Genomic DNA, 57,671 nt, shown 5'->3' on the forward strand with positions numbered 1-57,671 from the left:
AAGGAGTTTTCGGTTCCGACTGCGCCGGAAGTGGGGCGAATTATAGACACATCCGGAGGGGCGTCAAGCACTTATTCAAGCTTTTGTCACAACAGAAGGTTTTTTATGGACGCGACGCGGGATTCGTCTCGCAATCACGGGGATTCTTAGCAATAACAGCAATCCCCCCACAGCCGCATATATCGACCACTCTTTAAGATCGGCCCGCACAATCCACAGCATGTGCAGTAATCCAAGCCCGAGAATCAGATAAGCCAAACGGTGCAGCTTCTTCCATCGCGCCCCCAGCCGACGCTGGCTATAACGATTAGAGGTGATCGCCAGCGTCAGCAGGCACAGGAATGCCAGGCTGCCAACGATAATGTAGGGTCGCTTGACCAGCTCGACGCTCAGCTGAGCCCAATCGAACCCCAAGATAAAGAAGCCATACCCCAGCATGTGCAACAACGCATAGGTGAAACACCACAAACCGAGTTGGCGACGGACATGCACCCACCCCGCCCAACCGGTCACACGCTGAAGTGGCGTCAGCGCCAATGTGATCAGTAACAATATCAACGTGCCCAGCCCAAAGAGATCAACCAGTGCCTTTCCGGGATCTGGCCCCAGGTCGAGTACCCAAGCCCGATCCAACCAGTAAATCGGAGGAATGCAGATTGCAACGAACACGGCGAGGCGCCAAAGCAGATAACGCATCAATAGTTCTTCCGCAAATCCATGCCCGTATAAAGAGAGGCGACCTCCTCCCCATAGCCGTTGAACATTTCAGTGGGTCGGATATTTGGACTGAACAAGCCACTGGGCAGCCGCCGTTCACGGGCCTGAGTCCAACGAGGGTGATCGACGTTCGGATTCACGTTGGCATAGAAGCCGTATTCATTGGCCGCGATACTTTGCCAGGTTGTCTTGGGCTGCTCACTGACCAGACTGATGCGAACGATGGACTTCACACTTTTGAATCCGTACTTCCACGGCACCACCAACCGTAGCGGCGCCCCATTTTGGTTGGGCAGTTCACGGCCATACATCCCTACCGCAAGAATCGCCAAAGGATTCATCGCCTCATCCAGTCGCAGCCCTTCTACATAGGGCCAGTCGATCAGCGCGAAACCGGACCGTTGCCCTGGCATGGCCTTGGGGTCCTGCAGCGTTTCGAACCGGATGTACTTTGCTTTTGCCGTGGGTTCGACCTGTTTGAGCAAATCAGCAATAGGAAAGCCAATCCACGGAATCACCATCGACCACGCCTCTACACAGCGCAAACGGTAGATGCGTTCTTCCAATTGATAAGGTTTGATGAAATCTTCGAGCGCATAACGACCCGGCTTTCCGACCTCACCGTCGATTACAACAGTCCAGGGTTCGGTCTTCAACGAGCCTGCATTTTGAGCCGGGTCCCCTTTGTCGGTGCCGAACTCGTAGAAATTGTTGTAATGCGTGGCGTCCTTGAACGGCGTAATGGCTTCGTTCTGAACCGTTATCGCCTGCCATTTCGTCGAAGGCAGTTTGTCACTGAACCAATGGGGCGCATTTCCGGCCTCAACCCCGGCGTATTGTGAGGCGTCGGCAGCCTGTGCCCATGAAGGCAACGCACTGATCGCGAGCCCGGCCATTGAGGCGCCGAGCATCGCACGACGTGAGAGATAGACCGATTCGGGCGTGACATCCGACTCTTTGCAGGCGGACGCGGAAGGTGTCTTGATAAGCATGGTAACTCCGCAGCCAAGGTGAATGGCTCAACCTTATAGGCTGCGGAGTGCGGTGTGAAATGAATCTGTGGTGCTATTTATGACGACGCAGGCGCAGCAGGTACTGAACAGGACCCGACGCGGCGTAGGCGAGGAAAATCAGCAGCAGAATGCGTGGCGGATCACTGAACACGACCGCAAACACCAACACGACCGCCAGGATCGCCACGAAAGGCACGCGGCCTTTGAGGTCCAGCTCCTTGAAACTGTTGTACTTGATGTTGCTAACCATAAGCATCCCGGCAGCCGCTACCAACAACGCGACGAGGAACGACAGTTTGGAACCCTGAATGCCGTAGTCGCTGAACGCCCACACCGTACCGGCTACCACGCCCGCAGCCGCCGGGCTCGCCAGGCCGATGAAATAGCGCTTGTCAGCCTTCCCCACCTGCGTATTGAAACGTGCGAGGCGCAATGCAGCGCCGGCGACATAGATAAAAGCGACCATCCAGCCGACCTTGCCCATATCACCCAACGCCCAACCGAACGCCAGCAATGCGGGGGCAACGCCAAAGGCGACCATGTCTGAGAGGGAATCGTACTCAGCGCCAAATGCGCTCTGGGTGTTGGTCATCCGCGCGACGCGTCCATCAAGGCCGTCGAGCACCATAGCGACGAAGATGGCGATGGCTGAAAACGCGAAATACTTGCTCGCCCCGGCCGCATCACCTGCGCTCATCGCGCTTTGCGCACTCATTGCACTGATGATGGCGTAGAAGCCGGCAAACAGGTTGGCGGTGGTGAAGAGGTTGGGGAGCAGATAAATCCCACGATGGCGGACTTTGCGCCCTTCGGCATCGTGCCCTTCTTCTATGTGTTCATCGATCGGTAGCAGGCTTTCGGCGTCAGAGGCCTGGTTCGGCTCTTCGGGACGTTCGCTCATGGACAATACCTTGCAGCTATGAATTTTCGACAGATGTTCGCGGCGCCGCTGCGCCGGCAAACGATGCAGCTTTATACCAGATGAGCCCCCATAACGAAAAAGCGCGACCCGAAGGCCGCGCTTTTCGTAAACCGTAATCAGACTACAGAATTTTAGTTCTTGGTCTGATCAACGATTTTGTTCTTGGCGATCCAAGGCATCATCGAGCGCAGTTGCTCGCCGATGATTTCGATGCCGTGGGCCTTGTTGTTGCGGCGCTTGGCGGTCATCGATGGGTAGTTGCTCGCGCCTTCGGCGATGAACATCTTGGCGTATTCGCCGTCCTGGATGCGCTTCAGAGCATTGCGCATGGCCTGGCGGGATTCGGCGTTGATGACTTCAGGCCCGGTCACGTACTCGCCATATTCGGCGTTGTTCGAGATCGAGTAGTTCATGTTGGCGATACCGCCTTCATACATGAGGTCGACGATCAGTTTCAGTTCGTGCAGGCACTCGAAGTAAGCCATTTCTGGCGCGTAGCCAGCTTCGACCAACGTTTCGAAACCGGCTTTGACCAGCTCAACGGTACCGCCACACAGTACGGCTTGTTCGCCGAACAGGTCAGTTTCGGTTTCGTCTTTGAATGTGGTTTCGATGATACCGGTACGGCCACCGCCAACGCCCGAGGCGTAGGAGAGCGCAACGTTTTTGGCGTTGCCCGAAGCGTCCTGGTAGATAGCGATCAGGTCAGGGATACCGCCGCCCTTGACGAATTCGGTACGAACGGTGTGACCTGGCGCTTTTGGCGCGATCATGATCACGTCCAGGTCCGCGCGTGGCACGACCTGGTTGTAGTGAATCGCGAAGCCGTGGGAGAAGGCTAGGGTGGCGCCTTTCTTGATGTTCGGCTCGATTTCGTTCTTGTACAGCGAGGACTGGAACTCGTCCGGGGTCAAGATCATGACCAGGTCGGCAGCAGCGACGGCGGAAGCAACGTCAGTCACTTTCAGGCCGTGGGCCTCAGCCTTGGCGACAGTAGCCGAACCTTTACGCAGGCCAACGGTGACATCAACGCCGGAATCTTTCAGGTTGCACGCTTGAGCGTGACCTTGAGAACCGTAACCGATAATGGCCACTTTTTTGCCCTGGATGATCGAAAGGTCGCAGTCTTTGTCGTAATAAACTTTCATGAAATTCCCCTGTTATCTTGGCTGTTCAGGCCATTCGCTAAATGTATGTAGGTTAGATGCTCAGCACTTTGTCGCCGCGGGCAATGCCCGTGACGCCGCTGCGTACGGTTTCCAGGATGGCGGTGGTGCCAATGGCCTGAATAAAGCTATCCAGTTTGTCGCTCGTCCCTGTCAGCTGCACGGTGTAGACACTGCTGGAAACATCAACGATCTGGCCACGGAAGATATCCGTGGTGCGCTTGATCTCGGCGCGCTGGGCGCCAGTGGCCTTGACCTTGATCAGCATCAATTCGCGCTCGATGTGAGCACTTTCCGACAGATCGACCAGTTTGACCACTTCAACCAGCTTGTTGAGGTTTTTGGTGATCTGCTCGATCACCTCATCATGACCGACGGTGGTCAGCGTCAGACGCGACAGAGTCGGGTCTTCGGTTGGGGCCACGGTCAGGCTTTCGATGTTGTAGTTGCGCTGCGAAAACAGGCCGACGACGCGAGACAAGGCACCCGGTTCGTTTTCCAGCAATAGCGAAATGATGTGCCGCATATTAGGTACGCTCCGTCTTGCTCAGCCACATGTCGCGCATCGAGCCGTCTCTGATTTGCATCGGATAGACGTGCTCGGCAACGTCGACTTGGATGTCGAGGAACACCAGACGATCTTTCATGGCGAACGCTTCTTCCATCTTCGGCTTCAAGTCTTTCAGATCGGTGATCTTCATGCCGACATGACCGTAAGCTTCGACCAGCTTCACGAAGTCAGGCAGCGACTCCATGTAGGAGTGCGAGTGACGGCCGCTGTAGCTCATGTCCTGCCACTGACGGACCATGCCAAGCACGCCGTTGTTAAGCAGGATGATCTTGACCGGCAGGTTGTACTGCAGGCAGGTCGACAGTTCCTGGATGTTCATCTGAATGCTGCCTTCGCCCGTGACGCAGGCAACGTGCGCATCCGGGAAGCTCAGCGCAACACCCATGGCGGCCGGAAGACCGAAGCCCATGGTGCCCAGGCCACCGGAGTTGATCCAGCGGTTAGGCTTGTTGAAGCGGTAATACTGCGCCGCAAACATCTGGTGCTGCCCCACGTCGGAGGACACGTAAGCGTCCCCTTTGGTGACTTCGCACAGAGTTTCGATCACGGTCTGCGGCTTGATCAGACTGCCATCACCGCGGTTGTACGGGAACAGGTCGCCGCCGGCACGCCACTCGTCGATCTGCTTCCACCAGGTCGCCACCGATTCCTTGTTAGGGGTCTCGCCGATTTCCTTGAGGGTCGCGACCATTTCGGTCAGCACGCTCTCCACAGGACCAACGATTGGCACGTCGGCCTTAATGGTCTTGGAGATCGACGCCGGATCGATGTCGATGTGGATGATCTTGGCGCCCGGGCAGAAACGCGAAGCGCCGTTGATGACACGGTCATCGAAGCGTGCACCGACGGCCAGGATCACATCAGAGTGGTGCATCGCCAGGTTGGCGGTGTAGCTGCCGTGCATGCCGAGCATGCCGACGAACTGACGGTCCGTGCCCGGGTACGAACCGAGGCCCATCAGCGTGTTGGTCACAGGCGCGTTCAGCAGTTGTGCCAGCTCGGTCAGCGGCGCAGAACCGTTGCCCATAACCACACCGCCACCGGCGTAGATGATCGGACGCTTGCCCGCGAGGAGCATTTCCACGGCCTTGCGGATCTGGCCCGAATGCCCACGAACCGCCGGACTGTAGGAACGCAGCTTGGCTTTTTTCGGGAAAACGTATTCGAACTTCTCGGCCGGGTTGGTCATGTCTTTCGGGATATCGACCACGACAGGACCAGGACGACCGGACTGCGCGAGGTAGAAAGCCTTTTTAAGGACTTCCGGGATTTCGGACGGGTGCTTGATCATGAAGCTGTGCTTCACGATCGGCCGGGAGATGCCGATCATGTCGGTTTCCTGGAACGCGTCGGTGCCGACCATGGTGCTCGGGACCTGGCCCGACAGGACGACCATCGGGATGGAGTCCATGTAGGCGGTCGCGATACCGGTGATGGCGTTGGTCGCACCCGGACCCGAAGTCACCAATACAACGCCAGCTTTGCCGGTCGCACGTGCATAACCGTCAGCCATGTGAGTGGCAGCCTGTTCGTGACGAACGAGGATGTGGCTCACGGCCGGTTCTTTGAACAGCGCGTCGTAAATATGCAGGAGGGCACCGCCGGGGTACCCATAGATATGCTCAACGCCTTCGTCACGCAAAAAGCGGACGACCATTTCAGCGCCAGATAAAAGCTCCACGTTGTTCACCTCTAAAACGCCAGAATACCGTCCACACAGGAGAAGACGGGTCTTAATAGGTTTACTGCCAGCAGAGCATGAGCGACGGTGGTCGCCGACTACGTCAGCACTGACTGAGCAAGTATTGGGAGCTCCCCTAAGTGTTTCGGGGTCATCCCACCCAGCGCGAGGTAACGCGTTGCGGGTGTAACAGGTCGACGCGGGTGTGCGCCTCATGATCTACCGAGACGGTCTGCTTCTGGCAGTCCCTCTACAGCGAACTTTGGATTGTTCTGATTCGTCCCTCTCAAGTCAAGTCATCGATGCGCTTTCTTCACTCACAGCCTATGAAAAAGCACCGAATGAGGTCGTTGCGGTCGGCTTGTGGTAGGTTTCACCCGTACAGCAAACGAAGTTCTAAGGAAGCAGTATGCGCTGGATGATTCTTGCCGCCACACTGACGCTGGCAGCCGGTTCGACCGCCAGTCAGGCCGCCCAGATCTATAAATGGGTCGACGCACAGGGCGTGACGCACTTTGATGCGCAGCCTCCGGTCGGGCAATCCGCCCAGGAACTCGAAACGCAAAAAGCCGTGACGCCGCCACCCGCTCCCCCCGTTCGCACCGAGTCCTCGCAAGAACAGCAAACGGTCGACGCGAAGGTCAAGAAACAAATCGCGGCTCAAGAAGCCAAGCGCAAGGAATACTGCGAGACACAGCGCACCAACCTAGCTCAGTTGCAGAACAACCCGCGGGTGCGTGAGGAAGTGAACGGTGAGTTCAGGCGCTTCACTGAAGAAGAGCGCCAGGCACGTATCGCCGAGGTCAAGAAATCCATCGACGACACGTGTAATTGAGCGTCAGACCGACTCGGTGATCAGTCGGTCGAATTGCGCCAGGAGCGCTTGCAGGTTTCGCGCTTCCTGAGCACGGCTGGCGTAAACCATCTGCGCCATCTCCAGAATGCCCGAAGCGTTTGGCAGTGCGAGGTCCTGCTCCAGAATGACCTTCATTCGCGGCAGGAAAATCCATTGCAGCCACTGATCGAAATCCAGCGTATCGACACAGAACGGCTCGCGGCTCGATAACGCCTCGTCGCTGGGCGGCACTTCTTTCCACCATCCCAGCACACGCAATTCGCGCTCGATCAGCAACAACTGATCGGCGATCTTCGGGAAGCGTTTATCCATTGGCCTTCTGCCGGGCCAGCGCGGCACCCGCTGCGTCGCCTTGCTTCTCACGCGCTTGAGCGATCAATCCCCAAAGACTGGCCTGCAAACTCGCACGACCATTCGCATAGGTCAGGCCACGGCGAGCCAGCTGCTCCGCCTGAGGCGCGTCCCCTTGGGCCAGACGAACCTGTGCCAATTTGTAAAGCACTTGCGGTTCGCGAGGGGCAACGCGCTGAGCACGCTCCAGGCTCGACGACGCGCCGTTCAGATCACCGCTGCTCTGCTGTTGCTGAGCGGTGGTCAGCAGCGCGAGAACCGGGCCGTCCAGTTGCTCATCCGCTGACAAGCCACCGCTGGACGCCGACGGAATGCCGGTGGGCGCTGACGAGGGCATGTTGTAGGTGTTGCTGGTCGCAGCCGGCGGGGTGTAGGTGTTGTTAACCGGCGCGGTGTTGATGGGCGCCTGATTGACGGAAGACGTGTCGATCGGTGCCGAATTGATCGGCGCCGACGTTGGCGGGACGAACGTCGAAATCGGCGCGGCGCTGGCGTTGGCACCACCCGGCACCATCACCGTCACGCCGGAATCCTCTTGGATCGACTGCGTTTGCGTCGGGGCCTGCACTGGAGCGCGATATGCCGCATTGCGATTGGCTGAGACTCGCTCGCTGTTGGACACACGGGAACCCGAGTCCACCACCGGGATATTGCCGCGCGTTTGAGTCGCGCAACCATTGAGCAAAGCCAGAGCCGTTAAAGCCGGAATCCACCACTTGTTCACTTCACATCCTCTTCGCTTAGTTCAACCAGCCTTTGACCCAGTCCATCACCGATTCGGCAGGCGCTGTTGGCCCGCCGCACGTTGGGCCTGGTTGCGGCTCACTGCCACGAATATACGGCATCTGCACGGCACCCGGGCAGCTGGCATCAGTGCCTTGGCCCGTAGACGCGTTGACCCACGCCTGTACCACGTTGTCCGGCATGGCCATGTCCAGCGGAAGCGGGTCGGCCTTCTTCATGAAACTGGTCCAGATCTGCAACGCACCGGTGGCGCCGGTGAACGGTGTTTTGCCGTTATCGTCGCGACCCATCCAGACAATCGCCAGCAGGTCTTGGCTAAAACCGGCGAACCAGCTGTCACGGGAATCGTTGGTCGTCCCTGACTTGCCCGCCAGGTTCAGCGTACTCGGCAACACGTTGTACACCGACTTGCCCGTGCCTTCGCGCATCACGCGCTGCATGGCATTTTGCAGCAGATAAATGGAGCCGGGATCGAAACGCTGCTGGATCTGAAACGGATAACGCTTGAGCGGCTCGCCTTCGGCTGTCAGGACACTGCGGATGCCGCGCAACGGCGTATTGAATCCGCCACTGGCGATGGTCTGGTACATCGTTGCCACTTCAATCGGACTCAGCGCACCGGCCCCCAGCAACATCGACGGGAACGCCGGCCAGTCGCGGGTGACACCCAATTTGGTCAGGGTTTTGAACACATTCGGCACGCCCAGGTCCAGACCCAGCTTGGCGCTGGACAGGTTGTAGGAATGCGCCAACCCTTGATACAGGAAAATGTTGCCGTGAGCCTTATGGTCGAAGTTCTGCGGCTTCCAGATCTGGCCGTCTGCACCCTTGACCTGAAACGGCTCGTCAGGCACCCAACTGGTCAGTGTGTATTGCTGCGGACGTTCGAGCGCGGTCAGGTAAATCGCCGGTTTGACCAGCGAGCCAATCGGGCGAACGGCGTCCAGTGCGCGGTTGAAACCCGCGAACCCGGCCTGACGACTGCCGATCAGCGCTTGCACTTCGCCGGTTTCCGGGTTGGTCACGACCATCGCCGTTTCCATGTCGTCCGCGCCCTTGCGGCCCGAAATCTTAGCGAAGCTCTCGCGAACGGCGGCCTCGGACTTCATCTGCAGAATCGGGTCGAAACTGGTGAAAATGCGCAGGCCTTCTTCGGTCAAGTCTTCGTCACGGTAGTCCTGACGCAGCTGGCGCTTGACCAGATCGAGGAAGTCCGGGAACGAGCTGTCGGCCAGCGAGCCGTTTTTGGTTACACCCAGTGGCATTTTCTTCGCTGCAGCGACAGCTTCAGCCGACGCAACGCCCTGCTGCTCAAGCAGATCAAGTACCAGATTACGACGCTCAAGTGCGCGATCCGGGTTACGACGCGGGTTGTAATAGGACGGACCTTTGACCAGGCCCACCAGCAACGCGACCTGATGCAGTTTCAGCTCCGACAGCGGCTGGCTGAAGAAATACTGGCTGGCAAGGCCGAAACCGTGCACCGCGCGTTGGCCATCCTGACCGACGAAGACTTCGTTGAGGTACGCCTCGAGAATTTCCTGCTTGCTGTAATGGATCTCCAACAGGATCGCCATCATCGCTTCGGTCAGCTTGCGGGTGATGCTGCGTTCGTTGGTCAGGTAGAAGTTCTTGACCAATTGTTGCGTCAGCGTCGAGCCGCCCTGACGCATCTGCCCCGCCGAGGCGTTAACCCAGAAGGCGCGGGCGATGGACTTGGGCGACACACCGAAGTGGTGATAGAAATCCCGGTCCTCCACCGTGACCAAGGTATCGAGCAAATAGGGCGGCGCCTGATCGAGCTTGATCAGGATGCGGTCTTCGAGGTTCTTCGGATAAAGACCGCCAATCAGCAGCGGCTCAAGCCGTGCCACGGCCAGCTTGGAGCCGTTGGCAGCGGTCAGGTCGGCGACATAATCCCCGGAGAATCGGACGTGAATCTGCTGGGCAGGATCTGCGCCTTCATAAAATTGAAAACCGCGAGTATTCAGATCGACGTTGTTGCCGTTGACCGACGCCGCACCCGGGCCGTTGGCTACACTTTCGCGCCGGTAGCCCAAGGCATCAAGCTCGATCAGGAAATCGTCGCGGGACAGTTTCTGGCCGACGAACAGCTCCAGCGGACGGGCGTAAACCTTGGCCGGGATCGTCCAGCGCTTGCCGGAGAATTTTTCCTGAACGATGGAATCGAGATAAACAGCGAAGCAGGCAAGCACCACCAGCCCGACAAGACTGAGTTTCAGAGCCCAGCCCAACAGGCTGCGCAAGCGGCTGTTGGCGGGTTTGGGGGATTTTTTCGAAGCGCGGGATCGAGTCATGGCGGCGGATTATACGCACTTTCAAAGCCACGGGCAGACCACCCTCACGGCGGTTTGCAGCAATGCGCCGAGCGGCCATAATGGCCACCTTTAGTCACATCATTCTCGACTTATCATCTTTCAAGGATCGTCCGTGAGCCAGACACTGATTGCCGCGCTTCAAAATCCTGCCCTGTTCCCCCACCCGGTGGAGCAATTTCAGGTCATCGAGACGCATATTTCCTGGGTGCTGCTCACTGGCCCCTACGTGTACAAGATCAAGAAACCGATGAATTTCGGTTTCCTCGACTTCACCACCCTGTCGGCGCGCGAGCACTTCTGCCAACAGGAGTTGAAGCTCAATCAACGCCTGACCAATGATTTGTATCTGGACGTGTTGCCCATCACCGGGACCGCCGACGCGCCGCAATTGGGCGGTGAAGGTGAAGCTATCGAATTCGCCTTGAAGATCCGCCAATTCCCGCAGGACGGCTTGCTCAGCACCCTGCAGGCCAAGGGCGAACTGACGACGGCACACATTGACGACATCGCTCGCCAGATCGCCGAGTTCCACATGAGCACCCCCCGTGTGCTGTCGGAAAACCCGCTGGGGTCGCCTGAATATGCGATGGCCCCCGTCACTCAGAACTTCGAACAGATCCTGCCGTTTCTCACCGAGAAGGCTGATCTCATTCAATTGAATGCACTGGAAGCCTGGGCGAATGCCAGCTACGAGCGTCTGAAGCCGTTGATGGGCCGCCGCAAGGCCGACGGTTTCATCCGCGAATGCCATGGCGACATTCACCTCGGCAACATCACGTTGATCGACGGCAAGGTCGTGATCTTCGACTGCATCGAATTCAACGAACCGTTCCGCATGACCGACGTATATGCCGACATCGGTTTCCTCGCCATGGACCTGGAAGATCGCGGTCTGAAGAGCCTGTCACGTCGCCTCATCAGCCAGTACCTCGAACACACCGGCGATTACGAAGGTCTGGAGCTGCTTAATTTCTACAAGGCATACCGCGCACTCGTTCGGGCGAAAGTGGCTCTGTTCAGCCTGTCTGCGGACGCCGATCATGTGCAGCGCGCCACTACCCTGCGCCAGTACCGCAACTACGCCAATCTGGCGGAAAGCTACAGCGCGATCCCGTCGAACTTCCTGGCCATCACCCACGGCGTTTCGGCTGTCGGCAAAAGCCACGTGGCGATGCGCCTGGTCGAAGCGCTCGGCGCCGTTCGCCTGCGTTCGGACGTGGAGCGCAAACGGCTCTTCGGCGACAGCCAGGATCTGTACTCGGCAGATGTCAGCGGCAAGACCTACCAGCGTTTGAACGAATTGGCTGCGGTCGTCCTGCATGCAGGCTTCCCGGTAGTGATCGATGCCACGTTCCTCAAGCTCGATCAACGCCAGGCCACCGCAAAGGTAGCCGAAGCCACCGGCGCGCCGTTCCTGATCCTCGACTGCGCCGCACCGAAAGCCGTCATTCAGGGCTGGCTGGCGCAACGTCAGGCACAGAACAGCGACCCTTCCGACGCAACCATGGAAGTCATCGAGGCTCAGTTGGCGAATCGTGAGCCGCTGACCGCCGACGAGACGCTGCGCAGTCGCCACGTCGAAACCAACCTGAGTGGGGATCTGGATAAATTGGTGGATGACATCCGCCAATACCTGCCGGGCTTGTAAGCGGCCGAGCACCAGTCATCGAATCGTGAAGTCTGTCACTTCACGGCTCGATGATAGTGGCATTATAATGGCGTCAGAATTCCAACAAGGTGACGCCAACATGAACCAGCCCAAGCAGCTCGACTCGCCGCTTTTCGCCCTTCTGCGAAAAGATGACGTCAATGCCTTTAATCTCCAACGCCCGAAAGGCGGTCCCATTGACCTCGCGGGCGGTGATTTCCGTGGGCTGGATTTGCGTGAACTCAACGCCGAGGAAATCGACTTCAGCGACGCCTACTTCCGTTCCGCAGATTTGCGCGGTGTCGATTTCCGCACCGCGTCGCTGGAAGGCGCCAGCATCGCTCACGCACAAATCTCAGGTGCTTATTTCCCGGCCGAATTGAGCGCTGACGAGATACTGATGTCTGTCAACTTTGGTACTCGCCTGCGGTATCGCACTCGCTGACACATTCGGCACGCTTCAAACGAGTCACCTGTCCCCTGCCCTGCATGCACAGACATGCCGGGCCCGCGCTGGCGCACTGTCTCCTCACGCTACCGTTCGGCGGCTCATCCGCGAATTCCGCGCGCCCGATTCGAGCAACGCGCTGAGTGGATCTACACTCATTCCATGTCTTGCATCTGCAGTTTTTACAAGGCCAGGAGGTACCCAAAGGGAGCTGTACACACGGAGCGACACCCGCAGGAGGCATCATGGAAGACGAGCTGCTACAGATGAAAAATCTGGGCAAAACCACCGCCCAGTGGCTACACGCCGCGGGCATTCACAACGCTGCTGACCTTCGCCGACTCGGCCCCATCCTCGCCTACAGAGCTGTCAAAGCGCGCGACTTTCGAACGTCCAAAGCCCTGCTGTACTACATTGCAGGCGCACTGAACGACCTGGACTGGCGCGACCTCACCCAAGCAGACAAAGCCCGGCTGGATGGAGAACTGAACAGACTCTGCCCCAATCCGAAGAACGCAGATTGCCAAACCTGGAAATAGTTTGAGATTGCCTGTTGACTTACAAATGAGAATCACTATGATTATCACATCCGGTCGCGAGACTGGCTGGTAACCTGAAAGGCTCCTTGGTTCGGACTCTCAGATTATCTCCTCATCAGGCTAATCACGGTTTTTGACCCGGCTTTTTGCCGGGTCTTTTTTTGCCTTCCGTTTGGGACGTTCGTGGCCGACGGTTCGTGTTGCCCAGCCTTTCAAGGCCGGACCCCCAGGTACGCCAACAGATCATCCAGCAGGCTTGCGCCACTCAGCCGAACCCGCGTGGGCTCGGCCCAGAACGGGCCGAACTTGCGTTGAACGACATCAAGATATGTTCGAGCCTCATCAAGCGTACGAACATTCCCGGACGCCTTGAATCCCACCTGCGCGCCCATCTCGGCAATGGCTTCGATGAGTATCCGGGCCGCTTGCGACGTGGTGCCCGCTGCCTGCTTGCCCGTGCTCGTCTTCAGGAATGACGCCCCCTCTCGAATGGCCGTGCGGCACACCTGATGGATGATCTGCGGATCACGCAAAACGCCGGTCTCCAACGTAATCGTCAGCAATCCACGTTGCCCACACTTGGCCCTGCACGCAGCGATCATGTCGGCGCCGACCGTTTTGTCACCACTCAAATGGGCGTGGAAGGGGTACACCAGATCGATCTCGTCCGCCCCGGTGAGCATGGCTGAATGCGTTTCCGACTCGGCAGCACTGACCGAAGCGCCGCCATTCGGGAAGTTGACCGCTGCCACGACCTTGACTTCCCGCGCCAGCAGGCTATCGAGCGTCCGTCGGGCCAGCCCGGCAAATCGAGGCAGCACGCAGACAGCGGCAACATTCCCTACAGGCGTCAGCGCCCGTTCACACAACGCGACGATGCGCTCCGTCGTGTCATCGAGATTCAACGACGTCAGTTCCAGCAGGCCTATCGCTTTTTGAGCAACGGCTTCGTCACTCTCATACACCCGATCCATCACGCACTCCTCGACAACCTGCGAACTCAAGGTAGCGACGATAATCCAGTCGAAGGCAGCGTGAACGGCCATGCGCGCACCAGAGAGCGGGCCTACGCGACTATCAGAAATATCTTAAGGAAATTGCCTTCGAAAAAGTGGGGGCGGAAGGTTGCACGTCATCGAGCGATGATCAGTGGGTGCCCACGTTCGGGGTGCCGTTGCACCAAGACCTCAAGGCCAAACACTGCCCTCAATGCGTCCGGCACCAGCACCCCGTCCGGAGTGCCCAGAGCAAAAGGGCGACCTGATTCGAGCATTAACAATCTGTCGCAATAACGTGCAGCCAGATTGAGGTCATGCAGGATCACCATCACTGCGCCACCGCGATCCGCGAATCCGCGCACGGCCTGCAACGTGGTGTGCTGATGCAAAGGGTCGAGCATTGAGGTCGGCTCATCCAGCAACAACGTTTGCCCTCCCTCTCCGGGCCATAACTGCGCCAGCACCCGAGATAAATGCACCCGCTGACGCTCACCGCCGGACAGGGCAAGGTAACTGCGATCCATCAGGTGCAACGCGTCGGCGGCTTCGAGAGACTCCCGAACGATCTCGGCATCGCGCTGCCGGCCGGTGTCATGAGGCAATCGGCCCATGGCCACCACTTCCCGAACACTGAACGCAAAGCTCAGCGTCGAACTTTGCGGCAATACCGCCAGACGCCGAGCGCGCTGCTGACCCGTCCAGTACGACAATGGCTGATCATCGAGCCACAGTTGCCCCTTCATCGTTTTCAGCTCGCCGCACAGTGCGCTGAGCAACGTGCTTTTCCCTGCACCGTTGGGCCCCAGTACGCCTAGCATTTCGCCGGGCTTGATCGTCAAATCAACATCGGCCAACACGCATTTTCCATCGCGATGCACGCTGATATTTTCGGCTCTCATCATCAGGCGCGCCCTCTCACCAGCAGAAACAGAAAGAAGGGTGCCCCGATGAAAACGGTCACGATACCAATCGGCAATTCAGCCGGTGCCAGCACCAGACGGGCAAACACGTCGGCGAGCAGCAATAGACTCGCCCCTGCAAGCGCCGACGCGGGCAGTACGACTCGATGATCAGGCCCCGCGATCAGCCGCACCAGATGCGGCACGATCAACCCGACGAAACCAATGAGGCCAGCTGCAGCGACGGCAGCGCCCACCCCCAGCGCGATGCAGAGGATGAGCTCGCGCTTCAGCCGTTCGACCTCGATCCCCAAATGACGGGCTTCCGATTCCCCGAGCAGCAGCGCATTCAAGGCTTTTGCCCGGCGCGGCAGCCAGGCGATGACAAGCCCACAGACCAGCAGCAACGGCCATAGCCTCGCGTAACTTGCACCGTTGAGCGTGCCCAGGTTCCAGAACGTCAGCGTGCGCAATGCCGCGTCATCTGCCAGATAGGTGAACAGACCGATGATCGAGCCGGCCAGCGAGGTCATTGCCACGCCTGCCAGCAGCATGACGCCCACGCTGGTCTGGCCGTCCTGACGACCGAGGCGATAGACGATACCTGTCACGATAAGTCCACCTGCAAAAGCACAGATCGACAGCAGATAAGGGGCGAGTGCTTCCGGTAAACCGCCCAGTGACGCACCCGCGACGATCGCGACCGCTGCTCCCAATGCGGCACCGCTGGACACGCCGACCAAACCGGGGTCGGCCAGCGGGTTGCGAAACAGGCCTTGCATGGCCACGCCGGACAGTGCCAGCACCGCCCCCACTGCCAGGCCCAGCAAGGTCCGGGGCACGCGAATCTGACCGAGGATCAGTTCGGCCTGTTGCAGATTCTCGCCCTCCACGGGAAAGCCCAACAGGCGTAACCCGGCACGCAGGGTGTCCATGAGTGGCAGGCTGATCGGCCCCAGCGCGAGAGACAGCCATATCGCTACCACACAGACGACGCTCAGGACGATGAACAACGCGCGAGGTTGCAGAATGACCCTCATTGAGCGGGCGAGACCTTGGCCTTGAGGTCGGTATCCGTGGTGTAAAACGCTTTGCCGAGGGTCTGCATCGCCTCGGGAAGGCGTGGCCCCAGACCGCCCACCAGCAAGGTCGGGTCCACTTCAATCAGGCGATTCTGCTGAACGGCACGGGTAGCGCCCAACAATGGGTTTTCCCGAAGCAACGCCTCCCGAGACGACGCGCCGTTTTGCGCGCGGTCTGTGAACACCAATACGTCAGGGCTAAGCCCCGCCATCGCTTCTGCAGAAAAAACCTTGTAGCCCGCATGGGTCGCCAGATTCCGACCGCCTGCCTGTTTGATCAGCCAGTCCCCGACCGTACCCGTTCCCGCCACCATCGGCGCAGCGCCCGCATGGCTGACCAACAGCAACACACCTGGCACGGGTTGATGCTGCTGCGCCCGAGCCACCCAGTCATGCTGGACGCCCAGACGTTTTGCATACTGCTCGCTCAGTTCATCTGCCTGCGCCTGTTTGTCGAGCAAGACGCCCAGCTTTCGCAGGTTGCTTTGAAGCGCACTCACGTCAGCACCGGCGGAAAACACCTCGACCTTCACTCCCGCTGCACGCAATTGTTCCAGCACGGGAGGCGGCCCCATTTCTTCCGTTCCCACCAGAACATTCGGACGCAGACTGAGGATGCCTTCAGACGACAACTGTCGTTGGTAGCCAATACTCGGCAGCGATTTGATGGACGCCGGATGCTGACTGGTACTGTCGATGCCCACCAGCTTCGCCTCACCCCCCAGCGCCACGACCCACTCGGTCAGTGCGCCGCCCGCGCTGACCCAGCGCTGCGTGTCTGCCGATACCACATGAGTGAATGAGAGCCCGATCAGGATGCCAGCCAGCTTGGCGAGAAAACGCATGGGGGAGGAGTCCTTTATATAGAAGAAGCGCGTCAGCTGAATCCCCTGGAAAGGCGATCAGTTGGATCGACGCGTCAATGGCGGAGCTGTCAAACTGAGCCGCTTACAACAGTCGGGCAATTTGATAATTATTTGCATTTACCCGTCAAGCAGCAAGGAGACTCCGCTGAAATACCTGTGTGAAAAAACCGATCTTCGCGAAGGCATGAGCCGGGGTTTCGACGTGGATGGCGTTCGGCTGCTGGCGGTGCGGCGCGCGGGGCAGGTTTACACCTACCAGAACCGCTGCCCCCACCGGAACGTGCCGCTGGAATGGCACCCCGATCAGTTCCTCGACGCCAGCGCCAGCCTGATCCAATGCGCAACGCACGGCGCGCTGTTTCTCATCGAAAGCGGCGAATGCATCGCGGGTCCTTGCGAGGGCAAATTCCTGAGCACCGTTGAATGTCGCGAAGATGCTCAGGGAGTCTGGATCAATCTGCCCATTCAGGACTGACCGGACGCTTTTGGGTCAGGTGAATCTCAAGCCGCCGATCAACCCGCACCTCTTCAGGTGTCAGCTGCACGCCATACGCCAGTACTTCGACACCTGCGGCGACGGCATCTGTGAGCGCTTCGGCGTAGGCAGCGTCGATTTCTTCCGCAGGTCGAACGGCCTCGATGCCCGTCAAATTGACGCAATACAGCAGCACCGCGCGCACGCCCTCCCGCGCCAACGCTGCCAATTCACGCAAATGTTTCGCGCCGCGCTGCGTAACGGCATCGGGAAAGGCGGCGACAGCACTGTCGTCGAAACCCAGGGTGACGCTCTTCACTTCCAGAAACAGCGGGCCTGCCGGGTAGTCGAGGCGAAAATCGACGCGGCTGTTTTCCTGCCCATACGGCACTTCCCGCTTGAGCGCCGTGAAGCCGTTCAGCTCGGTGATCACGCCCGCCAGCAGTGCCTCTTCGACCAGCTTGTTGGCGCGGCCCGTATTGACACAAGCGAAGCGGCCTTGCGGCGTTTCGCTGATTTCCCACGTGCCGGGCAGCTTGCGTTTCGGGTCGGTGGAGCGACTGAACCAGACGCGCCCACCTGGCATCATGCAATTGAACATCGAGCCGGTGTTGGGGCAATGGATGGTCAGGCGCTCACCGCTGGCCGTTTCGATGTCGGCCAGAAACCGCTTGTAGCGCTGTAGCAGGCGTCCTTCTTCAAGTTCGGGAGAAAAGCGCATCAGCCTTGCCAGCTCCGCAGCCCACGACCGATACGCTCGACCGCTTCTTGCAAGCGCGGCAGGCTTTGGGTGTAAGCGAAACGCACGTGATGCCCCGCCTGATGACGACCGAAGTCCAGGCCTGGCGTGAAGGCAACGTGCTCGGTTTCGAGAAAATGTCGGCAGAATGCGAACGCATCACCACCAAAAGCGCTGATGTCCGCATACAAGTAGAAGGCGCCCTCCGGCTCGACGGCGATATTGAAGCCCAGTTCACGCAGCGCAGGCAGCAAAAAATCCCGGCGTTTGCCGAACTCGGCGCGACGCTGTTCGAGGATTTCCAGGGTTTGCGGCTCGAAACAGGCAAGCGCCGCAGTTTGCGCCATGCTCGGCGCACTGATGTAAAGGTTCTGCGCCAGCTTCTCCAGATCACCGACCGCCGCCTCGGGCGCAACCAGCCAGCCGAGGCGCCAACCGGTCATGCCGAAATACTTTGAAAAACTATTCAGCACGAACGCATCGTTATCCACTTCGAGCACGCTGGCCGCGTCGGTGCCGTAGGTCAGGCCATGATAAATCTCGTCCACCACCAAATGACCGTCGCGGGCCTTGAGCGAAGCCGACAGCGCCGCCAGTTCGTCCCGATGCAACAGCGTGCCGGTCGGGTTAGCGGGCGACGCGACCAAGGCGCCGACGCTGTCCTGATTCCAGTGTTGAGCAATCAGATCGGGGGTCAACTGGTAACGTACGTCGGGCCCAACCGGCACCAGTTGCGCGGCACCTTCCACCAGTCTCAGGAAGTGCCGATTGCACGGATAACCTGGGTCGGCGAGCAGCCAGTGTTTGCCCGGATCGACCAACAGGCTCGTCGCCAACAGCAACGCGCCAGAGCCGCCCGGCGTGATCAGAATCCGCCCCGGATCAATGCTCAGACCGTAGCGCTGTTGGTAGAAACCCGAGATCGCCTCGCGCAGCTCCGGTAAGCCGCGAGCGGCGGTGTAGCGGGTCTTGCCGGCTGCCAACGCTGCTTGACCGGCCTTGATGATGGGCTCAGCGGTAGTGAAATCGGGCTCGCCGATTTCCAGGTGGATGACGTCGTGCCCCGCCGCCTGCAATTCATTGGCACGGGCCAACAGCGCCATGACATGAAAAGGTTCGATGGCGCGACTGCGCGCACTGTAGGGCTGAGGCATGAGTCTTCCTTTAATAGCAGTGTCGGAAACGATCGGCCGATTCTACCCAACCGCTTTCGCCGCTACAGATTTATCGTTCGGCGCACGATTGATGCCGGTGATCCGCAAAAACGGATGATGTCGCAGGAGGGGCTAGACTGATGGCACTGCAAAATAATATAAAACCGGGCGCTTTGGCCGTGGTCATAGTTCACGGGCGCGTTGCCGGGCCATGCTCGACAACCGGGAGTAGCGCGCTCCGATACGATCTGGTAAGTTCGCCCGCTTGCAGCCGCAGGGCCGGCAGGTGTCGGCGATGGATCTTTACCCTGCGCAATGGCTTAGAAGAGTGAGAGGCGGTCCGTTCATGCCCACCGAAGAAAAGCAAAAAAGCACACAAACGATTAGCGGGTTCGAACCTTACGTCCCGACGAAGGACGAGGAGTACATGGGCAAGCCCATGCGTGCTCACTTCACCAAGATCCTGAACAAATGGAAACAGGACTTGATGCAGGAAGTCGACCGTACTGTTGATCACATGAAGGACGAAGCGGCTAACTTTCCTGACCCTGCTGACCGTGCAAGTCAGGAAGAGGAATTCGCGCTGGAACTTCGTGCTCGTGACCGTGAGCGCAAGTTGATCAAGAAGATCGACAAAACGCTGCAACTGATCGAAGACGAAGAATACGGTTGGTGCGAATCCTGCGGCATCGAGATTGGCTTGCGCCGTCTGGAAGCCCGCCCGACTGCCGACCTGTGCATCGACTGCAAGACGCTGGCAGAAATCAAAGAAAAACAGATCGGTAAATGATCCTGCTTTTCGAGTAAGACAAAAGACGCTTCGGCGTCTTTTGTTGTTTATGGACAGGGCCATCACCGCATTAGACGCACGGCTTTCCGGCAGCAGCGTTGATCCAGACAACACACATGCACCTGTGGGAGCGAATTCATTCGCGAAAACGCCGACAGGAGCGATGCATCTTCATCGCCTGATCTATTTCGCGAATGAATTCGCTCCCACACGGCCAGAGCATCGTTCACCGGCAGCGGTGTCCTACACGAACCGAAGCATCATCCGGTTTTTCGTACATATCATTTCCAGTACCATCATCGCCCATGAAATCCCCTTCTTATATAGGGCGCTTTGCGCCAACCCCCAGCGGTTATCTGCACTTCGGCTCGCTAGTCGCCGCGCTGGCGTCGTACCTCGATGCCCGCTCCGCCGGTGGCCAGTGGCTGATGCGCATGGAAGACCTCGACCCACCACGGGAAGAACCGGGCGCACAGACCGCCATCCTCAATACACTGGAAACCTACGGCTTTGAGTGGGATGGCGAATGTGTGAGGCAAAGCGATCGTCACGACGCCTATCAGGACATCATCAACCGTTGGTTCAGCTATGGGCTTGCGTACGCCTGCACCTGTTCACGCAAGGAGCTGGAAGATTTCCACGGCATCTACCCCGGTTTTTGCCGCAATGCGGGCCACTCGCCTGAAAACGCCGCGATCCGTATTCGCGTCCCGGAGCTGGAATACCGTTTCGACGACCGGGTTCAGGGCACCTTTCGCCAGCACTTGGGCCGCGACGTCGGCGATTTCGTGATTCGACGCCGTGATGGCCTATATGCCTATCAACTGGCGGTCGTCCTCGACGATGGCTGGCAAGGCGTCACCGACATTGTGCGGGGCGCTGACTTGCTCGACTCCACGCCTCGTCAGCTCTATCTGCAGGAATTGCTGGGCCTGCCACAGCCGCGTTACCTACACGTGCCACTGATTACCCAACCGAACGGGCACAAACTGGGCAAGTCCTACCGCTCCCCGCCCCTGCCCGTCGATCAGGCTACGCCTTTGCTGCTTCGGGCATTGCGGGCGTTGGGCCAGCCGGCACCGGAAGACCTTTCGTTCGGTACGCCGAGAGAGGTTCTGGACTGGGGAATCGCCCACTGGAATGCCGATTTGATTCCACGGGTCGCCAGTATCGAAGAAGCTCGAATAGACTGAGCCAGAGCACTTGAGGCCAATAGCGGCATGAAGGTGGCCGAAACGTCGCTTGCAGCCTGATAGCCATCCGTTACCATGCCGCTCCTTCACCCGGCGTCAGTGAACCCAGGAGGCCAAATGTACATTTATCGATTGGTCCTGCTACTGGTGGTAGGCATCTACCTTTTTTCCCCAGCCATCATGGACTGGTGGATCGACGCGACAGGCGCCTGGTATCGGCCTTATATGCTGTGGCTGATCCTGATCGTGGTGACTTTCATTCTGCAGAGCCAACGAGATGCCGATGAGCTTTAGCCTGACCCAGATGATTCTGGTCAGCGCCGCCTACTTGCTGGCGCTGTTCAGCGTTGCATGGGTCAGTGAGCGCGGGCTCATTCCGCGCTGGATCATTCGCCACCCACTGACGTACACCCTGTCGCTGGGCGTGTATGCCAGCGCCTGGGCGTTTTACGGGACTGTCGGCCTCGCGTATGAATACGGTTACGGCTTCCTTTCCAGTTATCTGGGGGTGTCCGGCGCATTTTTGCTGGCGCCGGTGCTGCTGTACCCGATCCTGAAAATCACCCGCACCTATCAGCTTTCGTCCCTCGCCGACCTGTTTGCCTTCCGCTTTCGCAGCACATGGGCCGGAGCGCTGACGACCATTTTCATGCTGATCGGGGTGTTACCCCTGTTGGCCCTGCAAATTCAGGCGGTGGCGGACTCCATCGGCATCCTCACCCGCGAGCCGGTCCGCAACTACGTCGCGCTGGCGTTCTGCATCCTGATCACACTGTTCACCATTTTCTTCGGCTCCCGGCATATCGCCACGCGGGAGAAACACGAAGGGCTGGTGTTCGCCATCGCGTTCGAGTCGGTCATCAAACTGGTGGCCATCGGCGGTATCGGCATTTATTCGCTGTACGGCGTATTCGACGGTCCGGCGAGCCTTGAGCAATGGCTGCTACAGAATCAAAGCGCGCTCGCGGCGTTGCATACCCCGTTGCAGGAAGGCCCCTGGCGCACCCTGCTGTTGGTGTTTTTCGCCTCGGCCATTGTCATGCCGCACATGTATCACATGACCTTCACCGAAAACCTCAACCCTCGTTCGCTGGTCAGCGCCAGCTGGGGCTTGCCGCTGTTTTTGCTGCTGATGAGCCTCGCCGTTCCGCTGGTACTGTGGGCCGGACTGAAACTGGGCGCCACCACCAGCCCCGAATACTTCACCCTCGGGATCGGCATCGCGGCGCACAACCCGGCGTTGGCATTGCTGGCCTATGTAGGCGGCCTTTCGGCGGCCAGCGGGCTCATCATCGTCACGACACTCGCCCTCTCGGGCATGGCGCTGAACCATCTGGTGCTGCCGCTCTACCAGCCGCCCGCCGAGGGCAATATCTATCGCTGGTTGAAGTGGACCCGTCGCGCCCTGATCGTCGCGATCATCATGGCGGGATACGGTTTCTACCTGCTGCTGGGCGCCAAGCAGGATTTGGCCAACCTCGGCATCGTCGCGTTCGTCGCCACCTTGCAGTTCCTGCCAGGCGTGCTGTCGGTGCTGTACTGGCCAGCGGCCAACCGTCGAGGCTTCATGGCGGGCCTGATCGCCGGGATCGTGGTCTGGATGGTCAGCATGCTGTTCCCGCTGATCGGCAATTTCCAGGGCTTCTACATCCCCCTGCTGAACATGATCTACGTGCTCGACGACACCAGTTGGCACATGGCAGCCATTGCTTCGCTTGCCGCCAACGTGCTGGTGTTCACCCTGATTTCGCTGTTCAGCAACCCCAGCCCTGAAGAGGCCAGCGCCGCCGAAGCCTGTGCGGTGGACAACGTGCGTCGACCGCAGCGTCGGGAGTTGCACGCCGTTTCTCCGCAGGAGTTCGCGACGCAACTGGCCAAGCCGCTGGGCGCCAAAGCCGCGCAGAAGGAAGTCGAACAGGCCCTGCGCGATCTGTACCTGCCGTTTGACGAGCGCCGCCCCTACGCACTGCGCCGTTTGCGTGACCGGATCGAGGCCAACCTGTCCGGCCTCATGGGCCCCAGCGTTGCTCAGGACATGGTGGAAACCTTCCTGCCGTACAAATCGGGCAGCGAGAACTACGTCACCGAAGACATTCACTTCATTGAAAGCCGCCTTGAGGACTACCATTCGCGCCTCACCGGGCTGGCCGCCGAGCTGGACGCCCTGCGTCGCTACCACCGCCAGACGTTGCAGGAATTGCCGATGGGCGTCTGCTCGCTGGCCAAGGATCAGGAAATCCTGATGTGGAACAAGGCGATGGAAGAACTCACCGGCATCGGGGCCCAGCGCGTGGTGGGGTCTCGCCTGGAGACCATCGCCGATCCATGGCGTCAGTTACTGCTCGGTTTCATCAACGTGCCGGATGAGCATTTGCACAAACAGCGCCTGGCGCTGGACGGACAAACGCGCTGGCTGAACCTGCACAAAGCAGCCATCGACGAGCCCTTGGCACCGGGCAACAGTGGTTTGGTGATTCTGGTGGAAGACCTCACCGACACCCAGATGCTGGAAGACAAGCTGGTGCACTCCGAGCGCCTGGCGAGCATTGGACGCCTGGCAGCCGGGGTGGCCCACGAAATCGGCAACCCGATCACCGGTATCGCTTGTCTCGCGCAAAATCTGCGCGAGGAGCGCGAAGAAGACGGCGAACTCACTGAAATCAGCAGCCAGATCATCGAACAGACCAAGCGCGTGTCGCGCATCGTTCAGTCGCTGATGAGCTTCGCCCATGCGGGTGGTCACCAGCATGCCGACGAAGCCGTCTGTCTGGCCGAGGTCGCTCAGGATGCCATTGGTCTGCTCGCGCTGAATCGCCGCAACTTCGAAGTGCAATTCTATAACCTGTGCAACCCGAACCACTGGGTCGATGGCGATCCGCAACGGTTGGCGCAGGTATTGATCAACCTGCTCTCCAACGCCCGTGACGCCTCGCCGGCAGGCAGCGCGGTGCGGGTGAAAAGCGAGGCGTCCGAACATACGGTCGATTTGATCGTCGAAGACGAAGGCACTGGAATTCCGAAAGCAATCATGGACCGCTTGTTCGAACCGTTCTTCACCACCAAGGACCCGGGGGAAGGGACAGGACTGGGGCTCGCACTGGTCTATTCCATCGTTGAAGAGCATTATGGACAAATCACCATCGACAGCCCGGCTGACCCCGAGCAACAGCGCGGAACCCGCATTCGGGTGACCCTACCGCGACATGTCGAAGCGACGTCCGCTGTGAACTGAGACCGTCGAGAGTATCGAATCAATGCCGCACATTCTGATCGTCGAAGACGAAACTATTATCCGCTCTGCCTTGCGTCGCCTGCTGGAACGTAATCAGTACCAGGTCAGTGAAGCCGGCTCCGTGCAGGAAGCTCAGGAACGTTTCAGCATCCCCTCGTTCGACCTGATCGTCAGCGATTTGCGCTTGCCCGGTGCTCCCGGTACCGAGCTGATCCGGCTCGGCCAAGGCAAACCGGTGCTGATCATGACCAGCTACGCCAGCCTCCGCTCGGCCGTGGACTCGATGAAAATGGGCGCTGTGGATTACATCGCCAAGCCCTTCGACCACGACGAAATGCTGCAAGCCGTGTCGCGCATTCTGCGAGACCGACAGACCGTGCAAAGCATCCAGGCTGAACGCGTGGCCTCGGCTGGCAAGGCGTCGGGGTCCGACAAATCAGCCCCTGACAACAGCAATGGCGAGATTGGGATCATCGGCTCTTGCCCGCCGATGCAAGACCTTTACAACAAGATCCGTAAGGTCGCCCCGACTGACTCCAACGTGCTGGTGCAAGGTGAATCAGGTACGGGTAAAGAGTTGGTCGCCCGAGCGCTGCACAACTTGTCCCGCCGCGCCAAGGCACCGATGATTTCGGTGAACTGTGCCGCGATCCCGGAAACGTTGATCGAGTCCGAGCTGTTCGGCCACGAAAAAGGCGCGTTCACCGGCGCCAGCGCCGGGCGTGCGGGGCTGGTTGAAGCCGCCGACGGCGGAACCCTGTTTCTCGATGAAATTGGCGAATTGCCTCTCGAAGCTCAAGCCCGTCTGCTGCGTGTGCTCCAGGAAGGCGAAATTCGTCGGGTTGGCTCGGTACAGTCGCAGAAGGTCGATGTGCGCCTGATTGCCGCGACCCACCGAGACCTGAAAAGCCTGGCCAAAGTCGGGCAGTTCCGTGAAGACCTTTACTACCGTCTGCACGTCATTGCCTTGAAGCTGCCGGCCCTGCGCGAACGGGGCTCGGACGTGAACGAAATCGCCAATGCGTTCCTGGCTCGCCAAAGCGCCAAAGCTGGCCGTACCGACTTGCGCTTCGGACCAGACGCCGAACAGGCGATCCGCCACTACTCGTGGCCGGGTAATGTCCGCGAACTGGAAAACGCCGTTGAGCGTGCCGTCATCCTCTGTGAGAGCCCGGAAATTTCCGCCGACCTCTTGGGCATCGACATCGAGCTGAGCGATCTGGACGTCGAGGAGTTCATCGGCCTGGCGCCGCAGCAGCCTTCATCCAGCTCAACGGCTCATGAACCTACGGAAGATTTGTCCTTGGAGGACTACTTCCAGCACTTCGTGCTTGAGCATCAGGACCACATGACCGAGACCGAACTGGCGCGCAAGCTTGGCGTCAGCCGTAAATGCCTGTGGGAGCGTCGTCAACGGCTGGGCATCCCGCGTCGCAAAACCGGTGTAGCCAGCGAAACCTGATCTCAGGAGCAGGCGCGAGGCTCTGGCACGCGCCTTCCGGGACTTGTGAAAAAACTGTTACCTCATCAGCAACACGTAACAAAAGCCGGGGCGTACGGTAACGTAGTCCCGGTTTTTTTTGGCTACACAAAAATAGCGTCGATTTGCCACACCCCCGGATTTAAAGGGCTGTAGCCGTTTCGACAAAAGTTGGCACGCGTTCTGCTATATCCTTAGTACAAGAACAACAAAAATCAGTCACCCGCAAAACACCATAATAAAAATAAGACGTATCGACTCACGCATAATAAAAACAACACGGCGGAGGCGCAGCTAACTGATTCTTTTGGAGAGGCGTTGCATTTGGGACTTGTCCCGCAACCAGGCTGAGAACAACAAAAAACTACCCCCCCAAGGTAGCGCCTGAACTGGTTGGATCGATTGATCACTGCAGCACAGCGACCAAAGCAATCCGTTTGCTCTTGACTCCCGATTGGGAGGTTTCACAGGCGAAAGCCGTGAATTGGGCGCTCAACAAAAACAAAAAGCCCGACAGACAATAAAAATAAGAGCACGCACTTTGGGGGAGCTTCGGCTCCCCCAGTAGCTTCCGAAACAAAACAATTTTCCGGTAGCGTTCGCCAAAAACCGCTCCAAACTCTTCGTAACAACCGCTCCAGCCCCGCCATACCTGCCTCCAGAGCCCGTTCGCGCGGCGTCCTACACCATCCCTCGACTAAATGCTAGAATCCCCGCCCATCATGCGGTCATTCTTTGTCATTGGCCGAATATTCCTTCAAACAGTGCATCCCATGCTGAAGAAGCTGTTCCAGTCATTCCGTACTCCCCTGCGCAAGCCGCAGCAACATACGCGCACCACGCCTGAAGTGCTCAGCAGCAGCCAACACTCGTTGCAACGCGCTCAATTCAGCCGTTACGCGGTGAACATCGTCGAGCGTTTGCAGAACGCGGGCTACCAGGCCTATCTGGTCGGCGGCTGCGTGCGGGACCTGATGCTGGGCATCACCCCCAAGGACTTCGACGTCGCCACCAGCGCCACGCCTGAGCAAGTCCGGGCAGAATTTCGCAATGCGCGCATCATCGGCCGCCGATTCAAGCTGGTCCACATCCACTTCGGTCGCGAAATCATCGAAGTGGCCACGTTCCGCGCCAATCACCCTCAAGATGACGAGGAAGAAGACAGCAATCAGTCGTCGCGCAACGAGAGCGGCCGGATTCTGCGGGACAATGTTTACGGCACGCTGGAAGAAGACGCTCAGCGTCGCGACTTCACGATCAATGCGCTGTATTACGATCCCGTCAGCGAACGCGTGCTGGATTACGCCAACGGCGTACACGACATCCGTAATCGACTGATCCGCCTGATCGGCGACCCTCAGCAGCGTTATAAAGAAGACCCGGTGCGGATGCTGCGTGCGGTGCGCTTCGCCGCCAAGCTGGATTTCGGCATTGAAAAGCACAGCGCCACGCCGATTCGCCCGCTGGCACCCATGCTCCGCGATATTCCGGCAGCGCGGCTGTTCGAAGAAGTCCTCAAGCTGTTCCTGTCGGGTTACGCCGAACCAACGTTCGAGATGCTGGTGGACTTGGAGTTGTTCGACCCGCTGTTCCCGGCCAGCGCCAAGGCGTTGGAATACACCCCGACCTACACGCACACGCTCATCAGCGAGGCCCTGGCCAACACCGATTTGCGCGTGCAGCAGAACAAGCCGGTGACGCCAGCGTTCCTGTTCGCTGCGCTGTTGTGGCCTGCCTTGCCCGCTCGCGTCCTGCGCCTGCAAGAGCGCGGCATGCCGCCGATCCCGGCCATGCAGGAAGCCGCGCACGAATTGATCGCCGAGCAGTGTCAGCGCATCGCGATTCCCAAGCGCTTCACCATGCCGATCCGCGAGATTTGGGACATGCAGGAGCGTCTGCCACGTCGCTCGGGCAAACGTGCCGACCTGTTGCTGGACAACCCGCGTTTCCGAGCCGGTTACGACTTCCTGCTGCTGCGTGAAACCGCGGGCGAGGAAACCGACGGCCTGGGCGAATGGTGGACCGATTATCAGGACGCCAACGAATCCGGTCGCCGCGACATGATTCGTGACCTGGGCAGTAAATCCGACACCACCGGCCAGGGCCCGCGCAAGCGTCGCCGTAGCGGTGGCGGCAAGCGCAAACGCGCTGGCGCCGACGCATCGGAGTAATGGTGATGGAACGGGTGTATGTCGGCATGGGCAGCAACCTCGCTGACCCTGCCGAACAACTGCGCGAGGCGATCCAGTCATTGGGACAGTTGCCTCACACCAGCCTGTCAGGCGTTTCTTCTTTTTACGTGAGCGATTCGTTGCTGCCCGGTCAGCCGCGCTACACCAACGCCGTCGCCGCCCTAGATACCACAATGGAGCCACTGGCCCTGCTGGATGCCTTGCAAGGCATCGAGAACGGTCAAGGGCGCGAGCGGCTTGAGCGCTGGGGGCCGAGGACGCTGGACCTGGACATTCTGTTGTTCGGTGACCGGCTGATCGACGAGCCCCGTCTGAGGGTCCCGCACTATCACATGCAGGCGCGGGCGTTCGTGTTGTATCCCTTGGCCGAGCTGGCGCCCGGGATTACCTTCGCTGATGGCCGCGCGCTGGATGACCTGCTGGCCGACTGCCCGTTTGAAGGGCTGGAAAGACTCTCGGGTTGAATGCCGACGCGCGCGATTCGGGCACATTCTCGATTCATAGCTCGGTACAAATCCTGTAGGCGCGAATTCATTCGCGAGACCTCGGTACAGCCGATGAAGGTGTGTGGATTGACCCGTCCAATCGCGAATGAATTCGCGCCTACAGGGGTAATGCGTCGCGCCGAGCGAAGCGACGTTGCCTACAGATCGTTTGCAGGCACTGCGCGCCGTTACATGTCTCGGTAACATCCCCACCTCATCCGGTAACACCCGGAATTGACTTCCCGCCCCCTCCTCACGAAGATAAGCGTCCCAAAGCCGGACGACCGGCTTGCCAGGTGCCAGACAGGCTTTTTCAAACATCGCGAAACGACGATGTGCCTGCGTTTGCAGAATGAATCACGCGTTGCTCGCCGTCGTATTCACAGCGCCTGTAATGAGGACTTTTTCATGCCAGATATCACCGTGACGTCCCTGTTGGGCCTGAAGCAGAAAGGTGAAAAAATCACCATGCTCACGGCCTACGACGCAACGTTCGCCCACGCAGCTTCACAGGCAGGCGTTGAAATCCTGTTGGTGGGCGACTCGCTGGGCATGGTTTTGCAGGGTCACGACAGCACCCTGCCCGTGACGAACGCCGACATGGCGTACCACGTGGCCAGCGTCAAACGTGGCAATCAGGGTGCACTGATCCTCGCCGACCTGCCGTTCATGTCCTACCCCACCCCGGAACAGCTATTCGCCAGCAGCGCGACGTTGATGCAGGCGGGCGCGCACATGCTCAAGATCGAGGGCGCGGGCTGGCTGGCCGAGTCGATTCGCTTGCTGGCTGAAAGGGGCGTTCCGGTGTGCGCACACATGGGCCTGACGCCGCAGACCGTCAACGTGCTGGGCGGCTATAAAGTGCAGGGCCGTCAGGAAGCGCAGGCGCGGCAGATTCGTGCTGACGCCATTGCCCTGGAGCAAGCCGGGGCCGCGATGCTGCTGCTGGAATGCGTGCCGAGCGAGCTGGCGCAGGAAATTACCCAAGCGGTGAAGATTCCGGTGATCGGCATCGGCGCGGGCAGCGCCGTCGATGGCCAGGTGCTGGTCCTGCACGACATGCTGGGTCTATCCATCACCGGGCGCGTGCCCAAGTTCGTGAAGAACTTCATGATCGGCCAGCCTGACATTCAATCGGCCATCGCCGCCTACGTCAGCGCCGTGAAAGACGTCAGCTTCCCGGCCCCTGAACACGGATTCTCGGCATGAACACTGTAAAAACCGTGCGTGAACTGCGCGCCGCCGTGGCCCGCGCCCGCAGCGAAGGCAAACGTATCGCGCTGGTCCCGACCATGGGCAACCTGCACAGCGGTCATACCGCGCTGGTGACCAAGGCTGCGCAACGTGCCGATTTCGTGGTGGCGAGCATTTTCGTCAACCCCTTGCAGTTCGGTCCTACAGAGGACTTGGCCACCTACCCACGCACGCTGGCGGCCGATCAGGAGAAGCTGCTGCAAGCCGGTTGCCATCTGCTGTTCACGCCCACGGTCGAAGAAATGTACCCCCACGGCATGGCCGACCAGACCATCGTGCGTGTGCCCGTCGTGTCTGAAGGCTTGTGTGGCGGCAGTCGCCCCGGCCATTTCGACGGCGTGTCCACGGTCGTGAGCAAGCTGTTCAACATGGTTCAGCCCGACATCGCGATCTTCGGCCAGAAAGACTTTCAACAGCTGGCGGTCGTGAGCGCGCTGGTGCGCGACTTGAACATGCCGATCCAGATCATTGGCGAGCCCACCGTCCGCGCGGCCGATGGCCTGGCGCTGTCTTCGCGCAACGGTTACCTGACCGAAGCGGAACGTGCGACTGCCCCTGCGCTGTACCGTGTCATCAAACAGATCGGTGACGCGCTGCACAATGGCGAGCAGAACCACGAACAATTGCTGGATGACGGCAGGAAGGCCCTCGAAAGCGCGGGTTTCCGTCCGGACTATCTGGAAATCCGCCAGGCCGTGACCCTGCGCCCCGCGACCCCGGGCGATCAGGATCTGGTGGTGCTCGGCGCCGCGTTCCTGGGCAAGACACGCCTGATCGACAATCTGCACCTGACCACGGCCCCGTAAACGGAACGCCATGGTCTCGGGATTCGCAACTATGCTCAGTCCCAGAACGTTTCATGAAACTTCAGCCCGCGCAGGCTCTATCTGGCTCCGGGCAATGAACTTAGCCACACCCGCAATGCCATACCGGTACAGGTCGCCCCACACGGGCGACACTACCTTGTGAGAAAAAGTACCGAGCAAAGGTAAAGCGAGGCGCAGACATCGGCGCGTCCGAGGATTAGGCTTCGGAGAGCGCACGCATTCGACCCGCCCCTGGCTTTTCAACGTCCAAAGGCAGTTCAAGTACAAGGAAACCCGCAGCGATGGCGTACTACCGCAACCCTCATGACGTCACCACCCTGCCCGCCTGGCAGGCGCTCTCCGACCACCGCAAAGCGATGCAGAATTTCAGCATGCGCGACGCGTTCAACGAAGACCCGCAGCGTTTCAACGAATTCACCCTCAGCAGTGCCGGGCTATTTCTCGACTACTCGAAGAACCTGATCACCGCCGAAACCCGTCAGCTGTTGGTCAATCTGGCCAACGAAGTGGGCCTGAAAGACGCAATCAAAGCGCAATACGACGGCGAGTTGGTCAACTCTTCCGAAGGTCGCCCGGCCCTGCACACCGCGCTGCGCCGTCCAGTGGGCGACAAGCTGTTGGTGAACGGCGTCAACGTGATGCCCGAAGTGCACAAGGTGCTGAACCAGATCACCGACCTCGTGGGCCGCATTCACGACGGTCTGTGGCGCGGTTACACCGAGAAGCCGATCACTGACGTGGTTAACATCGGCATCGGTGGCTCGTTTCTCGGCCCTGAGCTGGTGTCCGAAGCGCTGTTGTCCTACGCGCAGAAAGGCGTTCGCTGCCACTACCTGGCGAACATCGACGGCACAGAGCTGCACGAACTGACCAGCAAGCTGCGTGCGGAAACCACGCTGTTTATCGTCTCGTCCAAGACCTTCAGCACCCTCGAAACCCTGAAAAACGCTACCGCGGCGCGCGCCTGGTATCTGGCTCAGGGCGGCTCCGAGGCGGAGCTGTACCGTCACTTCATCGCGGTGTCGAGCAACAACGCGGCTGCCGTGGCGTTCGGCATCCGTGAAGAAAATATCTTCCCGATGTGGGACTGGGTCGGCGGTCGTTACTCGCTGTGGTCGGCCATCGGTCTTCCAATCGCTTTGGCCGTGGGCATGTCCAACTTCAAGGAATTGCTGTCCGGTGCCTATACCATGGACCAGCATTTCCTGAACGCACCGTTCGAGCAAAACATGCCGGCGCTGCTGGGCCTGCTCGGCGTGTGGTACGGCAATTTCTGGGGCGCGCAAAGTCACGCGATCCTGCCGTACGACCACTACCTGCGTAACATCACCAAGCATTTGCAACAGCTGGACATGGAATCCAACGGCAAGAGCGTTCGTCAGGACGGCGTGCCGGTGAAGACCGACACCGGCCCGGTGATCTGGGGTGGCGTGGGCTGTAACGGTCAGCACGCGTATCACCAGCTGCTGCACCAAGGCACCCAATTGATTCCGGCCGACTTCATCGTGCCGATCGTCAGCTTCAACCCGGTGTCCGACCACCACCAATGGCTATACGCCAACTGCCTGTCGCAGAGCCAGGCTCTCATGCTCGGCAAGACTCGCGCTGAGGCCGAAGCCGAACTGCGCGCCAAAGGCCTGTCGGAAGACGAAGTGCAGCGTGTCGCGCCGCACAAGGTCGTGCCAGGCAACCGTCCGAGCAACACCATCGTCGTCGAGCGCATCAGCCCGCGTCGTCTGGGTGCGCTGGTCGCGATGTACGAGCACAAAGTCTTCGTCCAAAGCGTGGTCTGGGGCACCAACGCCTTCGACCAGTGGGGCGTCGAGCTGGGCAAAGAACTGGGCAAAGGCGTTTACAGCCGCCTCGTCGGCACGGAAGAAACCGTTGCTGAAGATGCGTCCACTCAAGGCTTGATCAATTACTTCCGCGGTCGTCACCGCGGCTGATACCGCCTTGGCGCAACACCCGAAACCCGCCCCCTCGCAAGAGGCGGCGGGTTTTGTGTATTTGGATCACCGAGTCAAGCCGAAAGGCAGAATCAAAAGAGAGCACGACTGAATCCGACCCGCCTGAACCCTGCCGACACGATCGACTCTGATGTCCTATTGTGGCTACACAACATCACAAGAAAAACAGGAGACGCCATGTTCAATATCAGCGATTTCCCACACGCCGACGCGACGCGCAAAGCCGCTCAACTCAGTGCCGATGACTATCAGCGCCTGTACCGGCAATCCATCGAGCAGCCCGACACCTTCTGGGCCGAGCAGGCGAAAAAATTTCTCCACTGGTTCTCGCCGTGGGATCAGGTCCAGCAGTGCGACATCAAGACCGGCAGCGCGCAGTGGTTCAAAGGCGGCACGCTGAACGTGAGTTACAACTGCATCGACCGTCATCTGGAAAAGCGCGGCGACCAAGTGGCGATCATTTGGGAAGGCGATAATCCCTCCGAGTCCGCCGAAATCACCTACAAGAAGCTGCACCACAACGTTGCCCGTCTGGCGAATGTGCTGAAGCAGCGCGGCGTGAAGAAAGGCGACCGGGTGTGCATCTACATGCCGATGATTCCGGAAGCGGCCTACACAATGCTGGCCTGCACCCGCATCGGCGCGATTCATTCGGTGGTGTTCGGCGGCTTTTCCCCTGACGCCCTGCGTGACCGGATTCTCGACGCTGATTGCCACACCGTCATCACCGCCGATGAAGGTGTGCGCGGCGGCAAATACGTGCCGTTGAAACAGAACGTCGACAAAGCCCTGCAAAGCTGCCCGAACGTCAGCACGGTGCTGGTGGTCAAGCGCACCGAAGGCCAGGTCGAGTGGGTCGAAGGCCGCGACATCTGGTATCACGAAGCGCTTCACGGCATCAGCGACGATTGCCCGCCCGAACCGATGGACGCCGAAGACCCGCTGTTCATCCTCTACACCTCGGGCAGCACCGGCAAACCAAAGGGGGTGCTGCACACAACCGGCGGTTACCTGCTGCAAGCGGCGATGACCCATCAGCATGTCTTCGATTATCGCGAGGGCGAGATTTTCTGGTGCTCCGCCGACGTCGGCTGGGTCACCGGACACACGTACATCGTCTACGGCCCGCTGGCCAACGGTGCCACCACGCTGATTTTCGAAGGCGTGCCGAATTACCCCGACACCTCGCGCTTCTGGCAGGTGATCGACAAGCACCACGTCAATATCTTCTACACCGCGCCAACGGCATTGCGAGCACTGATGCGTGAGGGGCCGAAGCCGCTGGAAACGACAAGCCGGGAAAGCCTGCGCATTCTCGGCACGGTCGGTGAGCCCATCAACCCGGAAGCGTGGGAATGGTATTTCCATAAAGTAGGAAAAGCCCGCTGCCCTATCGTCGATACGTGGTGGCAGACCGAAACCGGCGGCACGATGCTCACCCCGCTGCTCAGCACAACGCCCCTGAAACCGGGCTGCGCCACTCAGCCGATGTTTGGCGTACAGCCCGTGCTGCTCGACGAAAAAGGCAATGAGCTGGAGGGCGCGACCAGCGGCTTATTGGCGATCAAGGCCAGTTGGCCGGGGCAGATTCGCAGTGTGTATGGCGATCAGCAACGCATGATCGACACCTACTTCAAACCCTACCCCGGTTATTACTTCACGGGTGACGGCGCGCGTCGGGATCAGGACGGGCATTACTGGATCACCGGGCGGGTGGACGACGTGATCAACGTGTCCGGGCATCGCATCGGCACGGCGGAGGTCGAGAGCGCGTTGGTATTGCATGACAGCGTGGCCGAGGCAGCGGTGGTGGGTTACCCCCATGACGTGAAAGGCATGGGCATTTATGCATTCGTGACCACCATGGCCGGGATCGAGCCGGACGAGGCGTTGCAGAAGGAACTGTTGACGCTGGTCAGCAAGGAAATCGGCAGTTTCGCTAAACCGGAGCTGATTCAGTGGGCCCCGGCCTTGCCGAAAACCCGTTCCGGGAAGATCATGCGGCGCATCCTGCGCAAGATCGCCTGCAACGAAATCGGCAGTTTGGGGGATATCTCGACCCTCGCGGATTCGAGTGTCGTGGAGGGGTTGATCGAGAAGCGCCTTAACCGATAGAGGTAGGAGCGTGGCTTGTCCCGCGATCGGCGGGGAACCCGTCGTAAAACCGCCATACGTGTAGTGTCAGGTGCACTGCTGATCGCAGGCTTTTACTGCCGTTCCGGCAGATCGCGGGACAAGCCACGCTCCTACAGTATTGGCATTCCATCTTTCGACTGGACACCCATGGAATTCATCCGCACCCGCATCGAAACCCAGGTCATGAGCATGACCGGCCTGGCCCTTGGCCAACTGGACATGGAGAACCCCAAGGGCGATCCAGGTCTGTTCGGGCCGCAGGCGGTGTGCTGGCAGGTGCACGGCGATTTCCCGAGCATGATGATCGGCGGCATTTGCGCATTGATGCTGCAAATGCTCCACCCTCGCGTGCTGGCTGGGGTGTGGGACCATTCCAACTTTCGTCAAGACCTGCTCGGGCGGCTGCGGCGAACCGGGCAGTTCATCTCCGGCACCACATTCGGTTCGACCCACGACGCCAATTGGCTGATCGACAAGGTGCTGAGCATCCATTCGCAGATCAGCGGGATCGCCCCGGACGGCACCCCGTACAAGGCCGATGACCCGGCGCTGCTAACGTGGGTGCACGTGGCCGAAGTGAGCAGTTTCATGGCTGCACATTTGCGATACCTCAATCCGGACCTGCCCCTCGACGCTCAGGACTGCTATTACGCCGAAACCGCGCTCGTGGCGGAGCGTCTGGGTGCGCGCGACATTCCGCGATCGGCCGCTGAAATCGACGCTTACCTGCATCGGATGCGCCCGCAGCTGGTGTGTGATGACCGGGCGCGTGAGGTGTTCAGCGTCCTGCAGAATGCCCCGGCACCCAGCCGCATGGCCAAGCCAATGGGGCGTCTGATGATGCAGGCCGGGGTTGAATTGATGCCGGAATGGGCGAGCGGGATGTTCGATATCCGGATGGGGAGTTTCAAACGCCAAATGATCCGCGCGGGGGTTAACCGGACCGCACCGATCTTGAGATGGGCCGTGCGCAATGCGTCGGTGCATCGGGCGCGACGCAGGATGGGAGTTCTCTGAGACCGGCATCACCCTATCCTTCTGTAGGAGTGAGCGTGCTCACGAAAGGGCAGGTACATTCAAAACATTTCAATGTCCTGACGTCAGCATTCGCGAGCAAGCTCACTCCTACAGTTGATCGCATCCCCTGTAGGAGTGAGCTTGCTCGCGAGGGCCGGCACTACCAATACAGGGCTCGCGGGAAGGAACAATCTTGAACAGTCAGCGCAATCAAGAAAACGCTTAAATTACCACCGTCATTCATGCCACCATGTGCCCCTTTGATTTCCCGGCCACGGGCCTCCCTTTTCAGCTTTGTCTCCAGGCCCGGGCGTTACACCCACAACCGTGAGGATTCGTACCATGCAAGACGTCGTAATCGTTGCCGCCACCCGCACCGCGGTCGGCAGTTTTCAGGGTTCGTTGGCGAATGTGTCGGCTGTTGATCTGGGCGCAGCGGTGATCCGTCAGTTGCTGGCCCAGACCGGTCTGGACCCGGCGCAGGTCGATGAGGTGATCATGGGGCAAGTGCTCACTGCCGGTGCTGGCCAGAACCCGGCGCGTCAGGCGTCAATCAAGGCCGGTTTGCCGTTCGCGGTCCCCGCGATGACCCTGAACAAGGTCTGCGGTTCGGGCCTCAAGGCCCTGCACTTGGGCACTCAGGCAATCCGTTGCGGCGACGCTGACGTGATCATTGCGGGCGGTCAGGAAAGCATGAGCTTGGCCAACTATGTGATGCCGGGTGCGCGTACCGGCCTGCGCATGGGCCACGCGACTATGGTCGACACCATGATCAGCGACGGCCTGTGGGATGCGTTCAACGATTACCACATGGGCATCACTGCCGAGAACCTGTCGGAAAAGTACGGCATCAGCCGTGAGGCGCAAGACGCCTTCGCCGCCGCCTCGCAGCAGAAAGCCGCTGCGGCCATCGAAGCCGGGCGTTTCGTCGATGAAATCACCCCGATCCTGATCCCTCAGCGCAAAGGCGACCCGATCTCCTTCGCCACCGACGAACAACCCCGTGCAGGCACCACCGCCGAATCCCTGGGCAAACTCAAGCCGGCCTTCAAGAAAGACGGCACCGTGACCGCCGGTAACGCCTCGTCGCTGAATGATGGTGCCGCTGCGGTCATCCTGATGAGCGCGAAAAAAGCCGAAGAGTTGGGCCTGCCGGTGCTGGCGCGCATTGCCGCTTACGCGAACGCGGGTGTTGACCCGGCGATCATGGGCATCGGCCCGGTCAGCGCCACCCGTCGTTGCCTGGACAAAGCGGGCTGGTCGCTGGATGAGCTGGACCTGATCGAAGCCAACGAAGCGTTTGCCGCGCAATCGCTGTCGGTGGGCAAAGAGTTGGGTTGGGACATGGAGAAGGTCAACGTTAACGGCGGCGCCATCGCCATCGGCCACCCGATCGGTGCGTCGGGCTGCCGCGTTCTGGTGACCCTGCTGCATGAAATGATCAAACGCGATGCCAAGAAGGGTCTGGCGACCCTGTGCATCGGTGGGGGTCAGGGCGTGGCGTTGGTACTGGCGCGGTAATTTCACCCACACCGCAACTCCCCCTGTGGGAGCGAATTCATTCGCGAAAAATGGTTCAACCGACGCACATGTGTTGGTTGAACCAATGCCTCGCGAATGAATTCGCTCCCATAGTCGTTTTCAGCCCGCCGTAGGCATCGGCTTTACCTCACTGCCACCCAAACTTGCGCACGTAGAACCCCTTCACCGCCTGAGTCAGCCCCACGTACGCCAGCAAAATCACCGGCAGGATGACGAAGTACAGCGGTGGCAGCGCCTGCAGTTTGAAGTAGTGCGCCAGCGGCCCCATCGGCAGGAACACGCCCACGGCCATGATCACCCCGGTCATCACCATCAACGGCATGGCCGCGCGGCTCTGCAGGAACGGGATTTTCGGGGTGCGGATCATGTGCACGATCAGCGTCTGAGTCAGCAGCCCCACCACGAACCAGCCTGACTGGAACAGGGTTTGATGTTCAGGTGTGTTGGCGCCGAACACATACCACATCACCGCAAAGGTGGTGATGTCGAAGATCGAACTGATCGGCCCGAAGAACACCATGAAACGCCCCACGTCCGCAGGCTGCCAGCGTTGCGGTTTTTTCAGCAGTTCCTCGTCGACGTTATCGAACGGAATGGCGATCTGCGAAATGTCGTACAGCAGGTTCTGCACCAGCAGGTGCATCGGCAGCATCGGCAGGAACGGAATGAACGCACTGGCCACCAGCACCGAGAACACGTTGCCGAAGTTCGAGCTGGCCGTCATTTTGATGTACTTGAGCATGTTGGCGAAGGTACGACGCCCTTCCAGCACGCCCTCCTCCAGCACCATCAGGCTTTTTTCCAGCAGGATGATGTCGGCCGCTTCCTTGGCGATGTCCACCGCGCTGTCCACCGAAATGCCGATGTCAGCGGTGCGCAGTGCTGGCGCGTCGTTGATGCCGTCGCCCATAAAACCCACCACGTGGCCGTTGGCTTTGAGCAGCCGCACGATGCGTTCCTTGTGAGAAGGCGTCAGTTTGGCGAACACGTTGGTGGTTTCCACGGCCACTGCCAGTTCAGCATCGCTCATGCGCTCAACGTCGCCGCCCAGCAACAGGCCCTGACGTTCCAGCCCCACTTCACGGCAGATCTTCGCGGTCACGCGCTCGTTGTCGCCGGTCAGCACCTTTACCGCCACGCCGTGTTCAGCCAACGCCTTCAGTGCAGGCGCGGTGCTTTCTTTGGGTGGATCAAGGAAGGCCACGTAACCGATCAGGGTCAGGTCGCTTTCATCGGCCAGCCCATAAGTGTCACGCCCCGCGTCCATTGCACGCGCAGCCACAGCCACGACGCGCAGGCCTTCTTCGTTGAATTCCGCCGTGACCTGCAGGATGCGCTCCAGCAGTTCCGGGGTCAGCGCTTCATCCGCATCGCCATGACGCACGCGGTTGCACACGCCCAGCACTTCTTCCAGCGCGCCTTTGCAGATCAGCAGATGCGACTGGCCCTGCTCCTGCACCACCACCGACATGCGCCGACGGTTGAAGTCGAACGGCACTTCGTCGACCTTGCTGAACGCCGTGCCGACTTGCAGCTCGCGGTGGATTTCCACGTGTTCCAGCACCGCGACGTCCAGCAGGTTTTTCAGGCCGGTCTGGTAGTAGCTGTTCAGATACGCCATTTCCAGCACGTCGTCGGACTCATCCCCCCACACGTCCACATGGCGGGCGAGGAAGATTTTGTCTTGGGTCAGCGTCCCGGTTTTGTCGGTGCACAGCACGTCCATGGCGCCGAAGTTCTGAATCGCGTCCAGACGTTTGACGATGACTTTCTTGCGCGACAGGAACACCGCGCCTTTGGCCAGCGTCGAGGTGACGATCATCGGCAGCATTTCCGGGGTCAGGCCCACGGCGATGGACAGCGCGAACAGCAGCGCTTCCATCCAGTCGCCCTTGGTGAAGCCGTTGATGAACAGCACCAACGGGGCCATGACGAACATGAAACGGATCAGCAGCCAGCTGACCTTGTTGACCCCGGCCTGGAACGAAGTGGGTGCGCGGTCGGTGGCGCTGACCCGCTGAGCCAGTGCGCCGAAATAGGTGTGATTGCCGGTCGCTAGGATCACCCCGGTCGCCGCACCGGAGACCACGTTGGTGCCCATGAACAGGATGTTTTCCAGGTCCAGCGGATTGCCGGTATCGACTTCCTGACGGCGGGCGAATTTCTCCACCGGCATTGATTCTCCGGTCATCGCCGCCTGGCTGACGAACAGGTCTTTGGCAGTCAGCACGCGGCAGTCGGCGGGGATCATGTCGCCAGCCGAGAGCACGATCAGATCACCTGGCACCAGTTGTTTAATCGGCAGCTCGATGCGCTGCGACTTGGTTTCCTGACGACGCAGCACGGTCGCGGTGTTGCTGACCATCGCCTTGAGCGCATCGGCGGCCTGATTGGAGCGGGTTTCCTGCCAGAAGCGCAGCAGGGTCGAGAGCACCACCATGGAGAAGATCACGGTGGCGGCTTTCATGTCCTCGGTCAGCCATGAGATGAAGGCCAGCAGGGTCAGCAGCAGGTTGAACGGATTTTTGTAGCAGTGCCACAGATGTACCCACCAAGGCAGCGGCTGTTCGTGCTCGACTTCGTTGAGGCCATGTTGCTGGCGCAAGGCCAGGGCCTCGTCCTCACTCAGGCCGTCGTGGTGGGTGTGCAGGCGTGCGAGCAATTCAGGCACGTCGCTGCTGGCACCCCGGGTGAGGGTTTGCGCCAGAGTGGGCGGGACTTCGCGGCTGACGGTGGCGTCGGTGAGGCTGTCGAGCATCGCCAGCCGACGGAAGTGCCGGGCGAAGTGGCGAGTGCGCAGGAAGCCTGCGAAGAACTCTTTGAGAAGGGCGAACTTCATGATGGTGTCCCCTGAATTGAAGGGCTTACGGCTCATGGAGATTCAGGAGGCACAGCCGAGCGCACTGCGCGTCGATCAGTGTGAACGGCGCACAACGATAAGCCCGCGCGACCGAAAAACGGCGCACGGTGCCTGGGCGTCAGGGAAGGACAGGAAAAAGAATCGCCTGCCGTTTCTCGCGTTTATCAGCGAGATAACGGCAGTGAAAAGACTGCGCGTTATCTTGCCGAGGATTGGCCGGTCGTCAGAACCGGCTGACGTCTGTCACTCGAACAAGTACCCACTGTGGGTCTCCGCATCTGTTGAAAACGGGCGAAGAATACGCCCGGCTTTTATGAGAGTAAACCGCCATTACGGGACCTGCAGAGACTATTGCGCGGGGATTCAGGGAAGGTTCAGGAAGGGCGTTTCCTACAGGTGACGCGACCGTCTTGCGACTCGTCCCGGGGGAATGAACGACGCCTCAGCACGGACGCCGCCGATCCCTGTGGGAGCGAATTCATTCGCGAGACGTCAGTAAGGTCGACACATCGCTGTCGCCTGACCTATCTTTCGCGAATGAATTCGCTCCCACAGGGTTCCGTGTCGCCTCACTGGCAAGCGCCAGCTGCAACACTGCCGTTGGCCGAACTGTTAAACTCGCGCGCCTTATTCCTGCCCCAAGGCGCCGAGCATGTCTTCCTTGAATCAGGCGCTCAGCGTCGCCCTCGACAACCGTCAAGCCCTGCTCGCCGAGCTGCATTCTGAAGGCACCGACTGCTATCGCTTGTTCCATGGCAGCCAGGAAGGCGCGAGCGGACTGACCATCGACCGCTACGGCCCGCAGTTGCTGGTGCAGAGCTTTCACAACAGCCTGGACCGCGACACCTTGCTGGCGGCCCACGCCACGATCAATGCCCGTTTGGATCTGGACTTGATGCTGGTCTACAACGACCGCTCCCACGGCAACTCGCGGATTGATCGCACAGACGCTGTCTATAAAGCCGACGACGCCGCGCTGAACGATCTGATCGGCCACGAATGGGGGCTGAACTATCGAGTGCGCGGCCGTCATGCCGGTCAGGACCCTCTGCTGTTTCTCGACCTGCGCAACACCCGCGGCTGGGTCAAGGCTCATGCCAAGGGTAAAAGCGTGCTGAACCTGTTCGCTTACACCTGCGGCGTCGGCTTGAGCGCAGCAGCGGGCGGCGCGCGGGAGGTCTGCAATCTGGACTTCGCCGAAGGCAACCTCGCCGTCGGTCGTGAGAACGGCCAGTTGAACCCGCAATTGCCGGAGATGCAGTTCATCCAGTCCGACTATTTCCCGGCCATTCGCCAACTGGCGGGCCTGCCGATTGCCTCCCGTCGTGGCCAGAAACTCCCCAGCTACGTGCGTCTGGAACAGCGTCAATTCGATCTCGTACTGCTCGATCCGCCTGCGTGGGCGAAGAGCGCCTTCGGTACCGTCGACTTGCTGCGCGACTACCAAAGCCTGCTCAAGCCCGCGCTGCTGGCGACCGCCGAAAACGGCGTGCTGATCTGCTGCAATAATCTGGCAAAGGTCAGCATGGAAGATTGGCGCGAACAAGTGCTGCGCTGCGCCAACAAGCTTGGTCGGCCTGTTCGCGACTGGCAGGTGATGACGCCCGGCGTCGATTTTCCGTCGATGGATCAGCAGCCCCCACTCAAGACCTTGATCTTGCAGCTTTGATCTCCCACCCGCTGTAGGGAAATTTCCCACAAGGAATGCAGAGCCGCGACTTCGGAACCAGATTGGCGTGCCATACTCAAAGGCACCTCAGACCGAGAGAGTTGGCGACCTACATGCCCAAAGGATTGAAACGCGCCATCGGCGCCTTGCTGGCCGTCTTCGCCATTTACAGCGTGCTGGGGTTCCTTATCCTGCCCGGCATTGCGTTGCGGGTGATCAACCAGCAATTGGCGAATTACGCCACGGTGCCCGCCAGGCTGGACCGCCTCGAACTCAATCCCTACACCCTGGAAGTAACCCTGTGGGGCCTGAACATCGGCGCACCGGGCAAGGAACAGATCGGCTTCGAACGGCTTTACGCCAACCTGCAGATCGACAGCCTGTGGACCAAGGCCCTGCACCTTCAGGCCGTGAAGCTCGACAAACCCAAGACCGAATTGCTGTTTTCCAAGGACGGCAAACTCAATCTGGCTGGCCTGTTCAAGCTGCCACCCAGCGAACCCGCCAAACCTGACGAACCGCCGAGCAAGCCGTTCCCGCTGCGCATCGGCGAGATCAAGCTGTCTGACGGCTTCGTGCATTTCCAGGACCAGCGCCCCAGCGAGCCCATCGAATTCCTCTACGACGCCCTGAATTTCGAACTGAAAAACCTCAGCACTCTGCCCGAAGACAACGCCGACATGACGCTGGTCGCGGCGGGTCCCGAAGGCGGTCAGATTGACTGGGTGGGCAAAATCAGCCTGGTGCCGATCAGCTCCGAAGGCACGCTGAAAGTCACCGACGGCAAAATGAAAGTCTGGTGGCCCTACGTGCGCGACGCCTTGCCGCTGGTGCTCAAGGATGGCGTGCTCAACCTCAGCACCCATTACACGCTCAATCTGGCCAAGGGAACCGAGCTGCGGCTGGACAACACGTCACTCAAAGTCGCGCCTTTGGCCATCGATGCACCGGACGGTCGCCCGTTGGTGCGCCTGAAAAACCTGGAAGTCAGCGACACATCGCTTGATCTGGCGAAGCAGTTGGTCACCGTCGGGAAGATTCGTAGTCAGGGCCTGGAAACCTGGGCCGCTCGCGAATCCGATGGCCAACTCGACTGGCAGAAGCTGTTTGCCAGCCAGCCCTCGAAGACCGAACAGAAGAAAGCCGACGCCGAAAAGCAGCAACCCGCGACGGCCTCTGGCACCGAAACCACCGCCAGCGCAAAACCTGCTGTGCCGAGCAAGCCGTGGCAAGTGCTGTTGCGCGACACTCAACTGCGCGATTACCGCGTGCACCTGGCCGACAAAGTGCCCAAGGAACCAGTCGCGCTGGAAGTCGGCCCGCTCAATCTGGACCTGACAAACTTCGACAGCCTCAACAAATCGCCCTTCAACATCAAACTCGACACCGGGCTGGGGAAACAGGGCAAGCTGACGGCGGAAGGCGAAGTCAATCTTGACCCCGTGCGCGCCAAGCTCAACGTGACGACCCGCGACATCGACCTGCGCCTCGCGCAGTCCTACGTCACGCCGTTCATTCGCCTGGAAGTGCGCAGCGGCATGCTCAACACCGACCTGGCCGTTGACCTTAAAAGCACCGAGCCGTTGGCGCTGGGCATCACCGGCAAAGCGCAGGTCGATCAGTTGCACACGCTGGACACGCTCAAATCCCGGGATTTCGTGAAATGGCAGCAACTGAACGTTGAGGGCCTGAACTTCCAGCTCGGCGACAGCCTGAGCATCGCCAAGATCAATATTGAACAGCCCTATGCGCGTTTCGTGATCGCTGACGACCGCACCACCAACATCGACGACTTGCTGATTCCGCAGCCTGCCGACGGGGCACCTGCTACGACCAAAGCTGAGGCGAAACCCGCACCGAAACCGAAAACCGCGTCCGCCGAAAAGCCCATGGGCATTCATATCGGCGAGGTGAACATCAACAATGGCTCAGCCAACTTCGCCGACTTCAGCCTTACGCCGAACTTTGCGACCGCCGTGCAGCAGCTCAACGGTAAGATCGGCACCCTTGATAACCGGCAGGACAAACCGGCCCCGGTGGACATTCAGGGCAAGGTCGACCGCTACGCGCCGGTCACCATCAAAGGCGCGCTTAACCCGTTCAACCCGCTGGCCAGTCTGGACATCGCCACCAGCTTCAAGCGCGTTGAGCTGACGACATTGACGCCTTACTCCGGCAAGTTCGCGGGCTACCGCATTCGTAAGGGCCGGTTGAACCTGGACCTGCATTACCTGATCACCAAAGGCCAGCTCAAGGCCGAGAACAAGGTGGTGGTCGAGCAATTGCAGCTGGGTGAAAAGGTCGACAGTCCCGATGCCGTGAACCTGCCTCTCAAACTGGCGATTGCGCTGCTCAAGGATGTGGACGGCAAGATTTCCATCGAACTGCCCGTGACCGGTGACCTGAACAATCCGCAGTTCAGCGTGATGCCGATTGTCTGGCAGACCCTGCGCAACCTGGTGGTCAAGGCTGCCGCCGCGCCGTTCAAATTCATCGGCGGTTTGATCAGCGGTGGCGGTTCGGAAGATTTGGGCACCGTGGCGTTCGCCCCCGGTTCGGACGACTTGAGTGGCGAGGCGCAGGCGTCGCTGGACAAGCTGGCCGCTGCCCTGAAAGAGCGCCCTGCCCTGCGCCTGGAAATCGAAGGCACCAGCGCCGAGGCCAGCGATGGGCCGCTCATTGCGCAACAGCGTCTGGAGCGTGAATACCAGAGCACGTACTACAAAATTCTCCAGCGACGCGGCGATAAGGTGCCAGCACAGGCGGGCGATCTGAAGGTGCCTGATGACGAGAAAGCACCGATGCTCGAAGGCATTTATCGCACCCGCCTCAAACAGCAACCACCGGCGGAATGGGTGGACCTGGGCAAGGAAGAACGTCAAAACAAGCTGCGCGAGGCCGTGCTCAAATCCTGGAGTTCCAGCGCTTTACTGCTGCGCCAATTGGGTCAGGCCCGGGCAGGCAGCATCAAGGACTATCTGGTGGACAAGGGACAATTGGCGGATGATCGGGTCTATTTCGTGGACGCCTCCCTCGGTCAGCCGGAAAAAGACGGACGCGTCATCAGCCCCTTGCACCTGGACAGCGAGTAAAGACTTTTGAAGAGTGTGTTCACCAAGACCGTGGCCATTATCGGTCTGGCAACGTTGAGCGGTTTGAGCCAGGCCGATACATTGCGTTGCGGCAGTCAGTTGATCAGCGTCGGTGACCGGATGTTCGAAGTGCAGCAGAAATGCGGCCAGCCGGTCAGCCAAGACATCGTCGGCTACAAAGAAACCGTCAACCATTTCCGCCAGGTCGATCAGGTGCAGGTCCAGGAATGGGTCTACGGCCCGAACAGCGGGATGTTTCAGTATCTTCGTTTCGAAGGTGGGCGGTTGGTGCGGATTGATAGTAAGCGGGGGAATTGAGTCCTGCGTCCATCGTTCACGCTCCACCGAATCTGTAGGAGAGAATTCATTCGCGATACGGACGCACAACCGACACATCCCCATCGTCCGAAACACCTTTCGCGAATGAATTCGCTCCCACAGTTGATCGCGTCGTTACACGCGATCGCTGCCCTCAAATCCTGAACTGCTTCACCAACCCACCCAACCGATCCCCCAACTCCGTCAGGCTGCGTGCGGTGTAGGCGCCGCTTTGTGCGTCATCCGCCACGGTGTCCACGGCCTGGGCGATCTGGGTCATGCTGCGGCTGATTTCTTCGGCCACGGCGGTCTGTTCTTCCGAGGCGCTGGCGATCTGCGCGTTCATGTCGTTGATGGTCTCGATCAACTGCCCGATGGCGTCCAGTGACGTGCCCGCTTCATTCGCCAGTTCACCGGTGGTTTTGCCGGTGTCGCTGGAGCGACTCATCGCCACGACCGCCTCCTCGGCACCGCGTTGCAGCGAGTTGATCATGTCGTGGATTTCCTGAGTGCTCTGCTGCGTGCGGCTGGCCAGGGCGCGAACCTCGTCGGCGACGACCGCGAAACCCCGACCGGCATCCCCGGCACGGGCCGCTTCGATCGCTGCGTTCAAGGCCAACAGGTTGGTCTGCTCGGCCACCGAGCGAATCACGTCAACGACCGTGGCGATGGATTGCACGTCCTTGCGCAAGTGATCGAGGGACGAGCTGCTGTCGCCAATCTCGCCAATCAGTGCATGAATGCTGTCGATGCTCCTGTTCACCACGTTTTTTGCGTCCAGCCCGACATCACTCGTCTTGCGAGCGGCTTGGGAAGCGCCTTGAGCGCTGATGGACACCTGATGCGCCGCCGACGACATTTCATGAATCGCTGTCGCGACCTGATCGGTTTCCTGACGCTGACGCCCCATGGCCTGTTCCGAGCGCTGGGCCTGAGCCGACATATCACTGACCAGCCCGTTGAGCTGACTGGTCATTTCGGCGATCTGCCGCACCAGGCCATGAATTTTCTCGACGAACAAGTTGAAAGATTTCGCCAGGGCGCCCAGTTCGTCATTGCTGGTTTCCGGGAGACGACGTGTGAGGTCGCCGTCGCCGGCCGCGATGTCGTCCAGGTTCTGTTTGATCACCAGCACCGGCTTGACCAGTCCATTGCCGAAGAACACCCCAATCAGCGCGACGATGATCAACAGGACTGCAACGACGGCGACGATCAACGCCGCTGAAGAACCGATGCGACCCTGTGTCGATGCCTCAATAGCCGCGACTTGCGTGTCGATGTCGTCAAGGTTGGCTTGGGTGCCGAATGCAAGGTCCCACTTCGCGAGGTAGTTGGTGTATCCCAGCTTCGGAATCGGCTTGTCGCTGCCCGGCGTTGGCCAGTCGTAGCGGAAGAAATGAGTGCCGTCTTTGGCCCGATCCACCAGACCGCGGATCACGAAAACACCGTTGGCGTCTTTGGCGTCGGAGAAATTCTTGCCGATATCCAGGTCCTTGTCGGCCCAGAACACGCGCACGTATTGCGAGTTGTAGCCGAAGAAGTAACTGGCCTTGTCGTATTGCAGGCTCTTCAGCACTTTGAGGGCGCGGTCGCGAGCGTCCATGTCTCCCGGTGCAGAAGCGTCGTAGATCGGCTTGATTGCCGCTTCGCCGATCTGCTGATAGTTCTTCAGCGACAATTTGCGCTCTTCAAGCAGCAGCGCGCGGGTCTGTTCGACTTCCTGCGTGGCCAGCTTTTGCAGGACCACCCACGTGATGCAGCTGATGACCGCAGCCAATAAAAGGCTCGGAATGATGGCAAGCAGAATGACCTTACGGCGTAGGTTCAACGTCACGTCGGCGTCCTTGTAGGCGGAAGTATCATTTTCATTGATAGAAAGACGGCAAGCCATTGCTGAGCAGCGGTCATCTAAATGGAGGATTCAGATAACCGTATCGCTGACTTCGTGCATATCTTTAGGAGAGATGTAAGATAAATTACGGGCGCAATATGTTACAAGGCCATCATGATTGATGGGGAATGATGGCGGGATCGGCTGTATCGATTTGATTGATGTATTTTGAAGGGATAAACGTGAGATTGACGTCTAAGAGGGTGCGTCCCAGTGGGAGCGAATTCACTCGCGAGAAACCTCTCAGGCGATACACCCTCATCGCCTGAAACACCGCTCCGCAAATGAATTCGCTCCCACCGAGGCATGTAGCGTTAATCAACGCTCGTGCAACGCCTCGGCGCGAGCCTTGAGCACGGGCTTGAGCAGGTAGCTGAGAATGCTCTTCTTGCCGGTGATGATGTCCACGGAGGCAACCATGCCGGGGATGATCAGCAGCGGGTGCTCATCGGTGCCCAGGTGGCTGCGGTCGGTGCGCAGCTTGATCACGTAGAAGGTGTTCTTCTTCTCTTCGTCCTGAATGGTGTCGGCGCCGATCTGTTCCAGCTTGCCCTTGAGCCCACCGTAAATGGTGTAGTCATAGGCCGTGAATTTGATCATGGCTTCCTGCCCCGGATGCAAGAACGCGATGTCTTGCGGACGAATCCGTGCTTCCACCAACAGTGTGTCATCCAGCGGCACGACTTCGGCGATATCGCTGCCCGGCTGAATCACGCCACCGACCGTGTTGACCAGCATCTGCTTGACGACGCCGCGTACTGGAGAGGTGACCATCGTGCGGTTGACACGATCTTCAAGCCCCTTGGCCGTGGACTGCGCTTTCGAGAGGTTGGTCCGCGCCTCGTTCAGTTGCGTCAGTGCATCGCTGCGGAATTTGCCACGGGTCTCGTCGATCTTGCGTTGCACTTCGGCAATGGCGGCCTGAGCGCGAGGAATCGCCAGGCTGGTGCCGTCCAGTTGACCGCGTGTTTCAACTTCGGAGCGTTTCAAGCGCAGAATGTCCACCGGCGAAACGGCGCCCTGCGCCACCAGCGGCTCGGACATGCCGATCTCCTGACGCAGCAGGTTCAGGCTGTTGCGGTACTGCTCCTGCTTGGAACCGAACTCACGCAGTTCTTGCTGACGCTGAATCAACTGCTGTTGCAACCCGCCAATTTCATCTGCCAATTGCTGACGACGGCTCTTATAAAGAGACTCTTCGTTGGCGGCCTGATTGGTAGCCGACTTGCGCGCTTCCGGGCTGATGTTCAGCGGGCGGTCATCGACCTCAGCGCTCAGACGCTCAACGCGCAGTTCCATCGCCACTCGGTCAGCCTCGGTTTCACCGACGTTAGATGCGAAGCGGGTGTCGTCCAGACGAATCAGCGGCGCACCGGCGTCCACGATCTGCCCATCGCGGGCGTAGATCTGCGCGACGATGCCGCCTTCCAGGTTCTGGATTTTCTGAATTTTGGTCGAAGGGATCGCCTTGCCCTCGCCCTTGGTCACTTCGTCGATGACAGCGAAGTTGGCCCACAGCACGAGAAAGGTGAAGAACAGGATGACGGCCCAGATGGTCAGTCGAACGATGCGCGGCGCGTCATCGACCAGCGCCTTTTCCACCTCGGGCATCGGCTGCCCTTCCAGGGAAGGCGATCCTTTGAAATAGCCGAACAACCCACCGCCGGAATTTGGACCCGATTTAAGCAACACTGATCTGCCCCTTCTTCAACGCTTCCATCACGGCGGCTTTCGGGCCGTCGGCAAGAATCTGGCCACGGTCGATCACCAGCAGGCGGTCGACCAGAGAGAGCAGCGAGGCCCGGTGTGTCACAAGAATCACGGTCTTTTTCTCGATAACGGCTTGCAGGCGCTGCTTCAAGCGCTCTTCGCCGGTGTTGTCCATGGCGCTGGTCGGTTCGTCGAGCAGCAGAATCGGCGGATCGAGCAACAAAGCCCGGGCCAGTGCCACGTTCTGACGCTGGCCGCCCGAGAGGTTCTGCCCACGCTCGCCCACCTGCAGCTCGTAGCCTTGAGGGTGAAGACGGGCAAACTCGTGAACGCCCGCCAGCTCGGCGGCTTGAAGGACCATTTCGTCATCGACGTACCGCGCGCCGGACACCAGGTTGTCACGGAGCGTGCCCGCCAACAGTTGAATATCTTGCGCGACGTAACCGATGTTGTGGCGCAGCTCGCTCACGTCGATCTGGCGAATGTCCACGCCATCCACCAGCAGCGAGCCTTCATCCGGTTGATACAACCCCACCAGCAACTTGGCCAGCGAGCTTTTACCCGAGCCGCTGCGGCCAATGATGCCGATCTTCTCGCCGGGGCGGACCACCAGGTTGATGTTCTTCAGCGCGAGGTTCTGTTGATTCGGGTACGTGAACTCGATGTTGCGGAATTCCATGGCGCCTTGCAGTACCTGACGGCTGAGCGGGCGCTCTTCGAAGTTGCGCTCCTGCGGCAGCTCCATCATCTGGTCTACGGACACCATGGTGACCTTGGCCTGTTGATAGCGGGTCAGCAAACCGGACAGCGCGGCCAATGGACCCAGCGCTCGGCCACTGAGCATGTAGCACGCGACCAGGCCGCCCATGCTGAGGTTGCCGTCGATGATCATGTACACGCCAAAGCAGATCATCGCCACGCCCGCCAGTTGCTGGATCAGCAACGTGATGTTCATGGCCAGACCGGACAGAATCTTGACCCGCAATTCGAGGCGGCTGAGGGTGCCGATGGTGTGTTCCCAGTGGTACTGACGCTCGCTCTCGGCGTTGTTCACCTTCACCGCATCCAGCCCGGAGAGGGTTTCGATCAGGCTCGACTGACGCTCGGCACCCAGCGCCATGGTGCGTTCGAGGGTCGCGGTCAACGGCTTCTGCAGGAAGTGACCGATGCCCAGGGCCAGCGGGAACGCCACGACCGGAATCCACACCAGATGCCCGCCCAGCAGCGCGATCACCAACAGAATGATGAGGGTGAATGGCAGATCGATCAGGCTGGTCAGGGTCAGCGACGTCAAAAAGTCGCGCATGCCCTGAAACTCATGGATGTTCTGGGCGAAGCTGCCGACCCGCGCCGGACGAAACTTCATCGCCATGCCGACGATGCGTTCGAACAGCGTGGCGGAGATGATCAGGTCGGTTTTTTTGCCAGCGAGATCCAGACACAGACTGCGCAGGCCCTTGAGCAACAGGTCGAACAGGTACGCGCCGCAGATACCCGTCGCCAGCACCCAAAGGGTCGCGGTGGCCTGGTTCGGCACGACGCGGTCGTAGACGTTCATCACGAACAGTGGAGCGGCCAGCGCGATCAGGTTGATCACGAAACTGGCGGCAATCGCATCGGCATACAGCCAGCGCGACAGCTTGAGGGTGTCTTTGAACCAGGAGCGCGCCCTTGGGATGAGCGAGCCTTTGGTTACGTCAAATTTATGTTGCGGCTGTGCGAAGAACACCTTGCCGCCGTAATCCTTTGCCAGCACTTCACGCTCGACACGGACTTCGCCGCCGTCGCTTTCGCTGATCAACAGACGCGCGAGGTCGCCTTCCCAACCGAGCAACACCGCGCTGCGGCCTTCCTTGAGCAGCACCATCGCAGGCAGCGCGATGGTCGGAATCTGGTCGAGCCTGCGCACCAGCAGACGCCCCTGCAAACCGGCCCGGGCTGCCGCGCGGGGCAGCAAATCCGGGGTCAGGCGCTGGTCCGGCAACGGCAAGCCGGTGGTCAGCATCGCCCGGCTCGCCGGTTTGTGATGCAGGGCGCAGAGTGTCAGCAGGCCGTCCAGCAACGGGTCATCATGCTGGCTGCGGGGATCATGACCTAATTGAGCCGAAGGTAATTCCAAATCCACGCTGACACTCTCTTTCGTTAAGCAGTTAAAAGAAGCTGGGCCCTAACGGAAGCTTGCTCCGTCAAGAATCAGTTCATACCCGGCAGTTTGACCGACGGCTTTATATCGTTTTGCACAACTGATGCCAGCGGCGCCACGACGCCCTGACTTTTCAGCAGGGTGCCCATGTCGGACTGAATCCGGTATTGGGTGTAGGTTTTCAGGCTCTGCAGCTGCACCAGACGCTGTTGCGCGGTGAACAATTCGTTCTCGCTGTCGAGAAGGTCGAGCAGAGTACGCTCTCCCAGACTGAATTGCTGCTGATACGACGTACGGACACTGGTGGCCCGATCAACGTATTGCTGCGCGATAGGCACCTGAGCGGTGGCGTTGTTGTAGGCGTTCCAGGCCAGGCCCAGCTCTTCATTCAGTTGACGCAGGGCGTTGTTGCGGATGTCCAGTGCCTGCGAGGTCTGATAGGACTTGGAGCTCAGGTCCGCCTTGTTGCTGCCACCGGCATACAGGTTGAACTGCATGCGCACCATCGCTTCCCAGCCATTGTTGTGGCCTTGGTCGCCACCGACGTTGTTGTCGGCGTTGCGGCCCAGCTCGGCATCGAAGCGCGGGTAGAAGGTGGACTTGGCGGTCTCGTACTGCTTCTCGGCAGCGACGATGTCCGACTCGGCCGAACGCAGCACCGGGCTGTTGTCCAGCATCTGGCGGCGAGCTTCGTCCAGCGTGGCCGGCATCAGCGCGAACGGAGCAGGTCTTTCCAGCTGATCGGGCATGTCGCCGACGGCGCTGAGGAAGTTGGTCTGGGCATCGGCCAGGTTGGTCTGTTCAGTGATCAAGTTGTTGCGGGCCTGGGCCAGACGGGCATCAGCCTGGTCCATGTCGGCCATGCGACCCACACCCCGGCTGGTGCGCAGTTTGATCTGGTCATAAATACGTTCGTGGCTTTTGAGGTTTTCCTCGGCCAGACGGACCATTTCGCGTTGCGTCATTACATCGATATATACCTGCGCAACTGTCAGCGCAGTTCGCTCCGAAGTGTTCAACAACGAATACGCCCGAGAATTGGCGGTGGCTTGTTGACGCCCAACTTCGTTAGTTGTTTGAAAACCATCAAACAGCATTTGGCGCAAACGAACACTGGACTCGCCGCGGTTCGAAGTTTGCCAGTCGTTATTACGGCCAGAGGCACGCGTGGTCGGGTTGTCGGAGCCTTCGCGGCCATACCCCGCCAGAACGTCGACACGTGGCAGGTAGCCACCCTTCGCAGCCCGAACGTTGTAGTCCTGCGCGATACGGGCGTTGACGCCTGCCTGTACCTCGGGATGCACGTCCATGGCCTTCTGCATGGCTTCTGGCAAGGTTTGTGCCTGTACGAAACCGATTGAAAGAGCGAAAGGTACAGCGGTGTAAAAAGGCAGGCGCATGCTCGTGACTTCCCGAAAACGGACTGGGTTCAAACGCGGCAAAAGGGCCATTGCCGCGTCGTAGAAAATGACCATTGATGTGTGGGTTATCGGAGTGTTCTGAGCACGCTTGAGGCCGTACAGCAGAATTTGTCGATCTCTTAAAATATCAATGTGACATTACGGGTGCGATTGTTTAGGATGGCGCGAAATAGGTCAATAGTTTGGCGTAAAGTTAATTCAAAACCGGATAAGTAGCAGTTTTGAAATTGGCGTCAAATAACCAGCATCAAGAAAATCAAGTAGTTAGTGTTTAAGTAAAAAAAATCAAACATTCGGACCCTTCATTCCAGCGCCAGATGGCCGATGAAGGAGTCCACAGACGTAGATCCGGAGAGTCACCCCATGAGCAGTGTTGTTGCCATCGTCAAAAGCATTGTTGGCCAAGTAGTCGCAGTCTCCGCTGAAGGGATTCGCCGTGTACTCATCGAGGGTGACCGGCTGCTGGCCGGTGAACAGGTCCTGACAGGCCCGGGAGGCGCGGTCACGCTTGAACTGGCCGACGGTCGTCACCTCGACCTGGGCCGTGACACGCAATGGAGTGCAGACACTCCGGCCTCCAGTTCTACTACTGACCTGGCAGAAGCCACCGCGCAGGCCGCGCCGTCGGTCGCTGAACTGCAGCAAGCCATCGCTGCGGGCGTCGACCCGACGCAAGACCTTGAAGCCACCGCAGCGGGCCAGACCACCGGCAGCACCGACGGCGGCAACGCGGGCGGCGGGCACAGCGTCGTCATGCTGACTGAAACGGCAGGCGTCGTAGATCCAACCATCGGTTACCCCACCGGCCCTATCGGCTCGGGTGCCGCCACCGACACACAACGTACCGCGCTCGATGACCCGTCCAACACCCGGACGCCGTCCACGCTTAGCCTGACCGGCACGCCGACCATTACCGAAGCCGGTGGCGTACTCGTTTACACCGCGACCCTGACCGTCGCGGCGCAGTCGGCCATCACCGTCACCCTGTCCAACGGCGCGATCATCAATATCGACGCAGGCCAGTTGAGCGGCAGCGTCAACGTGCCGATGAACAGCATCAACGATGTCTACCTCAACCCGAGCCAGATCAGCACCACGGTCACCGGCACCACGGGCGGCGACGGCATTGCAATCACCATTGATCCGCAACCGGCCAACACCCAGGTCACGGACACGATTGACACCACCACCGTCAGCCTCTCTGCGGACGCCGCTGCCACTGAAGGCGGTCAGATCACCTACACCGCGACGCTGACCAATGCCGCGCAGACCGCCGTCACCGTGACCCTGTCCAACGGCGCGATCATCAACATCGCTGCTGGCCAGTCCGTGGGCACCATCAAAGTCGATTCCCCGGCCAACGACGTCTACAAGACCACCGCAACAGTCAACGCGACCATCACCGGCGCATCGGGCGGCAACTTCGAACAACTGGCAATCGACGGCAAAGCCGCATCGACCACCATCGCCGACTCCATCGACACTACCCGCGTGACCCTGACCGCTTCCAGCACTGTGGCTGAAAACGGCACCATCACGTACACCGCCAGCGTCTCCAACCCAGTGACCGGCTCCCCCGTGAGCGTCACGCTGGACAACGGCAAAACCATCACCATCGGCGTCGGCCAGAGCAGCGGCAGCACCACCGCCGTCGCCACCAATGACGTGTATGTCGGCCATCCAGCGGTCACTGCCGTGATCACCGGCGTCAGCGGCGGCAACTACGAAAACCTCGCCTTCAGCAATATCCCGGTCAGCACCGCCGTCACCGACGTGCGCGACACCACGCTGATCAGCATTTCCGGCCCTTCGGCGGTCACTGAAGGTGGCACTGCGGTTTACACCCTTTCGCTGGACAATCCGGCGCACGCCACCGTCAACGTGACGCTCAGCTACACCGGCACCGCCAAAGACGGCACTGATTTCACCGCCGTCAAAACTGTGACCATTCCGGCGAACGCCAGCAGCACGAACTTCTCCCTCACGACCGTCGATAACAAAGATGTCGACGGCACTCGCGACCTGACCGTGAAGATCGTCTCGGCCACCGGTGGCAACTTTGAAAACCTGGCAGTCAGCGGCAGCGCTGGCAGCGTCACTACGTCTATTCTGGATAATGATGCGCCGGTGATCGTTCCACCGACGCCAGGCATTCCGCACATTGATCTTGACGGCAACGACTCCAGCGGCGCCACTGGCAGCGATTACAAGACCGTATTCAAAGCTGGCGACCCGGGTGTTTCGGTTGGCGATTCCGATGTTGTGATCACCGATGGCGGCGCAGTCAAAACCGTGACCATCAGCATCGTTAGCCCTGTGAGCGGCAGCGATTCCCTGACTGCCGGCGCTCTGCCAAGCAACATCGTCGCAACACCCTCCACCGATGGCACCCGCATCGAGCTGAGCGTCAAGCCAGGCTCGACCGCCACCCTGGCCGATTTCCAGGACGCCATCAAAGCCATCACTTTCAGCACCACCGATACAACTGTGGGCACGCGCAACGTCAGCGTCAGTTTCGTCGATGACAACAGCCAAACCTCCAATACAGCCACCACCAGCATTGCGCTGAATGGCGGCGTCATCGTGACCCCGCCAGCCGGTCCAACCATCGACTTGGACGCCAACGACTCCAGCGGTGTAACCGGCAACGATTACAAAACCACCTTCAAGGTCGGCGACACCGGCGCAGCGATTGCTGACACCGATGTCACCATCACCGACGGCAGCGCAGTCAAAACCGTGACCATCAGCATCGGTGGCACCCACATTTCGGGCGACGCGCTGAGCGCGGGCACCCTGCCAGGCAGCATCATCGCCACACCGAGCGCCGACGGCAGCAGCATCGTGCTGACCGTGAAAACCGGTTCGACCGCGACCCTGGCCGATTTCCAGGACGCCATCAAAGCGATCACGTTCAGCACCACCGACACCACCACTTCGACGCCTCGCAGCGTCAGCGTGGTAGTGGCCGACGACGCAGGCGGCTCTGCCAGCGCAACGACGACCATCACTGTGGACAATGGCGTGGTGGTCACACCGCCAGTCGCACCAACCATCGACCTGGACGCCAACGACTCCAGCGGTGTAACCGGCAACGACTACAAAACCACCTTCAAGGTCGGCGACACCGGCGCGGCGATTGCTGACACCGATGTCACCATCACCGACGGCAGCGCAGTCAAAACTGTGACCATCAGCATCGGTGGCACGCACATTTCGGGCGACGCTCTAAGCGCGGGCACCCTGCCAGGCAGCATCATCGCCACACCGAGCGCCGACGGCAGCAGCATCGTGCTGACCGTGAAAACCGGTTCGACCGCGACCCTGGCCGATTTCCAGGACGCCATCAAAGCGATCACGTTCAGCACCACCGACACCACCACTTCGACGCCTCGCAGCGTCAGCGTGGTAGTGGCCGACGACGCAGGCGGCTCTGCCAGCGCAACGACGACCATCACTGTGGACAATGGCGTGGTGGTCACACCGCCAGTCGCACCAACCATCGACCTGGACGCCAACGACTCCAGCGGTGTAACCGGCAACGATTACAAAACCAGCCTCACCGTAGGTCACGCAGGTTCTGTTGCCATTGCCGACATCGATGTAAAAATCATCGACACCGATAGCCCGGACCTCAAGTCTGCGACCATCAGCATCAACGGCACTCACATCACTGGCGATGCTCTATCGGCAGGCACCTTGCCTTCCACTATCGTTGCGGCTGTCAGCGCTGACGGCAGCTCCATCGTGCTGACTGCTAAAGACGGCACTGTTGCGTCGCAAGCTAATTTCGAAGCAGCGATCAAAGCCATTACCTTTGGCACAAGCTCCACAGATACCACCCCTCGCACCATCAATGTGGTGGTAAACGACGGTGGCCTCGATTCGGCTCCGGCAATCACCACCGTGACCATGGTCGCCAATGTCGCCCCGGCCATCGATCTGGATGCCAACGACTCTAGCGGCGCAACCGGCAACAACTACAACACCAGTCTGACCGTGGGTCACACTGGCTCGGTTGCTATCGCCGACACCGACCTGAAAATCGCTGACTCCGATAGCCCAGACCTCAAGTCCGCGACCATCAGCATCGGCGGCACGCACATCACCGGTGACGCGCTGGCGGCGGGCACCTTGCCTTCCACCATCTTTGCGAGCGTCAGCGCCGACGGCAGCTCCATCGTGCTGACTGCTAAAGACGGCACCGTAGCCTCACAAGCTGATTTCGAAGCAGCGATCAAGGCGATCACATTCAGCACCTCGTCAGCCGATACCAGCGCTCGGACGATCAACGTCGTGGTCAATGACGGCGTTGTCGACTCGGCCCCGGCCGTGACGACCATCACCATTCAGGGGAACGTCACGCCGACCCTCGACCTGGATGCCAACGATTCCAGCGGTGCAACTGGCACTGGCTACAACACCAGCCTGACCCTGGGTCACACTGGCTCGGTTGCTATCGCGGACACCGATCTGAAGATTGCTGACTCCGATAGCCCGGACCTCAAGTCCGCGACTGTCAGCATCGGCGGCACTCACATCACCGGCGACGCTTTGGCGGCAGGCACCTTGCCTTCCACCATCGTTGCGGCTGTCAGCGCTGACGGCAGCAGCATCGTCCTGACTGCCAAAGACGGCACCGTGGCATCGCAGGCTGATTTCGAAGCAGCGATCAAAGCCATTACCTTTGGCACAAGCTCAAGCGACACCAGCACTCGCACCATCAATGTGGTCGTGAATGACGGCATCGTCGACTCCGCTCCAGCCACGACTACAGTGACCGTAGTTGCGAACGTCACACCGACGATTGACCTGGATGCCAACGATTCCAGCGGTGCGACAGGCACTGGCTACACCACCAGCCTGACCCTGGGTCACACTGGCTCGGTTGCTATCGCCGACACCGACCTGAAAATTGCCGACTCCGATAGCCCGGACCTCAAGTCCGCGACTGTCAGCATCGGCGGCACGCACATCACCGGTGACACGCTGGCGGCAGGCACCTTGCCTTCCACCATCGTTGCGAGCGTCAGCGCTGACGGCAGCAAAGTTGTGCTGACCGCCAAAGACGGCACTGTGGCATCGCAGGCTGACTTCGAAGCGGCGATCAAGGCGATCACTTTCGGTACTTCGTCGACTGATACCAGCCCCCGCACGATCAATGTTGTGATCAACGACGGCATCGTCGACTCCGCTCCAGCCACTACTACAGTGACTGTGGTTGCCAACGTCACACCGACGATT

The 57,671-nt window shown here is 59.7% G+C and carries 42 protein-coding genes and 1 pseudogene (1 of these 43 running past the window's edge); 22 read left to right on the plus strand and 21 right to left on the minus strand.

Going from position 1 to position 57,671, the window contains the following annotated elements; genetic code table 11:
- Positions 1 to 75: 75 nt before the first annotated feature.
- The 6 genes from msrQ to ACWKWE_RS28950 all read right to left on the minus strand — a co-directional run bounded on the left by msrQ (position 76) and on the right by ACWKWE_RS28950 (position 6,070).
- Positions 76 to 696 (minus strand): protein-methionine-sulfoxide reductase heme-binding subunit MsrQ, encoded by a 621-nt coding sequence (gene msrQ, locus ACWKWE_RS28925; protein WP_483852453.1) that lies wholly within the window; start codon positions 694 to 696, stop codon positions 76 to 78.
- Positions 696 to 1,709 (minus strand): protein-methionine-sulfoxide reductase catalytic subunit MsrP, encoded by a 1,014-nt coding sequence (gene msrP / locus ACWKWE_RS28930; RefSeq protein WP_166598264.1) that lies wholly within the window; start codon positions 1,707 to 1,709, stop codon positions 696 to 698. The genes msrQ and msrP overlap by 1 nt, the downstream gene beginning before the upstream one ends.
- A 73-nt stretch (positions 1,710 to 1,782) precedes the next feature.
- Positions 1,783 to 2,631 (minus strand): CDP-diacylglycerol--serine O-phosphatidyltransferase, encoded by an 849-nt coding sequence (gene pssA / locus ACWKWE_RS28935; protein WP_166598265.1) that lies wholly within the window; start codon positions 2,629 to 2,631, stop codon positions 1,783 to 1,785.
- Between the two features lie 152 nt (positions 2,632 to 2,783).
- Positions 2,784 to 3,800: a ketol-acid reductoisomerase gene (gene ilvC, locus ACWKWE_RS28940; RefSeq protein ID WP_166598266.1), complete on the minus strand. Its 1,017-nt coding sequence runs from the start codon at positions 3,798 to 3,800 to the stop codon at positions 2,784 to 2,786.
- Positions 3,801 to 3,852: 52 nt separating this feature from the next.
- Complete coding sequence (ilvN, locus tag ACWKWE_RS28945) at positions 3,853 to 4,344, minus strand: acetolactate synthase small subunit (protein WP_093469284.1); 492 nt, start codon at positions 4,342 to 4,344, stop codon at positions 3,853 to 3,855.
- Position 4,345: 1 nt separating this feature from the next.
- On the minus strand, positions 4,346 to 6,070 hold the full coding sequence (locus ACWKWE_RS28950; protein WP_166598267.1) for an acetolactate synthase 3 large subunit: 1,725 nt from the start codon (positions 6,068 to 6,070) through the stop codon (positions 4,346 to 4,348).
- Between the two features lie 409 nt (positions 6,071 to 6,479).
- Here ACWKWE_RS28950 and ACWKWE_RS28955 point away from each other — a divergent pair, with 409 nt between their 5' ends.
- Positions 6,480 to 6,905: a DUF4124 domain-containing protein gene (locus tag ACWKWE_RS28955; RefSeq protein ID WP_483852454.1), complete on the plus strand. Its 426-nt coding sequence runs from the start codon at positions 6,480 to 6,482 to the stop codon at positions 6,903 to 6,905.
- A gap of 3 nt (positions 6,906 to 6,908) precedes the next feature.
- On the opposite strand, the gene ACWKWE_RS28960 is transcribed toward ACWKWE_RS28955, so the two are convergent.
- Genes ACWKWE_RS28960 through mrcB form a run of 3 tightly spaced genes read right to left on the minus strand, consistent with a single transcriptional unit; the run spans position 6,909 to position 10,339 of the window.
- On the minus strand, positions 6,909 to 7,238 hold the full coding sequence (locus ACWKWE_RS28960) for a YqcC family protein (RefSeq protein WP_483852455.1): 330 nt from the start codon (positions 7,236 to 7,238) through the stop codon (positions 6,909 to 6,911).
- The gene (locus ACWKWE_RS28965) at positions 7,231 to 8,001 is read right to left on the minus strand and encodes a tetratricopeptide repeat protein (RefSeq protein WP_483852456.1); all 771 of its coding nucleotides are present in this window, start codon (positions 7,999 to 8,001) and stop codon (positions 7,231 to 7,233) included. The genes ACWKWE_RS28960 and ACWKWE_RS28965 overlap by 8 nt, the downstream gene beginning before the upstream one ends.
- 16 nt (positions 8,002 to 8,017) lie before the next feature.
- Complete coding sequence (gene mrcB, locus ACWKWE_RS28970) at positions 8,018 to 10,339, minus strand: penicillin-binding protein 1B (RefSeq protein ID WP_166598271.1); 2,322 nt, start codon at positions 10,337 to 10,339, stop codon at positions 8,018 to 8,020.
- 133 nt (positions 10,340 to 10,472) lie between these two features.
- Between mrcB and ACWKWE_RS28975 the strand changes: the two genes are divergently transcribed.
- The 3 genes from ACWKWE_RS28975 (at position 10,473) to ACWKWE_RS28985 (ending at position 12,995) form a co-directional block, all read left to right on the plus strand.
- Entirely contained in the window at positions 10,473 to 12,008 is a 1,536-nt protein-coding gene (locus ACWKWE_RS28975) for a bifunctional aminoglycoside phosphotransferase/ATP-binding protein (RefSeq protein WP_483852457.1), read from the plus strand.
- A 100-nt stretch (positions 12,009 to 12,108) separates the two neighbouring features.
- On the plus strand, positions 12,109 to 12,453 hold the full coding sequence (locus ACWKWE_RS28980) for a pentapeptide repeat-containing protein (protein WP_166598273.1): 345 nt from the start codon (positions 12,109 to 12,111) through the stop codon (positions 12,451 to 12,453).
- 248 nt (positions 12,454 to 12,701) lie between these two features.
- On the plus strand, positions 12,702 to 12,995 hold the full coding sequence (locus ACWKWE_RS28985; RefSeq protein ID WP_483852458.1) for a TfoX/Sxy family protein: 294 nt from the start codon (positions 12,702 to 12,704) through the stop codon (positions 12,993 to 12,995).
- Between the two features lie 212 nt (positions 12,996 to 13,207).
- Here the strand turns inward: ACWKWE_RS28985 and deoC are convergent, their stop codons facing one another.
- The 4 genes from deoC to ACWKWE_RS29005 all read right to left on the minus strand — a co-directional run bounded on the left by deoC (position 13,208) and on the right by ACWKWE_RS29005 (position 16,819).
- Positions 13,208 to 13,969, minus strand: a complete 762-nt coding sequence (deoC, locus tag ACWKWE_RS28990) for a deoxyribose-phosphate aldolase (RefSeq protein WP_483852475.1) — start codon at positions 13,967 to 13,969, stop codon at positions 13,208 to 13,210.
- A gap of 158 nt (positions 13,970 to 14,127) precedes the next feature.
- Positions 14,128 to 14,895 carry a heme ABC transporter ATP-binding protein gene (locus tag ACWKWE_RS28995; protein WP_483852459.1) on the minus strand — a complete coding sequence of 256 codons (768 nt, stop codon included), beginning with the start codon at positions 14,893 to 14,895 and terminating at the stop codon, positions 14,128 to 14,130.
- Positions 14,895 to 15,878, minus strand: coding sequence for a FecCD family ABC transporter permease (locus ACWKWE_RS29000; RefSeq protein ID WP_483852476.1), 984 nt, complete (start codon positions 15,876 to 15,878; stop codon positions 14,895 to 14,897). Before ACWKWE_RS29000 ends, ACWKWE_RS28995 begins: the two co-directional genes overlap by 1 nt.
- A gap of 50 nt (positions 15,879 to 15,928) precedes the next feature.
- Positions 15,929 to 16,819, minus strand: coding sequence for a heme/hemin ABC transporter substrate-binding protein (locus tag ACWKWE_RS29005; protein ID WP_483852460.1), 891 nt, complete (start codon positions 16,817 to 16,819; stop codon positions 15,929 to 15,931).
- A gap of 166 nt (positions 16,820 to 16,985) precedes the next feature.
- Here ACWKWE_RS29005 and ACWKWE_RS29010 point away from each other — a divergent pair, with 166 nt between their 5' ends.
- Positions 16,986 to 17,315, plus strand: coding sequence for a Rieske (2Fe-2S) protein (locus ACWKWE_RS29010; protein ID WP_483852477.1), 330 nt, complete (start codon positions 16,986 to 16,988; stop codon positions 17,313 to 17,315).
- Here ACWKWE_RS29010 and sfsA read toward each other — a convergent pair.
- Positions 17,293 to 18,036, minus strand: a complete 744-nt coding sequence (sfsA, locus tag ACWKWE_RS29015) for a DNA/RNA nuclease SfsA (protein ID WP_483852461.1) — start codon at positions 18,034 to 18,036, stop codon at positions 17,293 to 17,295. The genes ACWKWE_RS29010 and sfsA overlap by 23 nt on opposite strands.
- Positions 18,036 to 19,208: a pyridoxal phosphate-dependent aminotransferase gene (locus ACWKWE_RS29020; RefSeq protein WP_483852462.1), complete on the minus strand. Its 1,173-nt coding sequence runs from the start codon at positions 19,206 to 19,208 to the stop codon at positions 18,036 to 18,038. Before ACWKWE_RS29020 ends, sfsA begins: the two co-directional genes overlap by 1 nt.
- A gap of 346 nt (positions 19,209 to 19,554) precedes the next feature.
- Here ACWKWE_RS29020 and dksA point away from each other — a divergent pair, with 346 nt between their 5' ends.
- The 13 genes from dksA to ACWKWE_RS29085 all read left to right on the plus strand — a co-directional run bounded on the left by dksA (position 19,555) and on the right by ACWKWE_RS29085 (position 37,302).
- Entirely contained in the window at positions 19,555 to 19,998 is a 444-nt protein-coding gene (dksA, locus tag ACWKWE_RS29025; protein WP_166598279.1) for an RNA polymerase-binding protein DksA, read from the plus strand.
- 305 nt (positions 19,999 to 20,303) lie between these two features.
- Positions 20,304 to 21,191, plus strand: coding sequence for a tRNA glutamyl-Q(34) synthetase GluQRS (gluQRS, locus tag ACWKWE_RS29030; RefSeq protein ID WP_483852463.1), 888 nt, complete (start codon positions 20,304 to 20,306; stop codon positions 21,189 to 21,191).
- A 117-nt stretch (positions 21,192 to 21,308) separates the two neighbouring features.
- Entirely contained in the window at positions 21,309 to 21,485 is a 177-nt protein-coding gene (locus tag ACWKWE_RS29035; RefSeq protein WP_002552060.1) for a hypothetical protein, read from the plus strand.
- Positions 21,469 to 24,423: a sensor histidine kinase gene (locus ACWKWE_RS29040; protein ID WP_166598281.1), complete on the plus strand. Its 2,955-nt coding sequence runs from the start codon at positions 21,469 to 21,471 to the stop codon at positions 24,421 to 24,423. The genes ACWKWE_RS29035 and ACWKWE_RS29040 overlap by 17 nt, the downstream gene beginning before the upstream one ends.
- A 22-nt stretch (positions 24,424 to 24,445) precedes the next feature.
- The gene (locus ACWKWE_RS29045) at positions 24,446 to 25,885 is read left to right on the plus strand and encodes a sigma-54-dependent transcriptional regulator (RefSeq protein WP_166598282.1); all 1,440 of its coding nucleotides are present in this window, start codon (positions 24,446 to 24,448) and stop codon (positions 25,883 to 25,885) included.
- Between the two features lie 791 nt (positions 25,886 to 26,676).
- Positions 26,677 to 28,074: a polynucleotide adenylyltransferase PcnB gene (locus ACWKWE_RS29050; protein WP_166598283.1), complete on the plus strand. Its 1,398-nt coding sequence runs from the start codon at positions 26,677 to 26,679 to the stop codon at positions 28,072 to 28,074.
- Between the two features lie 5 nt (positions 28,075 to 28,079).
- On the plus strand, positions 28,080 to 28,559 hold the full coding sequence (folK, locus tag ACWKWE_RS29055) for a 2-amino-4-hydroxy-6-hydroxymethyldihydropteridine diphosphokinase (RefSeq protein ID WP_483852464.1): 480 nt from the start codon (positions 28,080 to 28,082) through the stop codon (positions 28,557 to 28,559).
- A gap of 429 nt (positions 28,560 to 28,988) precedes the next feature.
- The gene (gene panB, locus ACWKWE_RS29060; RefSeq protein WP_483852465.1) at positions 28,989 to 29,789 is read left to right on the plus strand and encodes a 3-methyl-2-oxobutanoate hydroxymethyltransferase; all 801 of its coding nucleotides are present in this window, start codon (positions 28,989 to 28,991) and stop codon (positions 29,787 to 29,789) included.
- Positions 29,786 to 30,640 carry a pantoate--beta-alanine ligase gene (gene panC / locus ACWKWE_RS29065; protein ID WP_341961956.1) on the plus strand — a complete coding sequence of 285 codons (855 nt, stop codon included), beginning with the start codon at positions 29,786 to 29,788 and terminating at the stop codon, positions 30,638 to 30,640. Before panB ends, panC begins: the two co-directional genes overlap by 4 nt.
- A 302-nt stretch (positions 30,641 to 30,942) precedes the next feature.
- Positions 30,943 to 32,607: a glucose-6-phosphate isomerase gene (gene pgi / locus ACWKWE_RS29070; RefSeq protein WP_341961954.1), complete on the plus strand. Its 1,665-nt coding sequence runs from the start codon at positions 30,943 to 30,945 to the stop codon at positions 32,605 to 32,607.
- 198 nt (positions 32,608 to 32,805) lie between these two features.
- Positions 32,806 to 34,743: an acetate--CoA ligase gene (gene acs, locus ACWKWE_RS29075; protein WP_483852466.1), complete on the plus strand. Its 1,938-nt coding sequence runs from the start codon at positions 32,806 to 32,808 to the stop codon at positions 34,741 to 34,743.
- A 168-nt stretch (positions 34,744 to 34,911) separates the two neighbouring features.
- The gene (locus ACWKWE_RS29080) at positions 34,912 to 35,781 is read left to right on the plus strand and encodes an oxygenase MpaB family protein (protein WP_483852467.1); all 870 of its coding nucleotides are present in this window, start codon (positions 34,912 to 34,914) and stop codon (positions 35,779 to 35,781) included.
- A 342-nt stretch (positions 35,782 to 36,123) separates the two neighbouring features.
- A complete protein-coding gene (locus tag ACWKWE_RS29085; protein WP_483852468.1) occupies positions 36,124 to 37,302 on the plus strand; it encodes an acetyl-CoA C-acetyltransferase in 1,179 nt (392 codons plus the stop codon).
- A 148-nt stretch (positions 37,303 to 37,450) separates the two neighbouring features.
- Here ACWKWE_RS29085 and mgtA read toward each other — a convergent pair whose 3' ends face one another.
- Positions 37,451 to 40,162: a magnesium-translocating P-type ATPase gene (mgtA, locus tag ACWKWE_RS29090; RefSeq protein ID WP_483852469.1), complete on the minus strand. Its 2,712-nt coding sequence runs from the start codon at positions 40,160 to 40,162 to the stop codon at positions 37,451 to 37,453.
- 673 nt (positions 40,163 to 40,835) lie between these two features.
- Between mgtA and ACWKWE_RS29095 the strand changes: the two genes are divergently transcribed.
- The 3 genes from ACWKWE_RS29095 (at position 40,836) to ACWKWE_RS29105 (ending at position 45,262) form a co-directional block, all read left to right on the plus strand.
- Positions 40,836 to 41,852 (plus strand): class I SAM-dependent rRNA methyltransferase, encoded by a 1,017-nt coding sequence (locus ACWKWE_RS29095; RefSeq protein ID WP_483852470.1) that lies wholly within the window; start codon positions 40,836 to 40,838, stop codon positions 41,850 to 41,852.
- A gap of 113 nt (positions 41,853 to 41,965) precedes the next feature.
- Positions 41,966 to 44,944, plus strand: a complete 2,979-nt coding sequence (locus ACWKWE_RS29100; RefSeq protein ID WP_483852471.1) for a DUF748 domain-containing protein — start codon at positions 41,966 to 41,968, stop codon at positions 44,942 to 44,944.
- 15 nt (positions 44,945 to 44,959) lie between these two features.
- Entirely contained in the window at positions 44,960 to 45,262 is a 303-nt protein-coding gene (locus ACWKWE_RS29105) for a DUF2845 domain-containing protein (RefSeq protein ID WP_371928629.1), read from the plus strand.
- A gap of 154 nt (positions 45,263 to 45,416) precedes the next feature.
- Here ACWKWE_RS29105 and ACWKWE_RS29110 read toward each other — a convergent pair whose 3' ends face one another.
- The 5 genes and pseudogenes from ACWKWE_RS29110 to ACWKWE_RS29130 form a co-directional block, all read right to left on the minus strand.
- The gene (locus tag ACWKWE_RS29110) at positions 45,417 to 46,238 is read right to left on the minus strand and encodes a methyl-accepting chemotaxis protein (protein ID WP_371928630.1); all 822 of its coding nucleotides are present in this window, start codon (positions 46,236 to 46,238) and stop codon (positions 45,417 to 45,419) included.
- A 36-nt stretch (positions 46,239 to 46,274) separates the two neighbouring features.
- Positions 46,275 to 47,153, minus strand: a pseudogene (locus tag ACWKWE_RS29115) (cache domain-containing protein); the annotation flags it as partial.
- A gap of 318 nt (positions 47,154 to 47,471) precedes the next feature.
- Positions 47,472 to 48,845, minus strand: coding sequence for an HlyD family type I secretion periplasmic adaptor subunit (locus tag ACWKWE_RS29120; protein ID WP_483852472.1), 1,374 nt, complete (start codon positions 48,843 to 48,845; stop codon positions 47,472 to 47,474).
- Positions 48,835 to 50,988, minus strand: a complete 2,154-nt coding sequence (locus ACWKWE_RS29125; protein ID WP_166598296.1) for a type I secretion system permease/ATPase — start codon at positions 50,986 to 50,988, stop codon at positions 48,835 to 48,837. The genes ACWKWE_RS29120 and ACWKWE_RS29125 overlap by 11 nt, the downstream gene beginning before the upstream one ends.
- Positions 50,989 to 51,056: 68 nt before the next feature.
- Positions 51,057 to 52,406 carry a TolC family outer membrane protein gene (locus ACWKWE_RS29130; RefSeq protein WP_483852473.1) on the minus strand — a complete coding sequence of 450 codons (1,350 nt, stop codon included), beginning with the start codon at positions 52,404 to 52,406 and terminating at the stop codon, positions 51,057 to 51,059.
- A gap of 384 nt (positions 52,407 to 52,790) precedes the next feature.
- On the opposite strand from ACWKWE_RS29130, the gene ACWKWE_RS29135 reads away from it, so the two are divergent.
- On the plus strand, positions 52,791 to 57,671 hold part of the coding region annotated (locus tag ACWKWE_RS29135; RefSeq protein ID WP_483852474.1) for a beta strand repeat-containing protein (this coding region is incomplete at its 3' end). 362 nt of the annotated region lie beyond the right edge of the window; 4,881 of 5,243 annotated nt are visible.

The sequence above is a fragment of the Pseudomonas salicis genome, assembly GCF_057128705.1.

What these genes read in the sequence shown, in the direction of transcription:
- msrQ (WP_483852453.1), bottom strand. Translation starts at nt 696, where the DNA reads ATGCGTTATCTGCTTTGGCGCCTCGCCGTGTTCGTTGCAATCTGCATT.
- msrP (WP_166598264.1), bottom strand. Translation starts at nt 1,709, where the DNA reads ATGCTTATCAAGACACCTTCCGCGTCCGCCTGCAAAGAGTCGGATGTC.
- pssA (WP_166598265.1), bottom strand. Translation starts at nt 2,631, where the DNA reads ATGAGCGAACGTCCCGAAGAGCCGAACCAGGCCTCTGACGCCGAAAGC.
- ilvC (WP_166598266.1), bottom strand. Translation starts at nt 3,800, where the DNA reads ATGAAAGTTTATTACGACAAAGACTGCGACCTTTCGATCATCCAGGGC.
- ilvN (WP_093469284.1), bottom strand. Translation starts at nt 4,344, where the DNA reads ATGCGGCACATCATTTCGCTATTGCTGGAAAACGAACCGGGTGCCTTG.
- ACWKWE_RS28955 (WP_483852454.1), top strand. Translation starts at nt 6,480, where the DNA reads ATGCGCTGGATGATTCTTGCCGCCACACTGACGCTGGCAGCCGGTTCG.
- ACWKWE_RS28960 (WP_483852455.1), bottom strand. Translation starts at nt 7,238, where the DNA reads ATGGATAAACGCTTCCCGAAGATCGCCGATCAGTTGTTGCTGATCGAG.
- mrcB (WP_166598271.1), bottom strand. Translation starts at nt 10,339, where the DNA reads ATGACTCGATCCCGCGCTTCGAAAAAATCCCCCAAACCCGCCAACAGC.
- ACWKWE_RS28980 (WP_166598273.1), top strand. Translation starts at nt 12,109, where the DNA reads ATGAACCAGCCCAAGCAGCTCGACTCGCCGCTTTTCGCCCTTCTGCGA.
- ACWKWE_RS28985 (WP_483852458.1), top strand. Translation starts at nt 12,702, where the DNA reads ATGGAAGACGAGCTGCTACAGATGAAAAATCTGGGCAAAACCACCGCC.
- deoC (WP_483852475.1), bottom strand. Translation starts at nt 13,969, where the DNA reads ATGGATCGGGTGTATGAGAGTGACGAAGCCGTTGCTCAAAAAGCGATA.
- ACWKWE_RS28995 (WP_483852459.1), bottom strand. Translation starts at nt 14,895, where the DNA reads ATGATGAGAGCCGAAAATATCAGCGTGCATCGCGATGGAAAATGCGTG.
- ACWKWE_RS29005 (WP_483852460.1), bottom strand. Translation starts at nt 16,819, where the DNA reads ATGCGTTTTCTCGCCAAGCTGGCTGGCATCCTGATCGGGCTCTCATTC.
- sfsA (WP_483852461.1), bottom strand. Translation starts at nt 18,036, where the DNA reads ATGCGCTTTTCTCCCGAACTTGAAGAAGGACGCCTGCTACAGCGCTAC.
- ACWKWE_RS29020 (WP_483852462.1), bottom strand. Translation starts at nt 19,208, where the DNA reads ATGCCTCAGCCCTACAGTGCGCGCAGTCGCGCCATCGAACCTTTTCAT.
- dksA (WP_166598279.1), top strand. Translation starts at nt 19,555, where the DNA reads ATGCCCACCGAAGAAAAGCAAAAAAGCACACAAACGATTAGCGGGTTC.
- gluQRS (WP_483852463.1), top strand. Translation starts at nt 20,304, where the DNA reads ATGAAATCCCCTTCTTATATAGGGCGCTTTGCGCCAACCCCCAGCGGT.
- ACWKWE_RS29035 (WP_002552060.1), top strand. Translation starts at nt 21,309, where the DNA reads ATGTACATTTATCGATTGGTCCTGCTACTGGTGGTAGGCATCTACCTT.
- ACWKWE_RS29040 (WP_166598281.1), top strand. Translation starts at nt 21,469, where the DNA reads ATGCCGATGAGCTTTAGCCTGACCCAGATGATTCTGGTCAGCGCCGCC.
- ACWKWE_RS29045 (WP_166598282.1), top strand. Translation starts at nt 24,446, where the DNA reads ATGCCGCACATTCTGATCGTCGAAGACGAAACTATTATCCGCTCTGCC.
- ACWKWE_RS29050 (WP_166598283.1), top strand. Translation starts at nt 26,677, where the DNA reads ATGCTGAAGAAGCTGTTCCAGTCATTCCGTACTCCCCTGCGCAAGCCG.
- folK (WP_483852464.1), top strand. Translation starts at nt 28,080, where the DNA reads ATGGAACGGGTGTATGTCGGCATGGGCAGCAACCTCGCTGACCCTGCC.
- panB (WP_483852465.1), top strand. Translation starts at nt 28,989, where the DNA reads ATGCCAGATATCACCGTGACGTCCCTGTTGGGCCTGAAGCAGAAAGGT.
- panC (WP_341961956.1), top strand. Translation starts at nt 29,786, where the DNA reads ATGAACACTGTAAAAACCGTGCGTGAACTGCGCGCCGCCGTGGCCCGC.
- pgi (WP_341961954.1), top strand. Translation starts at nt 30,943, where the DNA reads ATGGCGTACTACCGCAACCCTCATGACGTCACCACCCTGCCCGCCTGG.
- acs (WP_483852466.1), top strand. Translation starts at nt 32,806, where the DNA reads ATGTTCAATATCAGCGATTTCCCACACGCCGACGCGACGCGCAAAGCC.
- ACWKWE_RS29080 (WP_483852467.1), top strand. Translation starts at nt 34,912, where the DNA reads ATGGAATTCATCCGCACCCGCATCGAAACCCAGGTCATGAGCATGACC.
- ACWKWE_RS29085 (WP_483852468.1), top strand. Translation starts at nt 36,124, where the DNA reads ATGCAAGACGTCGTAATCGTTGCCGCCACCCGCACCGCGGTCGGCAGT.
- mgtA (WP_483852469.1), bottom strand. Translation starts at nt 40,162, where the DNA reads ATGAAGTTCGCCCTTCTCAAAGAGTTCTTCGCAGGCTTCCTGCGCACT.
- ACWKWE_RS29095 (WP_483852470.1), top strand. Translation starts at nt 40,836, where the DNA reads ATGTCTTCCTTGAATCAGGCGCTCAGCGTCGCCCTCGACAACCGTCAA.
- ACWKWE_RS29100 (WP_483852471.1), top strand. Translation starts at nt 41,966, where the DNA reads ATGCCCAAAGGATTGAAACGCGCCATCGGCGCCTTGCTGGCCGTCTTC.
- ACWKWE_RS29110 (WP_371928630.1), bottom strand. Translation starts at nt 46,238, where the DNA reads ATGACCAGTCAGCTCAACGGGCTGGTCAGTGATATGTCGGCTCAGGCC.
- ACWKWE_RS29130 (WP_483852473.1), bottom strand. Translation starts at nt 52,406, where the DNA reads ATGCGCCTGCCTTTTTACACCGCTGTACCTTTCGCTCTTTCAATCGGT.